This window comes from Paraburkholderia fynbosensis (genome assembly GCF_902859935.1).
Classification (GTDB): Bacteria; Pseudomonadota; Gammaproteobacteria; order Burkholderiales; family Burkholderiaceae; genus Paraburkholderia; species Paraburkholderia fynbosensis.
The window spans coordinates 575761-633431 of the sequence record NZ_CADIKI010000001.1 but is presented as its reverse complement, the minus strand read 5'-3'; the positions used below and the strand labels follow the sequence as shown (position 1 = coordinate 633431).

Here is a 57671-nt window from a genome sequence, read left to right as displayed (position 1 = left end):
ACCAGCGCGCTCTTCACGACACCGTAACTGGTCCCCCATACCACTGCGACCGCGAGCAGCATCAGATCGGACAGCAGGAGCAGACGTTCTTGTTTCGACATTGAAAGACCTCGACCACGTACTACGGAACGCGTATTGTCGAGCTTTGCGCCTGAGGCGATAATCAGGTCGTCACGCACATCTTATATGTCGCAAACGCATTAATCGATACTCCACCGAGAGAGCCTCCCCAATGACCCCCACCGAGCTTTTCGCGCTGCTGCCGGACATGGCGGTGTTTGCACGCGTCGTCGATGCCGGCAATTTCTCGGTGGCCGCGCGTCAGTTGGGCAGCACGCCCTCCACGGTCAGCCGGCAGATCAAGCGGCTCGAGGACGCGCTCGCCACCCGTCTGCTCGAACGGTCCACGCGCACGGTGCGGGTCACGGAATCGGGAGCGCAGGTGGTGCGGTTCTGCCGCGACATGGTGAGCGCCGCGTCGGGTGCGGTCGACGCCGCCGGGCAACTGGCCGGACGGCCGCAAGGCAAGGTGAGCGTGAGCGCGCCGACCCAGTTCGCGAAGGCGGTGATTCATCCGCTGATCGCCGGCTTCCTGCGCGCGTATGACGAAGTGGATCTGCAACTGCTCTTCACCGACCACGACGTCGATCCGCTCGCCGATGACGTCGACCTGGTGATCCGTCTGACCGAGCATCCGCCGCAGGGTCTGGCGGGCCGGCGCTTGGGCGCGGTGCGCTGGTTGCTGGTGGCGTCGCCCGGGTATTTGCGCGAGCGTGGCGCGCCTAGGCAGCCGCGCGATCTGCTGAAGCACGACTGCATCTATCTCGGCGAAACCGCCGACGACAACCGCTGGCGCTTTCGCCGCGGCACGGAAACGCAAAGCGTCGATGTGAAGGGGCGTTACATCGCCAACCATGCGCTCGCGCGGCTCGAAGCCGCGCAGCAGGACTTCGGCATCGCGAGCGTGCCGGAGTTTGCCGCCGTGCGCGCGCTGCAGAGCGGCGAACTGGTGCAGGTGCTGCCGGACTGGCGTCTCGAAGCGCGCGCGTACGAGGGCACGGTGTGGCTGCTGTATCCGCCGAACCGTTTTTTGCCGCCGAAGGTGAGGGCATTGATCGATTACCTGGTCGAGCATCTGCGCGAGCGGCTCGATGCAAACTGACGCACCTTCCGCACGAGCGTAATCGACCTCGCGCAACCTCTTACAACGTCAAGCGACCGCCGGCACCGCCCCCAGCGCATGCCGAATCGCATCGGCCAGTTCGGCCGCGGCGAACTTCGCCACGTACCCGTTCGCGCCGGCGTTCTTCACGTGCGCTTCGTTCGCCGCGCCCGTCAACGATGAATGGATGATCACCGGAATATCGCGGGTCCGTTCGTCGGCTTTGATCTGGCGCGTCAGCATGAAGCCGTCCATCTCCGGCATTTCGAGGTCGGTCAGCACGAGCGCGATATGGTCCTTGGCCCGCGAGCCGCTCGACTGCGCTGCGCACGCGACCTGCTGCAAGGTATTCCACGCTTCTTCGCCGGTCTTGGTCATCACGTAATCCGCACCGATCGCGCTCAAGGCCTGCTCGATCAGCTTGCGCGCGAAACCGGAATCGTCGGCGGCGAGAATCTTCGCGCCAGGGCGGATGCCCAGCGCCTCACCGACCGAGGTGGGATCGACGCTCGGGTGCTGTGACGGAAACACGTCGCGCAACACCTGCTCCACGTCGATCACCTGCGCGAGCCGCGAATCGCCCGTATTGCCGTCGATGCGCGCGATGCTGGTGACGAGATTGCCGCCCGCCGTGCCGTCGGCGGACAGCACCTGGTTCCACTCCAGCCGCACGATATCGTCCACTTCCTCGACCGCGAACGCCTGTGTCGAACGCGCGAATTCCGTGACCAGCAGGATGTTCAGACCGCGCGTCGGCTCGCAGCCCATCAGACGCGGCAAGTCGATCACCGGGATGATCTGCCCGCGAATATCCACCGCGCCCATCACGAACGGCGACGAACCGGCGATCGGCGTGACCGGCGGCATGGTCGAGATTTCCCGCACTTTGAAGACGTTGATTCCATACAGTTCGTGTGCGTCGCTGCCCGGCACGCTGCCGAGGCGATACAGCAACAACTCGAATTTGTTGGAACTGGTCAGGTTGCTGCGTTCGTGATTGGCTCGCTGTTCTTCCGCCATCGAATCTCTCCAGGATTGCGCCGTGTGTCGTGCGCCATGCAGTGTTGCGTCGGCCCCCGGCGCGCGGCTTACCTTCGGGTTATCGGCGCCGTCTGAGAAAAATTCAGGGGTTCTGCGCTGTTTTAATCGCATCGTCTGGTTAACACGCACGCATCGGGCGGAACGCGTGAAGTGCGTGCGATACCGGCATGTCAAGGCATTGTTATGAAGCTTACCTAAGGTTACAGAAGCGACAGCACCGTTTCACATGGTCTTTCGCGCGCCTCCTAGAATCGACAGCGATAAAAGCGTCGTGCCGTCGGCGGCCCCAGGTTGGGCTGCAGTTTTGCCCGCAGTGTGATGTTCGACGCGCACACGCATCGCTGTTGTTTCGCTTCCACCTCAAGGAGAACGTATGATCCGCTTGCCTCTCGCCACCATCGCCAGCGCCTGCATGACCGGCCTTCTGGCTGTCGCCACCGCGGCCAGCGCTCAGACCACGACAGCCGCACCGGCAGCGGCGGACACGGGCCGTCTGCATGCCGCCGACCAGACGTTCATCGCGGACGGCACCAAGGCCATCGCGACGCAGCGCGACGCCGCGCGCATCGCCACGTCGCGTTCCACCGACCGCGACGTGAAGGCGTTTGCCGAACGCGTCTCGACCGATAACGCGAAGATCTCGGACGCGCTGCGCGCAGCGAGCCCGCGCGGCGTCGATGTGCCGAAGAACGATCCCGACGCGGCGGTGCTCGCGAGCATCAACAATCTGCGCGGCGCGGAGTTCGACAAGACGTATATCGAACAGGTCGCGCTTGCCGGCGAACAGAAGACTTTGTCGGCGTTCCAGGCAGAAATCGCCTCGGGTCGCGACGAGCAGTTGAAGGACGCGGCGAAGAAGGCGTTGCCGACCATTCAGCAGCACTACGCGATGGCGCAGGATCTCGCGAAGCGCAAGCATCTGTCGGGCACGGCGCAGTAAGGGGTTTGACGCGTGTTGCGTCATGTCTCGTCGCCGGTGCGTGACGCGTAAAACGTAATGCGCGCGGCGCGGGCCGGACGGCGGGAATGTCCGGCCCGTTGCAAAACCGGCGTGCCACGCATGCACGTCGCACGCCGCGCTTCGCGTGGCAGGCCAGCAGTGGTTCGAAGCGGGGCTTTCGACGATAATCGCTCTTTTCTTGCGTGCTACGCGCAGCGTCTCGCCTGACGACTTGCGCATCGGCACCGCACCGGCGATTTCTCGCGCATCCCATCGAAGCTGACCGTATGAACAAGCCCGGCAATCTGCCGCAACAGTTGGAGTACATGCTTCGGCAAGCCGTCGCCCTGCAGCACAACGGCGCGATCGTCGAGGCCGAAGAACTCTATCGCGAGATTCTCGAACTCAAGCCGCGCCATTTCGATGCATTGGCATGGCTCGGCGAACTCGCGCTGCAAACGGGCCGTCCGCAAGAGGGCTGCGATCTGCTCAAAAAGGCGCTTGCCGTCAACGCGAAACAAGCGCCGGTTCATTCGAACCTGGCCTACGCGCTGAATGCATTGCAGCGCTACACCGAAGGCCTTGCCAGCGCCGATCGCGCGCTCGCATTGCAGGCGAACTTCCCCGACGCATTGAACAATCGCGGCAACGCGCTGGCCGGTCTGAACCGGCCGCTCGATGCGCTTGCCGCTTTCGATCGGGCCATCGCGTCGATGCCGCAGGCCGCGCCGTTCTGGAACAATCGCGCGTGCCTGTTGCGCGACATGGGCCGCGCCGGCGACGCGCTCGCAGACCTCGATCACGCCCTCGCGTTGCGCCCCGACTATGCCGCGGCGTGGAGCAATCGCGGCAACGTGCTCGCCGACATGAACCGGCCGCAGGAAGCGGAGCACAGCTACCGGCGCGCGTTGGAACTGGCGCCGGCATTCGTCGACGCATGGAACAATCTGGGCCTTGCACAGACCGATCTCGATCAGCACGCGCAGGCCCTATCGAGTTATGAGCGCGCGCTCGCGCTCGATCCTGAATCGGTGGAAACGCGCTGGAACCAGTCGCTGTGTCTGCTGCGAATGGGGCGGTTCGAAGCCGGCTGGCGGCAATACGAATCGCGCTGGGAGCGCACTCGTATCAAGGCGGCGAGGCGCGGTTTCGCGCAGCCGCTGTGGCTCGGTGATTTTCCGCTCGACGGCAAGACGATTCTGTTGGACGCGGAGCAGGGGCTTGGCGACACGCTGCAGTTTTGCCGCTATGCCGCGCTGGTGTCGAAGCTCGGCGCTAAGGTCGTGCTCGAAGTGCCGTCCTCGCTGATGCGCCTGATGACCACGCTCGGCGGTGTCGGCCAACTGGTCGAGGCGGGGCAGCCGTTGCCGACGTTCGATTGCCACTGTCCGCTGCTGAGTTTGCCGCTCGCGTTCAGGACCGACGAGGCGAGCATTCCGGCGTTCACGCCTTATCTGTTCGCTAATGCCGAGGCCGCGCGCGCATGGCGCGAGCGTATCGGCACGCAGGCCGGTCGCCGTCTGAAAGTGGGCCTAGTGTGGGCGGGCGAAAACCGCTCGCACGTCGCGGAGTTGCGCAGGATCGACGAGCGCCGCTCGATCGCGCTCGAACGCTTCGCCCCCATCTTCGAGGTGTCGGACGTGTGCTTTTTCAGCCTGCAGAAAGGCGCGGCGGCGTCTCAGTTGGGGGATAGCGCACTGAGCGGGCGCGTCGTCGATTACACGGAGGACTTGCACGATTTCGCGGATACCGCCGCACTCGTTGCCAACCTCGATCTGGTGATTTCGGTGGATACGTCGACCGCGCATCTGGCCGGCGCGCTGGGCAAGCCGGTCTGGATTCTGAACCGCTTCGACACTTGCTGGCGCTGGTTGCTGGAGCGCAGCGATACGCCGTGGTATCCGGGCGCGCGGCTGTTCAGGCAGCCTGCGTTGGGGGATTGGGACAGCGTGATGCGGGCCACGCGGGAAGCGTTGGGCGCGGCGGCCGGAAGGGGAGAGTAGGCAAGCCAGTTGCACCTGTTCGTCGACGGTGAGGTCGATTCGCTCGTCGTGCATCGCGTTGCCCGCCAATCGCCAGCCATCCCATCGACGCATTTATCCAGACACGCGTAGACTGAACGTCCGTTTTATCGACGGCTATGCCACGGGAGAGTCAACAATGGAATACAGACATCTGGGTGCATCCGGTTTCAAGGTGCCGGTGCTGAGTTTCGGCACGGGCACGTTTGGCGGCAAGGGCGAGTTTTTCGAGGCGTGGGGCGCCACCGACGTCGCCGAAGCGCGCCGCCTGATCGACATCTGCTTCGACGCGGGCGTCACGATGTTCGACACCGCGGACATCTATTCGAAGGGCGCATCCGAGTCGGTGCTCGGTGAAGCGCTCAAGGGCAAGCGCGACAAGGCGATCATCTCGACCAAGGCGACCTTCCGCTTCGACGACGAACCGAACAGCGTCGGCTCGTCGCGCTTCCATCTGATCCAGGCGGTCGACGCCGCGCTCAAACGCTTGCAAACCGATTACATCGACCTGTTCCAGTTGCACGGCTTCGACGCCAGAACGCCGGTCGCCGAAGTCCTGTCGACGCTCGACGATCTCGTGCGCGCCGGCAAGATCCGCTACACCGGCGTGTCGAATTTCTCCGGCTGGCATCTGATGAAGTCGCAGGATGTCGCGGACCGCTACGGCTATCCGCGCTATGTCGCGAATCAGACCTACTACTCGCTGGTCGGCCGTGACTACGAGTGGGAGCTGATGCCGCTCGGCATCGACCAGGGCGTGGGCGCGGTGGTGTGGAGCCCGCTCGGCTGGGGGCGTCTGACCGGCAAGATCAAGCGTGGCCAGCCGCTGCCCGATTCGAGCCGGCTGCACAAGACCGCCGACATGGGCCCGCCGGTACCGGACGATTATCTGTTCCGCGTGCTCGATGCCATCGACGAGGTCGCCGCCGAAACCGGCAAGACGGTGCCGCAGATCGCGTTGAACTGGCTGCTGCAACGGCCGACGGTGTCGACGGTCCTGATCGGCGCGCGCAACGAGGAGCAATTGCGCCAGAACCTCGGCGCGGTCGGCTGGAACCTGACGCCCGAACAGGTTGCGAAACTCGACGCGGCGAGCGCCGTGCGCCCCGCTTATCCGTATTGGCACCAGGAAGGGTTCGAGGAGCGTAATCCGAAGGCGGTGTGAGCGCGCCGATGCCCGTACCGGCGCCCGTGACCAGGACGACGTTGTTGCGCATTTTTTCCTCCGATTCGCTTCAGTTCAATTGAAAATGCGATGCCCGTGAACGCCGCGCGAGGCGCGCTCGCGACGCGCTTGCTCCATGCGTCGCGGGCGCCCGCAGCGAGTCGGTCGCCTCAAGCGAGGCCGCCGTTCGCGCGCAGGATCTGACCATTGACCCAGCCCGCATCCGCGCTGGCGAGGAACGCCACCACCGAGGCGATATCGTCCGGCTGACCGAGGCGTTGCAGCGGCGGCATCTTCGCGAAGTTCTGGATCTGTTCTTCGGTCTTGCCGTCGAGGAACAGCGACGTCGCGACCGGGCCCGGCGCCACGGCGTTGACGGTGATGTTGCGGCCGCGCAGTTCTTTCGCGAACACATGCGTGAAGGCTTCGACGGCCGCCTTGGTCGCGTTGTAGATCGCGTAGCCCGGCATGTTCAGCGCGAGCGTGGTGCTCGAGAAGTTGACGATGCGCCCGCCGTCGTTCATCCGCGCGGCCGCTTCGCGCAGCGTATTGAAGGTGCCGCGTACGTTGATGTCGAAGGTCTGGTCGTACAGCGCGTCGCTGGTGTCGGCGAGCGGCACCGGCTTGAGCACGCCGGCGTTGTTGATCAGCACGTCCACCTTGCCGAGCTGCTGTTCGGCGACTTCGAACATGCGGCGCACGTCGTCGGCGTTCGATACGTCCGCTTGCACTGCGATCGCCTTTGCGCCTGCGGCGGTGAGTTCGGTGACCAATGCATCGGCTTCGGCCGAGCTGGATGCGTAGTTGATGGCAACCGCGAAACCGTCCTTCGCGAGACGTTGCGCGACCGCCGCGCCGATACCACGGGATGCGCCGGTCACGATGGCGACTTGAGCGTTGTCGAGCGTGTTCATGATTCGTTTCCTTCGAGGTGGTGAGTTAGCGAGGTGAATCATGGCCGCTTTTGCGGCGTAGATAATCGGGTTAGACTTGCCATAATCATTCCATTTACTTTAATAATCGACGGCATCTGACCGCCGGGATGCCAACCATGGATCGTTTCGAGGAAATGCGGGTTTTCGTGCGGATCGCCGAGCGGCAGAGCTTCACGCGCGCGTCAGACGACCTGCAGATTCCGCGCGCGACCGTCACCAATCTGATGAAGCGCATGGAGCAGCGGCTCGGCGCGCGGCTGCTCGAGCGCACCACGCGCACGGTGCGGCTCACGCATGATGGCGAGGCGTATTACCGCCGCTGCGTACGGTTGATCGCCGACATGGAAGAGGCCGAGGGTTCGTTCTCGAATCTCGCGCCGAAGGGGCTGCTGCGGGTGAATCTGCAGGGCACGCTGGCGCGGCACTTCGTCGTGCCGGCGCTGCCGGCGTTTCTCGCGCGCTATCCCGAGATCGAACTGACGATCGGTGAGGACGACCGCCTCGTCGATCTGGTGCGCGAGGGGATCGACTGCGTGCTGCGCGCGGGCAATCTGCAGGATTCGTCGATGGTGGGGCGGCGCGTCGCGCAACTGCCGCAGGTGACGGTGGCGAGTCCGGCGTATCTCGCGGAATATGGCGAGCCGGCCGATCCGGCGGCGCTGTCCACGCACCGCGCCGTAAATTACGTGTCGAGCGCGACCGGCAAGCCGGTGCCGCTCGAATTCCGCATCGACGGGCGGGACAGCGCGATGGTGCTGCCGTCGGCGGTGTCGGTGACGGGCGTCGAGCTTTATGCCGGGTCGGCGCTCGCCGGACTGGGGATCGTGCAGGTGCCGCAATACCGGGTCGCGGGGGAACTGGCGGCGGGGCGGCTGAAGGTCATCCTCGCGGATTTTCCGCCGCCGCCGATGCCGGTTTCGGTGCTGTATCCGCAGAATCGCCAGTTGTCGTCGCGCGTGCGGGTGTTTGCGCAGTGGCTGCGGGATATTTTCGAGGCGGCCGGCGGGGCGGCGCGGGACGGCGTGTGAATGAGGCTGTGCGGACGGCTTTGTGGCGATAGGGAGAGCGTCGGCGCGAAGCCGTCTGTCGGTGGCTCGTGGGGATCACGCCTTCACCAACTGCCGTTGTGACGCGGTCGCTGTTCCAGCTTCCTGTACCGCCGTCGGGTTAGAGCGGGGCGGCGCGGTTCGTGCGATTTTTCCGAAGGCACATCACGTGATCTATTCGGCTCTTTTGCGGCCGCCATATCGCTGTAGTGGACGCCCAGCAGCGCTTAGCCGTACCATCATTTCGACAAACCCGTTCGAAGGAATGGAACATGTTGTCCGAAGACGAACTGGCCTTGCTCGACGCGATTCGCGAGACCGGCAGCCTGTCGCGCGCGGCGGCGCGCCTCGGCAAGGCGCCGTCCACGGTGTCGCATGCCGCGCGGCAACTCGAAACCCGCTTCGACGCGCTGCTGTTCGACCGGCGTCGCTACCGGCTGCAACTAACACCCGCCGGCCAGCTTCTCGCCGACGAAGCCGCGCGCCTGATGCTCGACATGGCGCGCATGACGCAGCGCGTGAAGCAGATCGCGAGCGGCTGGGAGGACCGGCTGTGGGTGGTCACCGATGAGATCCTCGAATTCGAGCTGCTGATGCCGGTGGTGCGCGCATTCGATGCGCTCAACTCGGGCGTCAAGTTGCGCTTCACGCACGAAGTGCTGAGCGGAACATGGGAAGCGTTGCGCGACGGCCGCGCGGATCTGGTCGTCGGCGCGACCAATGAGCCGCCGGCGATTCCCGGCCTGCGCTGGTTCGAACTCGGGGTGATGGACTGGGTGTTCGCGGTGTCGCCGCGTCATCCGCTGGCGGCAGTCGAAGGGCCGCTCGGCCGCGAGCGGATCGTCGAACATCGCGCGGTGGTGGTGGCCGATTCGTCGCGCACGACGGCGGGGCGGGCCTATGGTGTGATGGGCGGGCAGGCGTCGCTGGCGGTGCCGAGCATGCGGGCAAAGATCCTCGCGCAGCGCGACGGCTTGGGGGTGGGGTGGCTGCCCCGTCAGCGGGTGGCGTCGCTATTGAAGCAGGGCGAGCTGGTCGAGAAGGCGACCGCCGATCCGCGCGAGCCGAACGTGTTGTACGTCGCGTGGCGTGGCGATCATGAGGGGCGCGCGTTGCAATGGTGGCTCGAACAGTTGCGGCAAGCGCGGCTGGCGAAGCGGCTCGTGCGCGGGGTGGATATGACGCTTGGGTCCGGAGGCGTTCAGCGTTGAAGTGAGTGTGGGGTGTTGCCCTTGCGGGGGCTTCTTTGCCGCGTTGGTCGTTTAACGTGAGCCGGTATTCTGTTTGAGTTGCGAGCTATCTGCGATCTGGTTCGCTTGATGTTGCGTCGAGCGTTCCTGCCGGGGCCGTATTCCCTTGCGCGACTGGGGGCAGGATGTTCTCGAACAGGTCAACGTCCAGCGTGTCTCGACAAGTCGGCGCATGATGGTTGGCGATTGATGCGCGACGGCGCATGATGAACCGCTGACCGAAAGCGCCAAATCGTTGACAGGCCAGCAACAGGTCCATGGCGAGCGCGTCAGCGAGGCGCCATCCTGCGGCAATCTGCCGACACCTGTTTTTCTGCGTGGGCCGAGCGGCTTCTCATGGGATCATACGCACCGCGTCAGGCGACAGGCCTTTCACACGATCCACCCGAAGGAATGGCCCTTGAGATGCGCCCGACAGCAGTACCCTCGGATCACGCCCAAAGAAAAACTCCCTCGAAACACGCAATAACTGGAGCGACACAATGATAGAAGGACTGGTGGGCGGACGTTTATACGGTGAGGCTCAGATCCGCACGGGGCAGAACGGCAGGCGCTTCGTTACCTGCAAGGTGCGCGCGGCCACCAACGACGGCGACACGATCTTCGTCAACGTGATTGCATTCGACGACGACGTGCAAACCGCGCTGCTCGCCTTGGGCGACGCCGACAGCGTCGCCCTGAGCGGCACGTTGACGCCCAAGGTCTGGACCGACAAGAATGGCCTCGTCAAACCGGCCGTCGACATGATCGCCCACAAGCTGTTGAGCGCTTACGCCGGGCGCCTCGACGGCGGCGAATGAGGCGCTTTCGCGGACTTGCCGGCGGCGGCGTCGAGGTATTCGACGAAGCGGTCGGCGACCGGCTCCGCATCGCCGCTCCTGCGCAACAGCAGTACTTGCGATAGCAGCGTCTCGCCGCGCAGCGGCAAAAAGCACACGCGCGGGTCCTGCACCTGCCGCAAGGTGTACGGCACCAGCGCGACCCCCATGCCGAAGCCGACCATCGTGACGACGGTCTGCCACAGCCGCGCCTCATGGCGAATCAACGGACTGAACCCCGCGCTCACGCACTGCGCGATGATCAGATCGTGATAATGCGGCGACACGGTGCGCGGAAACAGAATGAACGGCTCCTGCGCGAGCGCGCGCAGATCGACCCGGCGCTTGCGCGCGAGCGGGTGATCGGCCGGCAGGCAGCATAGGAACGGCTCGGAAAACACCGGCGTGGACGTGACGTCGGACGGAAAGTTGCCCCAATGCGCGCAACCCATATCGATCTGCATCCGCTGGATCGCATGCACTTGCTCGCTGGTGTTCATCTCCTTTAATACGATTTCGACGCCCGGATAGTCGGCCTCGAAACGGCTCACCGCGTGCGGCATGCCGCGGTACAGCATCGAATTCACGAAGCCGATCCGCAGGCGGCCAGCGAGGCCGTGCGCTGAGCGCACCGTGATGCGTTCGGCTTCGCCTGCCTGCAATAGCAGGCGGCGCGCTTCGCCGAGCAGCACCTGACCGGCGTTGGTCAGCGCGACCGACTTGTTGGTGCGCGCGAGCAGTTGCACGCCGAGCTGTTCTTCGAACTTGCGGATGTCGAAGCTCAAGGCCGGTTGCGAGATGAACAGCCGCTTGGCCGCGCGGCCGAAATGCAGTTCCTCGGCGACCGCCACGAAATAGCGCAATTGTTTCAGGTCCACGGCGGTCTCCGGTCGTTATCGATAAGCTGTGTCTATCGTACCGGATATAAGTTGTATTAGACGATTATCGAAGCCGCTTCTATGCTCCTCCCACAAGACAGGAGACAAGCATGAGCGACATCATCGCGCAGCCGGCACACGGCTCGTCCAACATTCCCGATAGCCGCGGCATCAACTTCTTCACGAGCGACCCGGATTTCGCGCGCCTCATCAGGCTGCATCTCGGCGACGAGCTGTACCGCGAACTCGAAAGCCAGTTCATTGAGCTAGGCCGGCGCGCATCCGGCGAACTCGACATATGGGCGCTATCCGCCGACCGGAACCCGCCGCAATTGCGTCATCGCACGCGCCGTGGCGAAGCGCTGCAGAGCATCGACAAGCACCCCGATTACATCGCGCTGGAACGCGTCGCGTATTCCGAGCTGGGGCTCGCGTCGCTGAGCCACGACACCCGCGACGGCAGGACGCCGCCACCGCCGCTCGTCAAATACGCGCTGACCTTCCTGTTCGTGCAGGCGGAATTCGGCCTGTGCTGCCCCGTCAGCATGACCGATTCGCTCACGCGCACGCTGCGCAAATTCGGCGCGCCCGAACTGGTTGCGCGCTTTCTGCCGAAGCTGGCCTCGCGCGATTTCGACACGCTGTTTCAAGGCGCGATGTTCATGACCGAACAGGCGGCCGGCTCCGACGTCGCGCGCATCGCCACGCGTGCGGCGCTCGAAACCGATGCGAACGGCGACGCGGCGTGGCGCCTGTACGGCGACAAATGGTTCTGTTCGAATGCCGACGCCGATCTGGCGATGGTGCTCGCGCGTCCCGACGATGCGCCGCCCGGCATCAACGGCCTCGGCCTGTTCCTGCTGCCGAAGACGCTGCCCGACGGCTCTCGCAACCGCTACCGGATCGTGCGTCTGAAGGACAAGCTCGGCAGCCGTTCGATGGCGAGCGGCGAGATCGTGCTCGAAGGCGCGCTCGCGTATCTGATCGGCGAAGTGGGGCGCGGCTTTCATCAGATGGCCGACATGATCAACATGTCGCGCCTGTCGAATGGCGTGCGTGCCGCGGGGCTGATGCGTCGTGCGCTGACCGAGGCGCTGCACATCGCGCGCCATCGCGAAGCATTCGGCCGCAAGCTGATCGACATGCCGTTGATGCAGCGGCAACTCATGAAGATGATGCTGCCCGCCGAGCAGGCGCGTTCGATGTTCATGCGCATCGCGCTGCTGCTGCCGCGGGCCGACGCGGGCGATCGCGAGGCGGCGAAGTGCGTGCGCATCCTCACGCCGCTGATCAAGTTCCGCGCCTGCCGCGACGCGCGCCGTGTCACCGGCGATGCGATGGAGGTGCGCGGCGGCACCGGCTATATCGAGGAATGGAGCGACGCGCGGCTCGTGCGCGATGCGCATCTCGGCTCGATCTGGGAAGGCACCAGCAACATCGTCGCGCTCGACATCGCGCGGGCTGCGAAGCGCGACGGTGCGCTTGAGCCGTTGCGTGCCTACTTGCAAGACCTGCTCGGTGCGGCCGGCTTGCCGGCGACCAGCCTTGCGCTGCTGCGCTCGACCCTGACGCGCGCTTGCGACGCGCTGGCGAGCGTCGCCGAGTCGGGTCGCGACGAAGGGGTTCGCCAGGCCGGCTCGGCGCTGTATCACGCGAGCACGGCAGTGCTGATGGCCTGCGAAGGCGCGCGCCTCGCGCCCGATTACCGGCGTCTCGCGCTCGCGCATCTGGTGGTGCGGCACAAGCTGTTGCCGTCCGATCCGCTCGACGCTGGCAGTGCGACGGACGACAGCGCAGTGATCGACGCGCTGGTCGACGGCCGCGGCGTGACGCTCGACGAGGCGCTGCAACTGCTGCCGGCCGGAGGCACGCAATGACCGGATTCGTGAACCATGCAACGCAAGACAAGCAAGCCGCCCAAACCACCCAAGGCGCGCTGCAAGGCGTCAAGGTCATCGACCTGAGCCGCGTGCTCGGCGGCCCTTACTGCACACAGGCGCTCGCCGATCACGGCGCCCACGTGATCAAGCTCGAACCGCCCGACGGCGACGAAACGCGCGGCTGGGGGCCGCCGTTCTACGGCGACACCGCGTGGTACTTCGCGGGCGTGAACCGCAACAAGCAGGGCATCGCGGTCGATCTGTCGCGCGACGAAGGACGCGCGATCCTGTGGCGGCTGCTCGAAGACGCCGACGTGCTGGTCGAAAACTTCAAGCCCGGCACGCTCGCGCGCTGGGGCATGGACTACGAGCGCGACTTGTGCGAACGCTTTCCGAAACTGATTCACTGTGCCGTATCGGGCTTCGGTCCGGACGGTCCGCTCGGCGGCTTGCCCGGCTACGACGCCGCGATCCAGGCGATGACCGGCCTGATGAGCGTGAACGGCGAGCGTGACGGGCCGGCCACGCGTGTCGGCCTGCCGGTCGTCGACATGGTGACGGGTCTGAACGCGCTCGCCGGCATTCTGCTCGCGCTCGCCGAGCGTGCAAAAAGCGGGCGCGGCCAGTCGATCGACATCGCGCTGTACGACTGCGGCGTGTCGCTGCTGCATCCCCATCTGCCGAATTATTTCGGCTCGGGCCGCACGCCGCAGAGAAGCGGCAACGCGCATCCGAACATCACGCCTTACGACAGCTACCGCACCGCGAGCGCGCCGATTTTTCTCGCAGTCGGCAACGACCGGCAGTTCGCGAAGCTGTGCGCGCATCTCGGCGCGCCCGAACTCGCCGACGATCCGCGCTACGCCGACAACCGCAGCCGCTGCGCGCATCGCGAGCCATTGAAGGCCGCGCTCGAAAGCCTGCTCGCCACGCACGACTGTGAACCGCTCGCGCAGGCGCTGATCAACTCGGGCGTCCCGTGCGGCCCGGTGCAAAGCGTCGATGTCGTCGCCAGGCATCCGCATACGGTGCATCGCGGCATGGTGATCGAGATGGGCGAGTACCGCGGCACCGCGTCACCGATCAAGCTCTCGCGCACACCGGCGACCTATCGCAATGCGCCGCCGTCGCTCGGCGCCGATACGCGCGACGTGCTCGACGCGTTGGGTATCGACGCGGCGACCCAGCAGCGGCTGTTCGAAGCGGGCGTACTCAAGGGCGACATGGTCGACAGCTGACGCGCGCGTTTTTCCGGCGACGGCACGCAGAAGCCGCGCTTCTCACACAAGAACCATCTCGGAGACACAGACATGCATCGCGAGCCAGACGATCACGCAGCAACCCGGCAACCCAGGCGCGCGGCGGCCGCCGCGTTCGTCGGCACCACCATCGAGTGGTACGACTTTTACATCTACGCCACCGCGTCCGCGCTGATATTCGGCAAGCTGTTCTTTCCCGGCAGCGATCCGTTCTTCGCAACGCTCGCGTCGTTCGGCACCTTCGCGGTGGGTTTCTTCGCGCGGCCGTTCGGCGGGCTGGTGTTCGGCCATCTGGGCGACCGCATCGGACGCAAGAAGGCACTGGTCGCGACGCTCGCGATCATGGGCGTGGGCACCGTCGGCATCGGCTTCCTGCCGACTTACGCGAGCGCGGGCAGCTGGGCGCCCGTGCTGCTGGTGCTGCTGCGCGTCGCGCAGGGCATCGCGATCGGCGGCGAGTGGGGCGGCGCGGTGCTGATGGCGAGCGAGCATGCCCCCAAAGGCAAGCGCACGTTCTTCGCGTCGTTCGCGCAACTTGGCAGCCCGGCGGGCCTGATCCTGTCGCTGCTGGCGTTTCGCGCGGTGGCGTCGATGGACAAGGACGCGTTTCTCGCCTGGGGCTGGCGCCTGCCGTTTCTCGCCAGCGCGGCGCTGCTCGTGGTCGGGCTGCTGATCCGCTCGGGTGTCGGCGAATCGCCGGAATTCGACGCGCTCAAGGCGCAGCGGCGCGTCGCCGCGCTGCCCGTCGCCGAAGTACTGCGCGACGCGTGGCGCACCGTGCTGCTGTGTCTCGGTGCCAACGTGATCGGCGTGGCGGGCGCGTGGTTCGTCAACACGTTCATGCTCAACTACACGACGCAGACGCTCGGGCTCGATCGTTCGCTGATTCTCGATGCCCTCTTCGTGGTCGCGTTCATCCAGCTGTTCACGCAGCTGGGTTCGGGCTGGTTCGCGCAACGCATCGGCACCGGACGCTTCCTGAAGGGCGCGGCGGCGTTGGCGATGCTGTCGCCGTATCCGATGTTCGCGCTGGTCTCGACCGGGCGGCCGGTGGCGATCGTGATCGGCATCGCGCTGGCGGTGATGTGCATGTCGAGCTCGTATGCGGTGATGGCAGGCTTCATGTCGACCGCGTTCCCGGTGCGCGTGCGCTATTCGGCCATTTCGCTCTCGTACCAGATGTGCGCCGCGCTGGCCGGCGGCCTGACGCCCTTGATCGGCACCGTACTCGCGCATCGCTATCCGGGCGCGTGGTGGCCGCTGGCGGCGTTTTATAGCTGTCTCGCGGCTGTGTCGCTGGTCTGCATCGGCACGCTCGAACGCCGCAAGCGGGGCGCGGCGCACGGCGTCGCCGAAGCGGCCTAGGCGGTTTGCCGGCACGCGGCCCGGCAGGCGGGCCGCGAACCAAGGCAAAGAAATCGGATTTTCGTGGTTAACCCCACGTCATGCGCGGCCGACATAATGTCATCCTCAAGCGCAAAAGCCGCCTGCCATCAAGGCGGATAGACCATGACGGGGGAAGTCATCATGCATCGCTTTCGATCGCTGGGCGTGGCGGCGGGCGCGGCCCAGTTCGCCGGCGCCGACATCCTGAGCAGAATCAGCACCGCCGCACGCCGGCCCGGCGCGGCGGGGGCCGTCGATCTCGTGTTCGAGCCGCGCTGCTGGCAGGGCGCGAGCGCGCCGGACACAGCGAACGTCCAGTTCAAGATCCACATGTTCGACACGATGCGCGAGCTGGAAAAGCGCGGCGTCGATGCGATCGTGCTGCCGTGCTTCCTCAGTCATACCTTCATCGACGAACTCTCGGCGAATCTCGCCGTGCCGGTCGCCAACATCATGACGGCGCTTACCGCGCACGTGCGGCGGACCTTTCCGTCGGCGCGACGGATCGGCGTGCTGACCAGCGGGGTCATCCGCGAAAACGGCCTTTTTGAACGCCATTTCGATGCCGCGCGGTTCGACGTGCTGCATCCGCGTCACGGCAGGGGTGTCGACTGCGTGACGAACGCCGTGTATGGCGACGAGGGCATCCGCACCGGCCGTCTGCATGGCCGGCCGGTGGAATTGCTGCGCGCGGCTTGCGCCGATCTGCTCGCGCAGGGCGCCGAGATCATCCTGCCGGGGCTGGCCGAAATCGGCCTCGTCCTACGCGCGCTCGGGCCGCTCGACGTGCCGCTCGTCGACACCAATCAGGTCTACGCGCGCCATGTCGCGGCGGCCCGCTATGCGCGAGCGGCGCGGCGCTTCAAGCTGGGCGTGGTGGGCGGTGTCGGTCCCGCGGCGACCGTGGACTTCATGGCCAAGCTGGTGCGCAACACGCCGGCCGCGCGCGACCAGGATCACATCAAGGTGATGGTCGAACAGAATCCGCAGATTCCGGACCGCACCGAGGCGCTGCTCGGCGGCGGCGACGATCCGACGCTCGCGTTGTATGCCGCATGCAAGACGCTCGAAGAAGGCGGCGCGGATCTGATCGCGATTCCGTGCAATACCGCGCATGCGTTCGTCGAACAGATCCAGCCGGCGCTGGGTGTGCCGATCGTGAATATGCTGACCTGTACCGCCGATTATCTGCGCGAGACCTTTCCGGGCCTGCGCGACGTCGGCGTGCTGGCGACGTCGGGCACGCTGGCGAGCCGTGTCTACGAACAGGCGCTCGAGACGCGCGGCTTCACGCAGATTGCGCCGGCCGCGCCCGCGCAGGCGCGGCTGATGAACGCCATCTACGGACCGCGCGGCGCCAAGGCGGGCTACACGTCGGGCGAATGCGGCGACGACCTCGCGGCTGCGCTCGACGACCTCGTCGCGCAAGACGTGCAGGTAATCGTGCTGGCCTGCACCGAGTTGCCGCTGCTGCTGCGCGACGCGGTGCTCGCGTGTCCCGGCGGACGGGTCGTGCGGCTCGTCGATCCGACCGAGGTACTGGCCAGACGGTGCGTGGAGTATGCGCTTGGCGAGGGTGGTGCGCGAACGCAAGCCGCGGCACCGGCGGCGGGGCCGGTTCGCGTAGAAAGCGCGTGCGGGTAGGGAGGCGAGGCACGCCCCAACCCTGGTTGCCGCTCCTCGCACGCTCGAATCCTCATTCCCACATCGGCACAACGCTTGCTGACCGGTCCAGCAGCGCGTGCTTCGCCACCCCTCACGTCAGGACGCGGCTCGACCGCGCATCTTGGCGCGTCATGGAAAACTGTATAGATATACAGTATAGTATCCCGCTGCAACCTGAGGGCTTCAAGGCGCGCGCGGCGTTCGTCGCGCGTGCGTGCCGCCGTTCCCGGCGGCACCGAACTTGCGCGGTCGCGAGGCGTCCGTGAGAGGTGGCCCACTCATTCAGACATTCAGACGGTCGGAAAAATTGTCATCTAACGGCACTATCAAGATTCGCGGCGCGCGCCAGCACAATCTCAAGAACGTCGACCTCGACGTGCGAACCGGCGAAATGACGGTCGTCACCGGGCCGTCAGGCTCCGGCAAATCGAGTCTCGTGTTCGACACGCTGTACGCGGAAGGCCAGCGGCGCTATGTCGAAACCTTCAGCGCATATGCCCGGCAGTTTCTGGATCGCATGGACCGGCCGCAAGTCGACCGGGTGGACGGTGTGCCGCCCGCCATCGCGATCGACCAGACCAACCCGGTGCGCAGTTCGCGCTCCACCGTCGGCACCATGACGGAACTCAACGACCATCTGAAGCTGCTCTACGCGCGCGCGGCCGAACTGTTCGACCGCCAGACCGCGCAGCAGGTGCGTCACGATACGCCCGAAACGATCTACGCCGAGCTGCTCGAGCGCACCGCGCAGAACGAGCCGCGGCTGGTCGTCACGTTCCCGGTCGAACTGCCGGAATCGGCCTCCCAGCAGGAAGTCGAGCAGTGGCTGTCGGCGAGCGGCTACACGCGCGTGCAGGCGCAGCGCGAGGTCGATTCGCCCACCGGCAAGCGCAAGCTGCTCGACGTGGTGGCCGACCGTTTCCGGCTGCGCTCGGTCGACAAGCAGCGGGTCGTCGAGGCGATCGAGGCGTCGCTCAAACGCGGCGGCGGGCGCGTCAATATCTACGTGCTGCCCGCCGCGTCGGAGGGGCCGCAGAGTCAGGACGCCGAACCGTCAATCTGGCGTTTCTCCACCGGTTTGCACAGCCCGGAAAGCGATCTGCGCTACGCCGACCCGCAACCCGCGCTGTTCTCGTTCAACTCGGCCTACGGCGCGTGCGAAGTCTGCCGCGGTTTCGGCCGCGTGATCGGCGTCGATCTGGGCCTCGTGATTCCCGACGCGCGCAAGACGCTGCGCGAGGGCGCGATCAAGCCGATGCAGACGCCCGCGTGGAAGGAGTGCCAGGACGACCTGATGCGTTACGCGGCGAAGGCCGACATCCGCCGCGGCACGCCGTGGGGCGAACTGACGGAGGCCGAGCGCGACTGGGTCATCAACGGTTCGCCGGACTGGAACGGCAAGTGGCAAAGCCATTGGTACGGCGTCAAACGCTTTTTCGAGTACCTCGAGTCCAAAGCGTACAAGATGCATATTCGCGTGCTGCTGTCGAAGTACCGCAGCTATACGCCGTGCGAAACGTGCGGCGGCGCGCGTCTGAAAACGGAATCGCTGCTATGGCGTCTGGGCAGCAAGGCGAATGCGGACGACGTGCTGCCGGCCGCTCGGCGCTTCATGCCGCGCGGCGTGCAGTGGACCCGCGCGCAGCTCGAAAGGCTGCCGGGTCTGACCGTTCACGACCTGATGCTGATGCCGATCGAGCGCATCCGCCGTTTCTTCGACGAGATCAGCCTGCCGAGCGCATTGCTCGACGACGCGCTGAAACTGCTGCTCGCCGAAGTGCGCACGCGCCTTAAATATTTGTGCGACGTCGGCCTCGGTTATCTGACGCTCGACCGGCAAAGCCGCACGCTGTCGGGCGGCGAAGTGCAGCGGATCAACCTGACCACCGCGCTCGGCACGTCGCTCACCAAGACGCTGTTCGTGCTCGACGAGCCGAGCATCGGCTTGCATCCGCGCGACCTGAACCGGATCGTCGAGGCGATGCATCGGCTGCGCGACGCGGGCAATACGCTGGTGGTGGTCGAACACGACCCGTCGGTGATGCTCGCGGCGGATCGTCTGATCGACATGGGGCCGGGGCCGGGCGAGCGCGGCGGCTCGATCATTTTCGACGGCGCGCCCGAGGCGATCCGCTCGTCCGGCACGCTGACCGGCGAGTATCTCGGCGGCCGCCGCCATGTCGCCAACGCGGCGCACTGGTCGCAGCGCGCCGTCGATGCAAGCACGCCGCGCATCGTGCTCGAAGGCGCGACGCAACACAATCTGCGTGACGTGACGGTCGAGATTCCGCTGCAGCGGCTCGTCTGCGTGACGGGCGTGTCGGGCTCCGGCAAATCCACGCTGCTGCAAGACGTGCTGTATCCGGCGATGGCGCGGCACTTCGGGCTCGCCACGGAATCGCCGGGCGCGTTCAGAGGCCTCACCGGCGCCGATCAGGTCACCGACGTCGTATTCGTCGACCAGTCGCCGATCGGCAAGACCGCGCGTTCGAATCCGGCCAGCTATGTCGGCGCGTTCGACGAAATCCGCAAGCTGTTCGCCAAGGCGCCGCTCGCGCAGCAACGCGGCTACGGCCCCGGCATGTTCAGCTTCAACTCGGGGGACGGCCGCTGCCCGACTTGCGGCGGCTCGGGGTTCGAGCACATCGAGATGCAGTTCCTGAGCGACGTGTATCTGCGTTGTCCGGATTGCGACGGGCGCCGGTATCGCGCGGAACTGCTCGAAGTGAAGATCGAGCGCGGTGAGCCGGCACGTGCGTTGAGCATTGCGGACGTGCTGGAGCTGACTGTCAGCGAAGCCACCGCCTATTTCGCAAAGGATGCCGAAGTATTGCGCGTGTTGCAGCCGATCGTCGACGTCGGTCTGGAATACGTGAAGCTCGGCCAGCCGGTGCCCACGCTGTCCGGCGGCGAAGCGCAGCGCCTCAAGCTCGCGGGCTTCCTCGCGGAATCGGCGCAGGCGCGCGGTGCCCGCAGCGCGAAGCAGCCGGTCGCAAAGCGCCTCTTCATGTTCGACGAGCCGACCACCGGCCTGCATTTCGACGACATCGCCAAGCTGATGCAGGCGTTCGGCAAACTGCTCGCGAGCGGGCACTCGCTGATCGTGATCGAACACAATCTCGACGTGATTCGCGCGGCCGACTGGCTGATCGACCTCGGTCCCGAAGGTGGCGACGGCGGCGGCCGGGTGCTGTGCGCGGGCACGCCGGAAGACGTCAAGCAATGCGCGGAGTCGCACACCGGCGAGGCGCTGCTGCAGTACGACCGCGCAATGAACGCGGCGGCCGAGCCGGAGTCGCAAGGCGTGCCGCTGCAGAAGGCGCTGAGCGCGGCGCGCGCGCGCCGGGCGATCGAAGGCGAGGACGTGGTACGCATCGTCAATGCGCGCGAGCACAACCTGAAAGCGCTCGACGTGGACATTCCGCACGGCAAGTTCAACGTGATTACCGGCGTGTCCGGTTCGGGCAAGTCCACGCTCGCGTTCGACATTCTGTTCCACGAAGGGCAGCGCCGTTATCTCGAATCGTTGAACGCGTACGCGCGCTCCATCGTGCAGCCCGCCGGGCGGCCCGAGGTCGACGCGGTGTACGGCATTCCGCCGACCGTCGCGATCGAGCAGCGCCTCTCGCGCGGCGGCCGCAAGAGCACCGTGGCGACCACCTCCGAGGTGTGGCACTTCCTGCGGCTGCTATATGTGAAGCTCGGTTTGCAGCACTGCATTCACGACGGCACGCCGGTCACGTCGCAAAGCGTCGAATCGATCGCGGCGCAGTTGCTGCGCGATCACAAGGGGCAGCATGTCGGCTTCCTTGCGCCGCTCGTCGTGAACCGCAAGGGCGTCTACACGGACCTCGCGAAATGGGCGAAGGCGCGCGGCAATACGCATCTGCGCGTCGACGGCGAGTTCGTGCCGGTGGACCCGTGGCCGAAGCTCGATCGCTTCCGCGAACATACGATCGAATTGCCGGTCGCCGACCTCGTCGTGTCGGCGGACCATGAAGCCGAATTGCGCGAGGCGCTCGACCGCACGCTCGAAGTCGGCAAGGGCGTGATGCATCTGCTCGCGCCGCTCGACGGTCTGCACGACGCGCTTAACGGCGGCCATCCCACGGCGCCGCTCGGCACCGTGAAGGTGTTGTCCACGAAGCGCGCGTGTCCGGTGTGCGGCACCAGCTATCCCGAACTCGATCCGCGCATGTTCTCGTACAACAGCAAGCATGGCTGGTGCACGACCTGCGTCGGCACGGGCCTGTCGCTCACGCGCGAACAACGCGCCGCGTACGACGACACGATCGTCGTCGACGACAATCGCGGCCGCGAGCAGAGCTTGCCGTCGGAGGAACAGGAACCCGAAGGCCTCGTCGACGAACCCTGTCCGGATTGTTCGGGCACGCGTCTGAACCCGACCGCGCGCGCGGTCACGTTCGACGCGCAGGCGATCGTCGACGTCGCGCAGTGGACCGTGTCCGACACGCGCGCGTGGATCGAAAGCGTCGAGATGAGCGGCCGCGACGCGGAAATCGCGCGCGACGTGATCAGCGAAATCGGCAGCCGCCTGCAGTTTCTGGAAGAGGTCGGGCTCGGCTATCTGAGCCTCGATCGGGCGGCGCCGAGCCTGTCGGGCGGCGAAGCGCAGCGCATCCGGCTCGCCGCGCAACTCGGTAGCAATCTGCAAGGCGTGTGCTACGTGCTCGACGAGCCCACCATCGGCCTGCATCCGCGCGACAACCAGATTTTGCTGAACGCGTTGCGCAAGCTCGGCGAGAAGGGCAATACGCTGGTGGTCGTCGAGCATGACGAGGACACGATCCGGCGCGCGGATCACATCATCGACATCGGGCCGGGTGCGGGCAAGCGCGGCGGTACGTTGATCGCGCAGGGCAGTGTGGCCGATCTGTCGGCGCAGCCCGATTCGCTCACCGGGCAGTTTCTCGCGAATCCGATCGTGCATCCGTTGCAGCCGCGCCGTGCGGTGGTCGCACCGGGCAAGCGCGCGGCCATGGTGCCGGAAAACTGGCTGACCGTGCATGGCGGCAAGCTGCACAACCTGCGCGACGTCACGGTGGGCATTCCGCTGTCGCGGCTGGTCGCGGTGACCGGCGTCAGCGGTTCCGGCAAGTCCACGCTCGCGCGCGACGTGCTCATGACCAATCTGCTGGATGCGGTCGGGCGCTCGGTGCTGTCGTCGCCGGCCACGCGGCGTGCGCGCGCCGCGGCCGAGGAGAAGCCGGCCGCGAACCGGCGTTCCAGCGTGCTGGCGCGCTCGGCGCCGCGCGCGCCGCTCAACGTCACGCATGCGTGGCAAGGGTGCGAGTCGATCACCGGCTGGGAGAGCATCGACCGCGTGCTCGAAGTCGATCAGACGCCGATCGGCAAGACGCCGCGTTCATGCCCCGCCACTTACATCGGCGTGTGGGATGCGATCCGCAAGCTGTTCGCGGGTACGCTCGAAGCGCGTGCGCGTGGCTATACGGCCTCGCGGTTTTCGTTCAACACCGGAGACGGCCGCTGCCCGGCGTGCGAGGGGCAGGGCGTGCGCACCATCGGCATGAGCTTCCTGCCGGACGTGAAAGTGCCTTGCGATGTGTGCCACGGGCAGCGCTTCAATCCCGAGACGCTGGCGGTCACATGGCGCGGCAAGAATATCGGCGACGTGCTGACCATGGAAATCGACGAGGCTGTCGAGTTTTTCGCGTCCATCACGAACATCGGGCATCCGTTGCAATTGATGAAGGACGTCGGGCTCGGCTATCTCACGCTCGGCCAGCCGTCACCTACGTTGTCGGGCGGCGAAGCGCAGCGGATCAAGCTCGTCACCGAATTGAGCAAGGTGCGCGACGACATCACGCGGCGCGGTCAGAAGCCGCCTCACACGCTGTACGTGCTGGACGAGCCGACTGTCGGGCTGCATATGGCGGACGTCGCGAAGCTGATTCGCGTGCTGCATCGTCTTGCGGATGGCGGCCATAGCGTCGTCGTCATCGAGCACGATCTCGACGTGATTGCCGAGGCGGACTGGATCATCGATCTCGGTCCGGAAGGCGGCGTGGGCGGCGGGGCGATTGTCGCGGCGACCGACCCCGAAGGCCTGGCGCGTGTCGCAGCCAGCCACACGGGGGCGGCGTTGCGGCCTGTGCTCGCGCGAGCGCAGCAGGGTACGGCGGCCGTGGTGGCGGGCGAGGGAACGAACGGGTGACGAGCGGAAGTGGCGCAAACCGTGTTTGCGCCACACTTCGCAGTGTTGTTCACGCGATGCTTGCTGATCAGCGTGCCTCGTTGTGCGGTCGAAGCGCGATCGTGCGCGACTCATGGCCCGCCATGATCACGCCGCACTCATCGAGATACTTGCGGCCCAGGTCGGCCTGCGAAAAATTGCGTACCGTGCGATTTAGCACGCGCTCGACCTGAATCGCAGAATCGCAATGCATGCGCGACCTGCAACGGTCATCGCCCGGCGGCTTTTCAGTTAAGCATGCCGTGTACTTCAAGCGAAGCTTCCAGATGCTGCGTGAGCGCGTGATGCAGTTTGGCGAGACTTTCCGTGGGCAGCGCGAAGCCCGCCCAGCCTAGACCGGAATGTCTCAGGAACATGACCGCACCGTCGTTCAGCGCAGGTTTTTCCGTGTGCCAGCAAGGATCGACCTCGATCACATACCGATGCGAGCGCAACGGCGCCGTAGGCACCGCCGGGCGCATCGTGGCGCGCAACACGGCGAGGTGCTTGATCAGCGCGTCCAGCTCGGCTGCTTCGAGCAGCACCGCGCTGCCGTCGATGTCGAGACGGACCGCGTTGCGTCCATACTCGTTGACTCTCTCGATGCTCATCCGGCGCGACATGGTTCAGCTCCTTACAACAATCACATTGCGCAAATTATCGGGCGGCGCGGGCGGGCCTTTCCTTAAAGATCTCGATCCGCGGATAAAACGTTGTTTAAAAACACGTGCCCGATTGCTGCAACGCGTTAAATCATCTGACGTATAAATGGTCCATACATTGAAGGGACATATCGTCCCCATGCGCAACGAACCGGATGTTTCAATATAGAAACATTTCTGGACACCTGCAAAAACATGCTTTGGAATATCAATTGCGTTGAATTAGGGATATCGGAGAGCACGCTGCAGTTCCCGTCGATAAATTCCGTATTTGCGAATAAATCAGGTATTGAGTGGCGATTATCCGGGCGACTTCGATTTCATGTTTGAAACACTTTGAACTCGCGCGATGACGGCCAGGTTCGCAAACCGCTTCTTCGCAGAATCAGAAAGCGTGGCCAGAGTGGCCGCAAAATGAGGCCGGATATGGTCCAGCGGCCCGCGGATGCCGGTGGGCGACATGCGCACGTTGTCAGGCCGCGGCTCGCCGGTTGTCATATGAAACGGCGGATAATCGTTTTCTTCATACATTCTCTTTTCTGATGTAGATTCGTTTTTCAAATTTACTCTGGCGGTTCATTCCGCTAACATCACGCTTAATCCGTTAAGCGGCGTTCCGGCAATTCCAGTCCTAATAAATCATTCGCTCGTGCCGGCCGTCTGACGGGGCATCGGGGTTCACAACGTATGACCGTTTGGGGAAAGTTCATGCCGCAAATGCATCTTGATACCGCGAGAATTACGTGGCTTCACACGCCGACTTTGAACGTCCGTACCGCAGCGCGGCGAATCGGCATATTGCTGTTCGACGGCTTCTGGCTGCTAGGGCCTGGTACGGTGGTTGAGATGTTCCAGAGCGCCAACGAACTATCCGGTTCGCGAGCCGGCGAAGAGCCGCCTTACGAAGTGCAGTTTCTGTCGATGGAGGGCGGCAGCGTGGCCAGCTCCTCGTCGGCACGCATCTGGACCGATCGCATCGACACGCGCTTCGGCAGCGGCTTCGACGTGCTGTTCATCGCGGGCGGCTACGGCGCGCTGGCCGCCGCACGCGACGAGCGGCTGCTCATCTGGCTGCGCGCGGTGCAGGCGCGTACGCGGGCGATCGAAACGATCGGCGAGGGCCGGCTCGTGCTCGAGGCTGCCGGTCCCACCGACCATGACGGCCTGCAGATGAACCGCTATCCCGGCGGTGCGTCGAGCGAAGCCGCGCTCAGCGCCTCCAACGACCGTCACGACTGCGCGCGCGCCGCGCTGATGTTCATCAAGCGCGACCTGGGCGCCGAACTCGCGCGCAGCGTGGCCGACCGCGTGATGCCGGGGATGGCGGCGACGTGGGTGCCGCTGCCGGCCGAAGGGGGCACGCTGAGCGTCGCTGAAAAAATCCGCGCCGCGGCGCGCTGGATGGAGGCGAACTGCGATCGTCCGGTGTCCGTGGCCGATGCGGCGCAGGTCGCCGCAATGAGCGAGCGCAATTTCCTGCGCCGCTTCAAGCACGAAATGCAGGTCACACCATCGGACTATCTGCTGCAGGTGCGGCTGCGCATTGCGTGCAACTTCCTCACCGAAACCGAATTGCCGGTCGACAAGATTGCGCGGCGCAGCGGCACCGGCAATGGCGATCGTCTCGCGAAGATCTTCCGCAAGCGCATGGCGCTTTCGCCCACGGAATATCGCGCGCGAAGCAGGGTGGCGAACGAGGCGTAGCATGTCAGGAAGGCGCCCGTGCCGACGGGTGCGCCTCATCACTGTTGAACACGGCCACAGCGGCGGCCGTATTCTCGCCGGCCAGCCTTCTTACGAGCATAGTGGCAATGGGCAACAAGGTAACGGCGACGGCATTGCCGGATGTGAAGCTCATCGAGCCCGAGGTGTTTTGGGACGACCTCGGCTTCTGCTTCGAGAGCTTTAGCGCGGACGAGTTTGCCAATGACGTTTCGCAAGGTTTCAATTTCGTGCAGGACCGGCATTTGCGCGCGGTGCACGGCGTGCTGCGCGGGCTGCACTATCAGGTCCAACGTCCGCAGGGCCGGCTGATACGTGTCGTGCAGGGCGAGGTGTTCGACGTCGTCGTGGACGTGCGGCTCAATTCGCCGCACTTCGGCAAATGGAGCGGTGTATACCTGAGCGCGGCCAATCAACGGCAAATCTGGGTGCCACCGGGTTTCGCGCATGGCTTCGTGGTGCTGTCCGACGTCGCCGAGTGCGTTTGGAAGACCACCGAGTACTGGTTTCCGGAACTCGAGCGCTGCCTCCTGTGGTGCGATCCCGATATCGGCATCGAGTGGCCGATCGACTTCGAGCCGATCCTCGGCGCGAAGGATGCGGCGGGCCGGCGACTTTATGAAGCGGAAAACATCGCCTGACTCCCCTGTGAGTTTTTACGACATTGTTCTTCAGACGCGCCGAGGCGAACGCCACACTTCGAGCATCGTGAATGTTCGAGGTGCTCGACGTGAAGCGACGTGTAACCCGGCAAGCCGTTCGTATCGACTACGTGTGTCATGGCTTCGGCCACGTCGAATTGTGCCGCCTTTGATGCGTCGCGCGATTCGTTCGTCGCGTTGACGGCCATGCTGCATCGGTCCATCGCGCCGCGCGCCGCAACGGGGGTGCACTGCACGTGTGTTGGATCGAAGCGTCGAGATGACGCGCTAGCGTACGACGTGCGGCGATTGCTACGTGGCGGTCTGCGAAGGACGCATGGCCGGCACGATGACGCTCTACGCTCGGACCCTGCGACCGGTTGGCGAGCTTGTGCGTCGCCACCGGCGGCCTGCTCAGCATCGCTGCGCGCGAGGACGGCACATGCCGAACGGATGAAGCCCCGACGCGGGCGGCAACTATTGCAATACCGTGTGGCAAGTATTGCATCGACGCCTGGCTGCTCGCATCGGGGCAGGGTCTGTTTCCAGCGGTCTGCCGAAACGGCTGTCAGCGTCGTATCACGCCCATCAGCAAGGTGACGAGGAAGATCACCAGGAAGATGAAGAACAGGACTTTGGCGATTTCCGTCGCGCCGGCGGCGATGCCGCCAAAGCCGAACACAGCGGCGATGATGGCGATGATGAAGAAAATTACAGCGTATCGAAGCATGGGGCCTCCCATCGATGGATTGCTGGATTGAAGTAACGAACGGCGACCCGTCGCGGGCATGACATGCTTCGACGGGCTTATTTGCCGGTGAGCGGAATTGAGCAATAGGTGTGCCCACGGACGCGCCCGCGCGTGAAGTGCGCAGCGAATCATCGAAGCGGAGCGGTTTCGCGCGAGGAAAGGGCGGTGGGGCGGTGGAGTGAGTGGCCGCCTTGTCGAGTTGGTCACGGCGCGGCGGGCCATCCACATTACAATCTTCTGCCCAAAGCCGCCCGCCCGCGAAGGCGATTCATCGTCATGTTGAAGATTCTGGTCAGCGCGTGTCTGGCCGGCCACCCGGTCCGCTATGACGGCGCCGCCAAAACCGCACACCATGCCTGGTTCGCGCGCTGGCGCGACGAAGGCCGTCTCGTGATCGTGTGCCCGGAAGTGGCCGCGGGACTGCCGACTCCGCGGCCGCCCGCGGAAATCCAATTGCACCGCAGCGGCGCTGACGTGCTGAAGCACGCAGCGTCGATCCTCGACGACACCGGCGCAAACGTTACTGCGCTATTCATTGCCGGCGCCGAGCATGCGTTGCGGCGCGCGCAAGCGGAAAACTGCCGCTATGCGTTGCTGGCCGACGGCAGTCCCTCCTGCGGCAGCACGTTCATCTACGACGGCGAATTCAGCGGTGCCACGCACGCTGCCGCAGGCGTCACCGCGACGCTGTTGCGACAGCACGGCATTCGCGTTTTCGCGCAATCGCAGATTGCCGAACTGGCCGCGGTGATTGCGCACGACCCGACCGACTGATCCACCGCAGCCGAATCACACCAGGCAAAGCGGCGCGGTTGATTCACCCGCTAACGTTTGCGAGCAGGCGAATCGCTCACGCAAAGCACGATGTAGAACGGCTAGCGTGAAAACCGCGCTGCGTTATCCGCGCATCCAGTGATAAACAATCGGCCCGCACAATACACCCCACGTCACCGCGCAGATCAGCAGCGCCATCGTCACGGCCGCACTGCCGCAATCTTTCGCGCGTTTCGATAACTCGTGGCGTTCGAGCGAAATCCGGTCGATCGCAGCCTCGATGCTCGAATTGAGCAACTCCACGAGCAGCACCAGCAACACCGACACGATCAGCAGCACGCGCTCGATCGCGCCCACCGGCATCAGCAACGCCCCCGGCACCAGAATCGCCGCGAGCGCGGCCTCCTGACGGAACGCGCTCTCCTCACGCAAGGCCGCGACGATGCCATCGCACGAGTGCCGCAGCGCGAATAGCGCACGCAGAGGACCGCTACGTTTTACGGGCGCACAGGGCGCGGGTGATTCGGTCGGATTACTCATGATCGGCACTGCGTTGGAAAGGCGGCAGCATGCCTTAAATGCCACCAATTGTCACAACTTTGTGCTATCTTTGCGCCGCCCTTCGGCGCGGGGACGCCGCAGCCGACAGACGACGGAATACAAAACCGAGCTTCCTGCATGCCGTGCCGGACCGCTCGCATCTGTGACCAGGCTAGTCGCCTCGCTTGGCATTCAAGGTTTCGCCAGATTTTCCGTAATACAAGGGCAAAGGACCGCATCGCGGTCGATTCGCAATCCGTTTCCACTCCCGCGCTCGTGCGGCAGACCGAATTCGCACAGTGCCCAATGCAGTCAAGGGCGGACGGCCGAGGTCCAACAAAGCTGATCTGTCATGAAACCTGTCGTATCGTTTTGCCTTTCGCTGAGCGCCGCGTTCGGCGCTCTCTATGCCGCGGTATCGGCCGCTGCGCCGTCCGTGCCAGCTGGATCGATTGCATCGGCCGCACGTCCGGCGTCATCGGTTGCGCTCGGGCCGACGTCGGCGTCGGCGTCGAACGCCGCGATAGCCGGCCTCGCCGCTGCCAACGCGGCGAACGGAACGCATGCGGCTAACGCCGCGACTGCATCCGCCAACGCCAGTGCCGCTGACACGGCCAACGCCACCGCGAGCGCAGCCAGCTCCACCACCCACCTGTCATTTGCCGCACTAGGCGCCTATCAACCGCTGAACCTGCGCGGACTCGACGACGCACGCACCGTCAATGTCGGCGTGCGGCTCGATCGGCTGGTCACCGCGGCACGGCTGCGCCTGCGCTATACGTATTCGCCGGCGCTGGTCTTTCCGCTCTCGCATCTGAAGGTGTCGATCAACAACGAAGTGGTCGCGACCGTGCCGTTCGATCGCGAGCACGCCGGACAGATCGTCACGCAGGAAATCCCGCTCGATCCGCGCTTTCTTACCGACTACAACCAGCTCGACCTGCGCCTGATCGCGCATTACACGCTCGACCATTGCGAGGACCCGGAGAACTCGGCGCTGTGGGCCGACGTCAGTCCGACTAGCGAGCTGATTCTCGACAGCGCGCCGATCCGCCTGCCCAACGATCTCGCGCTCTTGCCCGCGCCGTTTTTCGACCGGCGCGACGTGAGCCGGCTGACGCTGCCGTTCGTGCTGCCGGCCTCCGCCGACAACGCGACGCTGCGCAGCGCTGGCGTACTCGCCTCGTGGTTCGGCGCGCAGGCCGATTACCGGCAGGCGCGCTTTCCGTCCTTGTCCGCGTTGCCGTCCGATGCGCACGCGGTGGTGGTCGCGCGCAGCGCGCAGTTGCCCGCCGGTCTGAAGCTGCCGACGGTCAACGGCCCGATGCTGCTCGTCGCCGACAATCCCGTCGCGCCGGGCAAGAAGCTGCTGATCGTGACGGGCCGCACCGCGCAGGAAGTCGACGAGGCCAGCGCCGCGCTCGTGCTCGGCAAGACGGCGATGGCGGGGCCCGCCGTGCGCATCGGCCAGATCGACATCGGCGCGCCGCGCAAACCGTACGATGCGCCGCGCTGGGTGCCGGTGGATCGCCCGGTCGCGTTCAAGGAACTGATCGACACGCCGAACCAGTTGCAGGTGCAGGGCAGCGCGCCGGACGCAATCCGGCTGAATCTGCGCGTGCCCGCCGATCTGTTCTCGTGGAACGGCGCGGGCGTGCCGTTGAACCTGAAATACCGCTACACCGCGCCGACGATGCAGAACAACTCGGCGCTCGCGGTGCAAATCAACGACCAGCTCGTCAAATCGTACCGGCTCGCGCCGGCCAGCGCCGACGACGCGCAAGGCCGTCTGCAACTGCCGGTGCTCTCGAACGGCGGCAACCGGTCGAGCAGCGCGCTCGACATTCCCGCCTTCCGCGTCGGCAGCTCGAACCAGTTGCAGTTGCGCTTCAATCTGGATTCGCAGAAGACCGGGCTGTGTCAGTCGGTGGCCTCGAATCCGGTGCAGGCCGCGGTCGACCCCGATTCGACGATCGACTTCTCGGGCTTCGTCCACTATGCGCAGATGCCGAACCTCGCGTATTTCGCGAACAGCGGCTTTCCGTTCACCCGCTATGCCGATCTCTCGCAGACAGCCGTGGTGATTCCCGAGCACCCGGCGCCGCAGGAAATCGAAAGCATGCTGACGATGCTCGGCCACATGGGGCAGTGGACCGGCTATCCGGCGCTACGCGTGCAGATCGCGCGGCCTCCCGAGCTGGCGCTCCTGACCGGCAAGGATCTGCTCGTGATCGGCGGCAGCGGCTCGGCGCCGCTGCTGGCGCGTTGGCGCGACGCGCTGCCGCTGAGCATCGGCGCGGCATCTAACGAGGGCGCTTCCGACGGTCCGATTACGCGCGCGTCGTTTTCGGTAAAGGAGCAGTGGCGCAACGGCGCGCATCTGCCCGACGGCAGCGCGCGTATCGATCGCGACGGCGCGCTTGCCGCGCTGATGGGTTTCGAACTGCCGGGCAGCAAGGGACGCAGCGTAGTCGTGCTGACGGCCACCGATCAGCAGCAGTTGTCGCACTTGCTCGACATGCTCGAGAAGCCCGACCGCGTCGCGCAGGTGCAGGGCGACGTTGCGTTGCTGCGCGGCGGCGAAGTGGACAGCATGCGCGTCGGCGACGCGTATCTGGTCGGCTATGTGCCGTGGTATGCGCAGCTGTGGAGCCGTGCGATCCAGCACCCGGTCCTGCTCGGCGTGCTCGGCGCGCTGGCCGGGCTGCTGCTCGCGATCGGCGCGTTCACCGCGTTGCAGGAACTGGCCGCGCGCCGCCGGGGAGTCTGATCGATGACGCCGGTGAGTGGCAAGGCGCCGTCGTGGGGGCGGGGTGACGCGCGGGGCGCTGCGGGTTGGCGGTTGGGCCCGAAGGTGGCCGGGGTTGTCGTGCGGGCGGTTGGCGTGGCGATGGCCTTGGCGGGTGCGTCGATGGCGATGGGAATGGGCGCGCAACAGGCGGTTGCGCAAGAGGTGACGCAACAAGGCGGCGGGGCGAATGCGGTTATTGCATCGAGTGCTAGCGCCGCTCACGCCGTTCTTGCGACTAGCGCAACCGACGCAACCGGTACAGCCAACCCGTCGAACGCGACTATCGCGGCGCCCGCAAACTGCGCACTCTCCCCCTGGCCGCGCTGGCAACAATTCAAGCGCGATTTCATGTCCGCCGACGGTCGCGTGATCGACGTCGGCTCAACCGATTCGCGCACCGTCTCCGAAGGCCAGTCGTACGCGCTTTTCTTTGCGCTGGTCGCGAACGATCGCGCGGCTTTCGACACGATCCTGCGATGGACCGAACAGCATCTCGCGCAAGGCGATCTGACCGCGCATCTGCCGGCCTGGCTGTGGGGCCGCGCGGACGATGGGCAGTGGAAGGTGCTCGACGCGAACGCATCGTCGGATGCGGATCTGTGGATCGCGTATGCGCTGCTCGAAGCCGGTCACGCGTGGCACGAACGCAGCTATACGGCGCGCGGCGCGGTGCTCGCGAAGCGCGTGCTCGACGAGGAGACCGCCAGCATGGCGGGGCTCGGCCTGACGCTGCTGCCCGGGCCGGTCGGTTTTCATCCGGCGGCTGACGTGTGGCGCGTCAATCCGAGCTATTCGCCGCCACAAGTGCTTCGCGGCATCGCCACGCGGCTGCCGGACGACGCGCGCTGGATGCGTCTTCTCGCGAGCAGCCGCCGTGTGTTGACCGATACCGCGCCGCGCGGCTTCGCACCGGACTGGGCGCTGTATCGCGCGAAGCAGGGTTTCGCGCCGGACCCGCAGAGCCAGGCCGAGAGCGCGTATAACGCGATCCGCGTGTACCTGTGGGCCGGCATGCTCGACCCGCGCGATCCGCTTGCTTCGACGCTGCTTGCGCACTTCGCGCCGTTCGCGGACTTCATCGCCGCGCATGGCGCGCCGCCGGAAAGAGTCGATACGACGACCGGCGCGGTCGGCGAGAACATGGGCAATGCCGGCTTCTCGGCGGCCGCCGCGCCATTTCTCGACGCGCGCGGCGAGCACGCGCTCGCCGATGCGCAGATCGCGCGCGCGGCGCAACTCGACCGTGAGACGCCCGCCGGTTATTACAGCAGCGTACTGAGCCTGTTCGCGCTGGGCTGGCGCGACGGCCGCTACCGGTTCGCCGCCGACGGCACTCTCGATCTACGATGGAGTTCGCCATGTCGCGCCTCGGCTCAGTGAAGCGCGCGGCGCGGCTGGCGGTGCTCGCGTCGATGGGCGTCGCGGGCAGCGCGTTGGCGCAAGCCGCGCAAGCGGCGATGGCGCGTGCCGTGGCAGCGCATGCGGCTTCCAACGCGGCTTCCGCCTCCGTGATCAATGCGAGGCCCGGCGCGTCGGCCCCGCAGTACGCCGCCACCCAACGCCTCTTCGCCACGGCCCGCATGTGGTCGACCAAACATCGCGACGACCTCGCGTCGCAGGCGATCCAGAAAGCGCTGCTGATCGCCCCTGACGATCCGTCGTTGCTCGCCGAGCAGGTGCGCATCCAGTTGCGTCTCGGCCAGGCGCAAGCCGCGCAGGCCACGCTCGCGCGGCTGCGGTCCGTCGCGCCGGGTACAGCCGCGACGCAGCAGATCGAAGACGAATTCCGCGTCGCCACCAACGGCCGCCAGGAACTCGCGACCGTGCGTCTGCTCGCGCGCAGCGGCCAGTCCGCCGAAGCGACGCGCCGCCTGCTCGCGCTGTTTCCGCACGGCGCGCCGTCGGGCTCGCTCGGCGCCGAGTACTACCAGATCATCGCCGGCACGCCCGAGGGCCGCGCGCAGGCCATCGGCGCGTTGCGTCAGCGGCTTGCCGCCGACCCGTCTGACGTCGATTCGGCGCTGGTGCTCGCGAATCTGCTGAACGCGCGTGGTGAGACGCGTGCCGAGGCCAACCGCATCGCGTGGAATCTGGCGACGCGGCCCGACTCGGATCGCTCGGCCTCGCTCGACGCGTGGCGTCACGTGCTGCAATCGGCAGGCGCGGACCCGGCGTATGTCGATGCGCTGCGCGCCTATCTGCAGCTCGTTCCGGACGACACCGAATTCAGGGAGCGGGTCGCCGCGATCGAAGCGCGACTCGACGCGCAGCGGCAACTCGAACGCAACCCCGATTACATCGCGCAGCAACGCGGTTTGCAGGCGCTCGCGCGCAACGATCTGACGAGCGCGCAAGCGCTGCTCGCGCGCGCCGCGCAGGCGCGCCCGGAGGATGCCGAGGCGGTCGGCGGCCTGGGTCTCGCACGCATGCGGGCCGGGCGGCGCGACGAAGCGCACGCGCTGTTTCTGCGTGCGGCCGCACTCGCGCCGGACAATCGCGCGAAGTGGGAGAGCCTCGCGCGCGCCGCGCAGTTCTGGGGCACGCTCGCACAGAGCCGCGACGCAGCGGCGGCAGGCCAGCCGCGCGACGCGGAGCGGTTCGCGCGCGCCGCGCTCGCAATGGAGCCCGGCAACCCGGACGCGAAGCTGATGCTGGCCGATGCGCTGCTCGCGCAGCACGACTGGAGCGCGGCCGAACCCCTGCTGCGCGAACTGCTGGCCGCGCGCGAGCCGAGCATCGCGGCGCTGCGCAGCACGCAGACGCTATTCGAGAATACCGGCCGCGCGGCCCGGGTCGAGCCTTTGCTCGACGCCTTGCAAAGCCGCTTCACCGCCGCCGACGATCGCCAGAGCCTCGCGCAACTGCGCGCCGATCTGCTCGCGAACCAGGCCGACAGCCTGCTGGCCGCGGGTCAGCGGGGGCCTGCGGCGCAGCGCTACGAAGCGTCCTTGCGGGCCGCGCCCGACGCGCCATGGACGCGCTTTGCGCTGGCGCGTCTGTATCGCGATCTGGGCTTGCCGCAACTCGGCCGCGTCGTGATGGACGACGGCCTCGCGATCTCCGCCTCGCCCGAAATGCGCTACGCGAGCGCGCTGTACCGCAACTCGCTCGACGACATCGGCGGCGCGCAAGCCGTGCTCGCGCCGATCGCCGAGCGGGAGCGCACCGACGGCATGCGCGCGCTCGCGCGCAGCCTCCAGGCGCAGCAGTGGCTCGTCAAGGCGCGCGCCGCATTTGCGCTCGACGATCGCGCAGGCGCAAGCCAGGCGCTCGACGAAGCCCGCACGCTGGCCGCCGACGACCCGAATCTGCTCGCGGCGGTCGGCGCGGTGTGGATCGAGCAGGGCGAAGCGCAGCGCGGTCTCGCGCTGCTGCGAAACTGGATGGACACCCACCCGCAGCAGACCGATGCCGACGTGCGCCTGCGCTATGGCGATCTGCTTGGCAGCGCCAGCGCGCAGATCGGCAACGCTGAACTCGACGCGTGGCTGACCCGCTTGCGCGACGATCCGCAAGTCAAGCTCAGCGCCGCGCAAAGCGCGCGTCTCGAAGACCAGGCGCTGCGTCTCGTGCTGCGCGAAACCGACGAGGCGCTCGATCGTCAGGATGACCAACGTGCGCGGCAGTTGCTCGCCCACGTGAGTCCGGCGGGCCGGCGCGACAAACGCTACGCACTCGAAGTCGCGGATCTCGAACGCCTGCAAGGGCACTACGCGGCCGCGCGCGCCGCCCTTAGGCCGGTACTGGCCGCCACGCCCAACGACCCGGATGCGCAACTGGCGCTCGCCCGCGTGCTGGAGCAGAGCGGCGAGCGGCGCAGCGCGCTCGACCTGGTGCGCAGCGTGCTCGACGACGCCGCGCCCGACGATGTCGACACGCGGCTCTCGGCGGCGCGCCGGCTCGCCGCGCTGCGTCAGCCGCAGGAAGCGCAGCGGGTCACCTCGGCGTTGCGCGTCGCGTATCCGGCTCGCCCGGACGTGACGGTGCAAAGCGGGCGCGTCGCGCAGGATCTCGGGCAATACGAGGAGGCCGCTTCGCTGTACCGTCTGTCGTTCGCGCAGGAGCGCGCGGCGGGCGTGAGCGCCGGTCCCGACGGCACCCCCGCGCAAGCGGCGCTCGCCGATCTCGAGCAGCGCCGCAATCCGGAGATCGAGACCGGCTGGCTGCCCGCGTATAAATCGGGCGATGCCGGCATCTCGCAGCTGCGCGCGTGGCAGGCGCCGGTGTACCTGCAGATTCCGTATCGCTACGACGGCCACTTTTTCGCTCACATCGACACCGTGCATCTCGATGCCGGCACGCTCGACCCGAGCGAAGGCAACGCGTTCACGCGCGATACGTTCGGCACCATCGGTGCGGCCGACAACCTCGCGGCCGCGCTCGGCATTCCGGCGCAGACCCGCGCCGCGCTGCTCGCGAGCTCGCCGTATCTGCATCAATCGGTGACCGGCGTGGCGCTCGGCGCGGGCTATACGTCCGACGCGTGGCGCTTCGACATCGGCACGACGCCGCTCGGGTTCCCGGTGCATTACCTCGTCGGCGGCGCGCGCTATGAATTCGACGCCGGACCGGCGAGCTTCTCCGTCAGCGGCTCGCGGCGGCCCGAAACAGGCAGCCAGCTTTCGTACGCCGGCATGCACGATCCGGTGACCGGCACCGTGTGGGGCGGCGTGCGCCGCGACGGCATCGATCTGCATTCGGCGGTCGATGTCGGCATGACGAGTCTCTTCGCCGATCTCGGCGTGGGCGTGCTGACCGGCCGCAACGTCGCGAGCAATCAGGAGGTGACGTTGCGCACGGGCTTCACGGTGCCGGTCTATCGGCGCGTCGACACGCTCGTGAGCACCGGTCTGATCGGCAACGTGTGGCACTACACGAACAACCTGCGCTTCTATTCGTTCGGCCAGGGCGGCTACTACAGTCCGCAGCGCTATGTGTCGCTCGGCGTGCCGATCGAATGGGCCGGGCGGCATGACGCGCTGAACTGGGATCTGACCGCGACGCTCGGTGTGTCCAACTCGTATGAGAAGAATTCGCCGTACTACCCGAACGGTTTGCCTGCCGGGCTCGGTGCGGCGCCCGGGCTCGGCACGCTGGTGAACACAGCGAGCTCGACGCGCGGCGTCGCGTTTTCATACGGGCTCGCAGGCATCGTGCAATACCGCTTCAACCCGCATCTGTTGGCGGGCGCGCAACTGAGCATCGATCGTTCGCACGACTACGCACCGAGTTCCGCGCTGGTCTATCTGCGCTATACGTTCGACGCGCGCAAGCAGGACAACAGTCTGTCGCCGCGCCCCGTGCGTCTTTACTCCAGCTATTGACCGGCGATGCAATCAGATCAGGGAATCCACGCGTGAGCACCGTTTCGAATCCACTCAAGCCCGCGCCCGGCGCCTTCTTGCGCCGCTGGCTGCGAGCCTTCGGCCACGCGGGCTCGCGAGCGGGCGCACGCAAGCTCGGACGGCTCGCACTCGACGCGTTGCCCGATGAATGGGCCTCGCTCGAAGGCGGGAAGCTCTACGTGCTCTATGCCGCGCCGCGCACCGCCGGCGCCGATGCGCTGATCTGGCAGAGCGCACGCGCGGCGCAAACGCGCGATGTCACGGTCGTGCTCGCGCGCGAGCGCGTCGACGTGGCGCAGCGTCTGCGCGAACTCGGCTTCAGCGCGAACGCACCGGCCTCGGGCTGGCCACGCAATCTGAGCGTGCTGGCGATGCCGCAGACCGTCGCCGAGGCGGCCGATGCAGCCGATGTGATCGATGCCACGCAAGCCACCGTGCCGCGCGCCGCACCCGTCGAACTCGCGAGGTTGTTCGGCGGTCTGCGCGCGCTCAAGCGCTTCGGATTGCGCTCGCGTTCGCTGTATTTCATCGAAGGCGCCGAGCGCTGGTTCAGCTGGGACGACGCGCGCGCGCTCGCACGCGAGGGCCGCATGCTGGCGAACTGGTGCGCGGCGCGCAACATCACGCTGGTGCTGCTGCTCGGTGCGCCGTCCGGCGAGGCAGAACTCGACGACAGCGCTTGGCTCGTTACGCGCACGTCCGCGGACAATCCGGCCGCGCATCATGACCGCAACGAATTTCATGCCGCGTGCGCCGGCGTCGCGCGCATGGAGCACACGCACGGCGAGTTGTTGTGGCACGTCGACTTCTGGCGCTCCGAGCGCACGCTCGTGACCGGCGAGGTCCGTGCGCTGCGGTTCGCCGAGAGTGGCCGCCTGGGCGTCGCGACCGATGTGCCAGGCGGCGTGATCGCACGCGGCGACGGGTTGCTGGCGCGCGACGAACAGCGGGTCGTGGTGAGCCGCGCGGTCGTGCGCGGCCATGAGGCGTGGGTGCCGCCGCACTGGGAGGTGCTGGCCGATCAGGCGGCGGTGCTGGCCGCCTGCGCCGAAGCCCAGGCGGCGACCGTGGTGCTCGACTACGCGGGCAGCGCGCAGCTCGACGCGCTGTGCGCGGCGGTCCATGCGCTGCGCCGGCAGGCGGGACGCGCGCTGAAGATCGTGATTGTCGAACGCGGCGAGGTGCTGCGTCACCAATACGAGCTGCTGGTGCTGACGCTCGGCGCCAACCTCGTGCTGGGCCGCGATCTGCCGTTTTCGCGCATGCAGTCGCTGCTGCAATCGTTGCAAGGGCAGCTTCATGCGCGGCCCGTCGCCGCCGACTATCGCGCCGCGCTCAGCGCTGCGTTGAGCGACGCCGTGCTCGGCTATTTGCCCGCCGGCGCGTTCTGCGAGCGCGTGCGCACCGTGCTCGAACGCAGTGCCGTGCTGCAGTTGCCGCATGTGCTCGTCAAGTTGACGCTGCTGCCGCAGTGCGCGCATGCCGACGCGTTGAGGCATTGCGTGCCGCGTCGCGAGGGCGACGTGTTTACCGCCGACGCGTCGCATCTGTACGTGTTCCTGTTCGCGTGCCGGCTGGCCGATGCGGATGCCGCGCTGGCGCGCATCTTCGATGTGCCGGTCGAGCGGCTTGCGGATGCGCTCGTGCATCTGGCGGAGCAGAGCATCGGCGATGAACTGGCTGCGCTGGAAGCGGCGAACCGGCGCGCGCGGATTGCCGACTACAGCGATCTGTTTGCGGCGCCGGTGCGTGCCAGTGGTGCGGAGGGACTGAGGCAGAGCTTGCGGGTCGAACGCAGGCCGCTGGGAGTGGGTGCGCTGGCAGCAGTGAAGCAACTCGCGACGGTGGAAGAGGCGCTGGAGCGGGCACGCAGTGAGGCGCAGGACGGTGCCGCTGCGTTTGCTGAGAACGGCGCCGCGGATTCCGCGAACACCGCGAACACCGCGAACACCGAGGTCGCGCAGACCACCGCAGCGACGAAACGCCACGCAGCGCACCCAGGCGCGTCGCCACAGAAAAGCCAGGCCTCGCCCCGCGCGACGCCGCCGCGCCGCCACGCCGAACCTTACGCGATGCCGCTGCGAAACAAGGAGCACGAGTGATGGAATTTCTACTGACCTGTTTCGCCGCGGGTGTGGTCATCGCGGTACCGGTATGGATCGTCTGGCAGCGCGGCGGCGCGCGTCGCGGGCTCGCGGCGATGCGCGGCTTCGATCCGCGCGACGCGGTGCGCTGCGACATCGAACCGGTCGCGCTGCGTGCCCGGCTGCTGCCCGACGCGCAGCGCGTCGACGAGGCCGCACGATGAAAACGATCGCCGTCGTTTCCACCGCCGGCGGCACGGGCCGCACGACGCTGAGCGCCGCGCTCGCGGTATTGCTCGCGCGGCGCGGCCGTCAGGTGGTCGCGCTCGACTTCGATCCGCAGAACATGCTCGGCGCGCATCTCGGGATCGACGGCTTCGCGCCCGCCGGGCTCGCGCAAGCGCTGCTCGACGAGACCTGCGCCTGGCATGCGCATACGTGGCGCAATGCCGAGGGCGTGCTGTTCGTGCCGTACGGCGAGGTCTCGCTCGCGCATGGCGCGCGCTGCGATGCACGGCTTGCCGCCGAGCCGCGGTGGCTCGCGAGCGCGCTCGCGCAACTCCATCTGCCGCGCGATGGCGTCGTGCTGATCGACACCGCCCGCCATCCCTCGCAGCAGGCCGCGCAGGCCCTGCGTTGCGCCGACCTGGTGCTCTGCGTGACGCCGCCCGAACCGGCCGCCTGCGCGACGCTCGTCGCGCGGCTCGATGACTTGCGGCGCGACGGCGCGAATCTGAGGATCATCGTGAACCGCCTGAATCCGGCGCGCGACATGCAGCGCGACGTGCTCGCGATGCTCGCGGCGGCGCTCGGCGATGGCCTGCCGCTCGCGCAGCGCGTGCATCTGGATATGGCGATGCCGGAGTCGTTCGCGCGCGGTACGTGGTTGTTCGACGATGCGCCGCATTCGCAGGCATCGCACGATCTGCATGGGCTTGCCAACTGGCTCGACGCGTGGGTCGGTGGGACATCGGCGACCGGCGCGCGCCGCGAAGGTGACGCGGCATGAACAGGCCGATCAACGGGGGCGCGGGTGAGCGTGGCGAGGAGCCCGGCAAGGCGCGCCAAGCCGCCCCCGCCGTCACTGACGCCCCTGGCGCCACCCCCGGCACTCCACGCCAGCGCACGCTCGACCGGCTTGCCCGCAACCTGGGCGTCCCTGTCGATCGCACGCCGCTCGACTGGTTCGTACGCCTGTTCTTCCAGCCGCCTTCACCGGGCAAGCCCGACTACCCGCATCGCTGGATCAGAGCCGCCGTGCTGCATCTCGCGCTGCAATGGGGCGTGCTCGAACCGCATCGCCTGCGCGCCTGGCTGTGGCGCGCCTTCATCCGCGCGCCGCGCCTGTCCGGGCGAAGCGCCGCCGCGCAGGCGCGCGCCGTGCTCGCGTGGATCGACCGCTGGCTGGTGCCGGTGCTATTGCGCTGGCGCCGCCTGCACCGCCGTATCGAAGGGATGCTGCCGCGCCTGCCGTGGCAGCGCTGGGGCGCGCAGCTCGAAAGCGGCACGCAGCGCATCGGCCACATTCGCTGGTTGCTGCCGCTCATCGTGCTGGCGGGCGCAGTCCTGTGGACGATGATCGGTACCTCGCCGTTGTCGTCGGATGGTCAGTTCGAATTCTTCGCAGTGCTGGTGGTCGTCGCGTTGATCTTGCGCCGCTTCCCTGGGCGCATGCCGGTGCTGATCCTCACGACGCTCGCGTTGCTTGCGATGGCGCGCTATGTCTGGTGGCGCGTCACGCAGACGCTGTCGTTCCAGACGCCGGCCGAGGCGATTCTCGGCTATCTGCTGTTCGGCGCCGAAGCGTATACATGGGTCATTCTGCTGCTCGGCTTCGTGCAGACCGCATGGCCGCTGAACCGCGCGGTCGCCGAACTGCCCGCCGACACTGCGAACTGGCCGAGCGTCGACATTTATATTCCGACCTATAACGAGCCGCTGTCGGTGGTGCGGCCTACCGTGTTCGCCGCCCAGGGCATCGACTGGCCGGCGCACAGGCTGCGCGTCTATCTGCTCGACGACGGCCATCGTGAAGAATTCAGACAGTTCGCGCACGACAGCGGCATCGGCTACCTGACTCGCGACGACAACCGGCACGCGAAAGCCGGCAACATCAACCGCGCCCTGGAAAAGACCCACGGCGAGTACATCGCAATCTTCGATTGCGATCACGTGCCGACGCGCTCGTTTCTGCAAACCACGATGGGCACGTTTCTGCGCGACGCCCGCTGCGCGATGGTGCAGACGCCCCATCACTTCTTCTCGCCCGATCCGTTCGAGCGCAACCTCGGCACGTTCCGCCGCGTGCCGAACGAAGGCAACCTGTTTTACGGGCTCGTGCAATCCGGCAACGATCTGTGGAACGCGTCATTCTTCTGCGGTTCGTGCGCGGTGATCAAGCGCACGGCGCTCGAAGAAGTGGGCGGCGTCGCGGTGGAGACGGTCACGGAAGATGCGCATACCGCGCTCAAACTGCATCGGCGCGGCTATACGACCGCTTATCTGCCGACCGTACAGGCCGCCGGTCTCGCCACCGAAAGCCTCGCGAGCCACATCAAGCAACGCACGCGCTGGGCACGCGGCATGGCGCAGATTTTCCGTATCGACAATCCGTTTCTCGGCCGCGGCCTGAGCTTTTTCCAGCGGCTCTGTTACGGCAACGCGATGCTGCATTTTTTCTACGGCATCCCGCGGCTGATTTTCCTGACCATGCCAATGGCGTACCTGTTCTTCCAGATGTATTTCATCAACGCGTCGGCGACCACCATCGCCGGGTTCGTGCTGCCGTACATCGTGCTCGCCAACATCGCGAACTCGCGGATGCAGGGCAAATTCCGCCACTCGTTCTGGGCCGAAGTGTACGAATCGGTGCTCGCCTGGTATATCGCGCTGCCGACCACCATCGCCTTCTTCAGTCCGAAGCACGGCCAGTTCAACGTGACCGACAAGGGCGGACGCATCGACGAAGGTTATTTCGACTGGGCCGTGTCGAAGCCGTATCTGGTGTTGCTCGGACTGAACGCGTGCGCGCTGCTGGCGGGCGCGTACCGGTTGATGTTCGGCCAGAGCGGCGAGACCGCGACGATTCTCATGAATGTGTTCTGGACGCTCTACAACCTCGTGATGCTCGGCGCGGCGGCAAGCGTCGCGCGTGAGGCGAAGCAGGTGCGCGTGACCCACCGTATCGCGATGCGCGCCGCGGCCACGCTGCTGCTCGCGGACGGCACGACGCTCGCGTGCACCACCAGCGATTATTCGACCGGCGGACTCGGTCTCGAAGTCGATCCGGCGTTGAAGCTCGCGCCCGGCGACAGCCTCGGCGTATGCCTGAGCCGAGGCGACCGGCAGTTTCATTTTCCCGTTTATGTGAGCCGCTTCGTCGGCAGGCATCTGGGCGTGCGCTTCGACGGCCTGACGCTCGAGCAGGAACGGCAGATGGTGCAATGCACGTTCGGCCGCGCCGACGCATGGCTCGACTGGGGCGAGCAAACCGTTGAGGACACCCCGCTGCGCGGCCTGAAGGACGTGCTGACGATGGGCATCGAAGGTTATTCGAGGCTGCTGACCGGTGTGCTGCGCGTATGCCAGTCGCTGCTCGCGCTGGACCGCACACGCTATTAATGCCGCGGCGTGCGCGCCCGGCCCATGTGAGAACTCTGTTCATGACTTTGTGGAACCTGTACTTCATCGTCAAGCTGTACCTGTTCGCGGGTGGCCATCTTCAACCGCTGTGGCTCGTCAACCTCGGCTTCGCGTTGCTGCTCGCCGCGAGCGCGACGCTCAGGCATCGCGGCCTTCGTGTGTTGCGCAACCTGCTCGGACTCGCGGTCGGCATACCGCTGATGTACCACGAAGCGAACGTGCCGCCGTTCGCGCGTATCACCGAAGAATTCGGCAACCTCACCACCTTCAGCTTCGGCTACTGGCTGGAACTCGCACAGCGTTTTCTGCCGCCGATGCTGCTGCTCGGCGCGCTCGGTGGTCTGATGGCGTACCTGATCGTGAACCGCTGGCTGCGCGTCTCGAGCTTCGTGCTGATCGCGCTGGTCGCGATTCCGGTGTGGCAGAAGGGCAGCACGGTACTCGCGCAATTGCACAGCGCACCCGTGGTGGCGGCATCGGGCAATGCGCTCGCCGCGCAGCCGCTCGACCACAACGCCGCGCTCGCCGCATTCCGCACGCAGGAGTCGCAGCGGCAGGTCACGTTCGGCCATCTCGGCGCCGATCCGAATACGCAGTTCGACGTGATCGTGCTGCACATCTGCTCGCTGTCGTGGGACGACCTCGATGCGGTGAAGGCGCGCAATCATCCGATGCTGAGCCATTTCGACTATCTGTTCACGAACTTCAGCACGGCGGCGAGCTATAGCGGACCGGCCGCGATTCGCGTGCTGCGCGCGAGCTGCGGGCAGGAGGCGCACGCGGACCTTTACAAGGACGCGCCGCAACAGTGCCATCTGCTCGCCGATCTCGCCCAGGCGGGTTACACCCCGCAGACGATGCTGAACCACGACGGTCACTTCGACAACTTCCTGCAACTGGTGCACGACAACACCGGCGCGCCGAACGTGCCGATGATTTCGAATGCCAGTGTGCCGGTCGCAATGCACGCGTTCGACGGTTCGGCGATTCGCGGCGATTACGCGACGCTCGCCAACTGGTACGCGCAGCGCGCCAGCACGCCGGGCCCGGTCGCGCTGTACTACAACACGATCAGTCTGCACGACGGTAATCGTCTGCCGAACAGCAGTCTGTCGAGCATCGATTCGTACCCGCAGCGGGTGAACACGCTGATGAGCGACTTCGACCGGTTCGCGGATCTGATCGCGGCATCGGGCCGGCGCGCGGTGATCGTGTTCGTGCCCGAACACGGCGCGGCCTTGCGCGGCGACGCGAACCAGGTGGCCGGCCTGCGCGAAATTCCGACGCCGCGCATCATCCATGGTCCGGCGGGTGTGCGGCTGGTCGGCTTCCAGGGCAACCATGGGCCGACTACGGTGATCGACAATCCGTCGAGCTTTCTCGCGCTCGCGCAACTGCTGTCGAACCTCGTGTCGAACAGCCCGTTCAAGCCGGGCGTGACCTTGTCGCAGTACGCGATGAATCTGCCGCAAACGCAGATGGTCGGCGAAAACGAAGGGACCGTGACGATGAAGACGGCATCGGGCTATGTCGTGAAGACGCCGGACGGCGTATGGGTGGATGGCAAATGACGGCGGCGACTACGAAGGATGGCGGCGTGGCTGCTTCGAAGGCGGCATTGAAGACGGCAGGGAAGGCCGACGGGAATGTCGCCGCAGATGCCGGCGGCTGGCCGGTGGATGACATCACCGGACTCGCGCGCCGTTTGCCCGAAGTCGATCCGGCGCGTTACTTCGACGGGCAGGCGAAGGAGGCGTTTCAGCAGTCTTTGCTCAGGTGGCCGCTGCTCGCGCGGCTCATGAATCTCATGCCGGCCGGGCAAGCCGATACGCTCGCCGGGCACGACTCGGCGCAGAAAGCGGAAGTGGAGTAACGGCGGTTCCTGGAAGTTGTTGAATACAGCGCACGGCGGCGCTTTGAACCGCGCTTTTCCTGCCGCGGGTCGTGATTACCGCAACTGGGTCACTGCAAGCAGCAACACCATGCCGCCGATCGCGCCATCCAGCACGCGCCATGCGGTCGCCCGGCGAAACAGCGGCGCCAGCGCCCGCGCTCCGTAGCCGAGACCGATGAACCAGATCCCGCTCACCGCCATCGCGCCGAGCGCGAACGCGAGCCGTGCGTCTTGCGGCTCGCGCGCGCCGGCCGTGCCGATCAGCAGGAACGTGTCGAGATACACGTGCGGGTTGAGCCAGGTGAGCGCGAGCGTCATCAGGATGATCGGCATGGCGCGTTGCGTGGGCGGTGCGCCGTTCGTCTGGGCGTCGAGTACCGCATGCCCGGGGCGCACCGCGCGGCGCAGCGCGTTGATGCCGAACCAGGCGAGATAGGCGAGCCCGATGTAGAGCATCGTGTGCACGAACACCGGGTAGCGTTCCACCAGCACCGAGGCGCCGCCGACGCCCGCGCCGATCAGAATGAAATCCGACAGCGCGCACAGCACGACGATCTTGCCGACATGCGAGCGCATGATGCCCTGACGCAGCACGAACGCGTTTTGCGCGCCGATCGTCACGATCAGCGATGCGCACAGGGCGGCGCCGTGAGAAAAGGAGAGCCAGTTCATAAAACGAATCCAGTAGACGCAAGAAGCGAACGGGGCTAGTCTGCGGATTTGCTGCTCATAAGAGAAGCTAATTTACTTAATGCCGATTAAGGAACGCTAATGCTCGACTATGCGTTGCTCGACGCGCTGGCCGCCGTGGTGCGCCACGGTTCGTTCGACCGCGCGGCCGGCGAACTGAATGTCACGCCGTCGGCGGTGTCGCAGCGGGTCAAGCTGCTGGAGGAGCGGGTCGGCAGCGTACTGGTCAAGCGCGGCCAGCCGTGCGTCGCGACCACCTCGGGCGCGCTGTTGTGCCGGCACACCGAGCGCGTGCAATTGCTCGAAGCCGAGTTGAATGGCCGCCTGCCGGCGCTGCCCGGCGCGCTGGTGGAACCGTGGCCGGCATTGCGGGTGGCGGTCAACGACGACAGCGTCGGCACCTGGTTCATCGACGCCGTGGCGCCGTTCTGCTCGGAGCGCGAGATGCTGCTCGATCTCGTGATCGACGATCAGGACCACACGGCCGAGCGGATTCGCGATGGCAGCGTGCAAGGCGCGGTCACGACCCAGGCCGAACCGGTGCAAGGCTGCCGCTCCACGCGGCTCGGGCGGATGCGCTATATGGCGGTCTGTTCGCCCGCGTTTTTCGCCCGCTATTTCGCCGACGGCGTCACGCGTGACAGTTTGCGGGGCACGCCCTGCGTCGATTTCAATCCGAAGGACCAGTTGCAAAAGCGCTTCATGCGCCGCATCACGCGCGCGGAACTCGATCCGCCGCTGCACTGGATTCCCCACGTCGCCGGTTTTTTGCGGGCCTGCGTGACGGGTCTCGGCTGGGGCATGTGTCCGGAGCGGATGATCGCCGCGCATCTGGCGAGCGGCGAACTCGTGGAGATGGCGCCGGGCAAGCACATCGACGTCGATCTGTACTGGCAGAGCTGGCGCCTGTCGATCGGCTGGCTCGACGACTTCGGCGTGGTGTTGCGCAAGCGGGCCGCGGAGTTTCTCGATTGAATCATCGCGTACGGGGCGCGTCGCGCCGAACCGCGCACGCCCCACTCAAAGCAGCAACTCAATCGAATGAAACAGCCGGCGCTGCTCCGGGTCCTGCGAGCTCGCCCCTTCGTCGATCACTTCGCGCAGGCAGTCGAGAAAGCACTGAGCCGCCGGACTGGTCGGCGCGCCGCGCCGAGACGTGATGCTGACGATGGTTTCATCGACCGTCTCGCGCAAGGGCAGCGCCCACAGGTTCTCTTTCGCGAGCGTCACTTCGACGAGCGGCCACGGAAAGATGCTGAGCATGTCCGTGTGCGCGAGCAGCCCCAGCACGATCGACAGCGAATGCGCGAGGTGAATGGTGTGCGGCACGCGCATGCCGCGCTGACGAAACAGGTTGTCCGAGATCGACTCCCGGCTCGCCGGGTCCCAGTTCAGCACCCACTCCGCGTCTTCGAGTTCGAGCAGCGTGCGGCAACCGGCCAGCGGATGATCACGCCGCGCGACCACCGCCGAATGCGTCGAAAAGAGCGGCACGTGGTGAAACTCCGATTGCGGCGACGCGGGCGGCGGCCGGCCGATCGAAAAATCGAGGCTGCCGTCGCGCAGGCGCGGCTGCACCACCGCAAGCAGGCCTTCGAAAAACTCCAGCTGAACTTCCGGCATGCGTTGCCGGAAGCGCTGCACGGCGGGCGGCAGAAAGGTCAGAGCGACCCATGGCGTGATGCCGATCGACAGCTTGCCGGCCGCCGCGCCGCGCAACGCTTCGATCTCCGCTTGGGCGCGCTGCAACTGCCCGAGCACGAGGCGCGCATGCACGACCAGCGCGCGGCCGAACTCGGTGAAGGCGACACCGCTCGCGCTGCGCACCAGCAGCGGCGCGTGCAGATCGGCTTCCAGTTCGCGCATCGCCTTGGTCACCGCGGCCGGCGAAAGCCCCAGCGTGCGTGCTGCAGCCCGGATACTTCCGGTATCCGCAATGGCGGCCAAGGTACTGAGCTGATGCAGTTTCATCTGGAGAAGGTGCGCTGAGGGTGGCAACCAGGAGTTGCTGGCGCAACGATTCTACGCCTGCCGCCGGAAAATCGGCGTCGCTATGCTGGGTTCACGCTTTCATCAACGGAGACGACACGTGAACACCATGGCCATCCCGGCGGGCATCGCCGAACTCGAAGACGAAATGATCGCGCTGCGCCGCCGGATTCACGCGCAGCCGGAGCTGGCCTACGAGGAATTCGCCACCGGCGACCTCGTGGCCGAACGCCTGCGGGAGTGGGGCTACACGGTGCATCGCGGGTTGGGTCAGACGGGCGTGGTCGGGCAGCTGAAGGTCGGCAACGGCACGCGCAGGCTGGGTCTGCGCGCCGACATGGACGCGCTGCCGATTCACGAGACCACCGGCTTGCCGTACGCGAGCACGGTGCCCGGCAAGATGCACGCATGCGGCCACGACGGACACACCGCGATGCTGCTGGCCGCCGCCAAACATCTCGCGCAGGAAAAGGGCTTCGACGGCACCTTGAACCTGATTTTCCAGCCGGCCGAAGAAGGCCTCGCCGGCGCCAAAAAGATGCTCGAAGACGGCCTGTTCGAGCAGTTTCCCTGCGACGCGGTGTTCGCGATGCACAACATGCCGGGCTTTCCCACCGGCAAATTCGGCTTCCTGGCGGGCTCGTTCATGGCCTCGTCGGACACGGTGATCATCACGGTGACGGGGCGCGGCGGCCACGGCGCGGTGCCGCACAAAGCCGTCGATCCGGTCGTGGTGTGCGCGCAAATCGTACTGGCCCTGCAGTCGATCGTCTCGCGCAACATCGCGCCGCTCGACATGGCGATCATCACCGTCGGCGCGATTCACGCGGGCGAAGCGCCCAACGTGATTCCGGAGACCGCCGAGATGCGCCTGTCGGTGCGCGCGCTCAAACCCGAGGTGCGCGACTACCTGCAGGAGCGCATCACGGCGGTGGCCACCGCGCAGGCCGTCGTGTTCGGCGCGCGTGCCGCGGTGGACTATCAGCGCCGCTATCCGGTGCTCGTCAACGACGTGCAGATGACTGGCCTCGCGCGCCAGGTCGCGCTCGACTGGCTCGGCGAAGATGGATTGATCACTGAGATGCAGCCGCTCACCGGCAGCGAAGATTTCGCATTCCTGCTCGAGCGTTGTGCGGGCAGCTACCTGATCATCGGCAATGGCGATGGTGAAGGCGGCTGCATGGTCCACAACCCGGGCTATGACTTCAACGACGATTGCCTCGCCACCGGCGCAGCCTACTGGGTGCGACTCGCGCAGACGTTCTTGGTTTGACGCGGGCCACGGCATGTCATAGCAGGCCATGCGGGCGCTGGCGCGATGCGCGGCGTCAGCAGGAAGCACATCACGGAGAGACAGATGGACTATTCCGCCACACCGCAACCCGCGCGCCCCGACGCGCTCGGCAGACAGAACGCGTCGGCCGCAGCACAGGGCGCAGCGCCGGCCGAGCGCATGCATCACGCGAAAGCGATTGCCGCGATCACGCTCGGCAACGGGCTCGAGTTTTTCGACTTCACGATCTACAGCTTCTTCGCGACGGTCATCGGCAAGCTGTATTTCCCGGTGGAAGGGCAGCTCGCGCAATTGATGCTGGCGGTCGGCACGTTCGGCGTCGGTTTCATCATGCGGCCGGTAGGCGGCGTCGTGCTCGGTGCCTACGCCGATCGCGCGGGCCGCAAGGCGGCAATGAGTCTGACGCTGTGGCTCATGACGCTCGGCTCCGCGCTGATCGCGTTCGCGCCGACCTATGCGGCGATCGGCCTGGCCGCGCCGCTGCTGGTGATCCTCGCGCGGCTGGTTCAGGGTTTTGCGCTGGGCGGCGAGATCGGCGCGTCGACCTCGCTGCTGCTCGAATACGGCAGCGACAAAACGCGCGGGTTCTACGGCAGCTGGCAGTTCGTGAGCCAGGGCTTGAACACGGTGTGCGGCTCGCTGCTCGGCGTCGCGCTGGCGGCGTGGCTGTCCACCGACGCGCTCGAAAGCTGGGGCTGGCGCGTGCCGTTCGTGATCGGTATGGCGATGGGGCCGATCGGCATTTATATCCGGCGTCATCTGGACGAAACGCTGCCCGGCATCGAGGACGGCACACTTGAAACGCCCACAGCCGAGGTGCCAGCTCCGCAGCCGGTGCGCAAGCTGTTTCGCGACTATTCGCGCGTCATCACGATGGGTGTGCTGACGACGATCGGCGGCACCGCGGCGAATTACATTGTGCTGTTCTATCTGTCCACTTACGCGATCCGGATCCTGCATCTGCCGATGTCGTCGGCGCTATGGGCGGCGTGGGCCGCGGCGGTGGTGACGGTAATCTGTTCGCCGTTCGCCGGTGCGCTGTCCGATCGCGTCGGACGCAAGCGCGTGCTGTGCGTGTCGCGGGTATTGCTGATCGCCGCCGTGTATCCGGCTTTCATGATCATCAATGCCGCGCCGACGGTGCCGGTGTTGCTGTCGGTGGTGGCGGGGCTCGCGGTGCTGGTCGCGTTCACGGCGGTGCCCAATATCGTGATGCTGCCGGAGATGTTCCCGCGTGCGATTCGCGCGACCGGCATGTCGATCGTTTATTGCCTTGGGGTGTCGATCTTCGGCGGCTTCGCGCAATTCTTCGCGACGTGGCTGATCCAGATTTCCGGCAACCATCTCGCACCGGCGTGGTATCTGATCGGCTGCGGGCTGGTGTCGTTGCTGCCGTTGCCGTGGATGCGTGAGACGGCTGGGCGGGCGATCGATTGAGGTGTCGGGCGGCACGCGCGGCGCAATGCTGGCGGTGCGGGTCGTGTGGTGCTTGAAGAGGGCGCGGCCGGATTGAAAAAGAGGCGCGATGAAAACTCATCGCGCCTCTTTTTTCCTAGAAAGCGAGTGGCGGTCGTTGCGGGCTTCGATACACCTCAACGCTTCTCAGCGCCATACCCAACGAGTAACCCAAGCGGCCCGGCCTCGCATTCGCGTGCGCCGGCCACCCGCCAGCCATCACCTCGCCGCTGATTTTTCTCCGTCAGCCAGCGGCGCATCACCGGCCGCCGCCGCATCGCGCGTTTCGGGCATGGCCGCCCACACGAGCAGTACGGCAAGCGCACCCGCCGCGGCGAGACCGAAGAAGCTGACCGCATTGCCGAAATGATCCGCGACGAAGCCCGCAGCCGTCGTGCTCAACGTCGCCCCGATCCCCGCCGCCAGCCCGAAGAGTCCGATACACAGGTTGTAGCGGCCCTTGTCGCCGGCGACGTCGGCGGCAATCAGCGGCAGCATCACGCCGAACACCGCGGCGCTCAGACCGTCCAGCATCTGCACCGGCACCAGTAGATACGGGCTGCTGATTCCGGCGAACAGCAACGCGCGGATCGGCAGCGCCGAAAAGCCGAGCAGCAGGATCGGCCTGCGCCCCCAGCGTTCGGCGGAACGCCCGACCCACGGCGACATCATCGCCACGATCGCCTGCGGCACGATGATGCAGGCCGCGATCACGAGCTGCACGTTGTCGCCCATGCCGGCCGTCACTTCGCCCGCGGCCAGATTCAGCATCGCCGCGTTCGACAGATGGAACAGCACGATGCACGCTGCGAACAGCAGCATGCGCTTATCGCGCAGCAACTCGCGCAGGCTCTCGCGCCGTTCGAGCTGCTGCGGCGTGGGCGCGGCCTTCGGCAGCTCGATGGTATCGGTGCGCTGGATCATCGACAGCGCGATCAGCGCGGGCACCGCGAGCCCGGCGGTCAGCCAGAACACCGCGCGCGGCGAATAGTATTCGCCGAACACGCCCATCAAGCCGGCCGCCACCGCACTGCCGATCGACGCCCAGCGTGCATTGCGCCCGAGCCGGTCGCCGAGATTCGCGCGGCCCACCAGCGCGAACGAAATCGCGGCGAGCGCCGGCGTGAGCATGCAGCTGGCGAAGCCGTGGAAGACCTCGGCAGCGATGACCGGCAGCACCGTCGGACTGGCGGCCAGCAGCACCGCGCTCAGGATGATCGCGATGATCGCCCACGCGGCCGCGCCTTTCTTGTTGCGCAGCGCGTCGACCGCGGCGCCGCCCGGCACCTGGCTCACCATCGCGCTGATGGTGCCGACCGAGAGCGCCATGCCGATCTCGCCCTGGGTCCACTTATGCGACGCGAGATACGACGCGATGAACGGCCCGAAGCCCGTCTGCACGTTGGCGACGAAAAAATTAAGCCAATCGAGCGCGCGCAGACTGCGCGCCGTGACCATCGTGCGGCCGATCATCGGGCCGCCCGTGCGTTGGAGACCGCGACGGCCGTCGACGCGGCAGGCGCCGACGCGGCGGCTGGCGCAGGCGTCGGTGCGGGCGCGGGCGGCGGCGGAGACACCGCCCGAATCGGCTTGTCGTTGGCGTAGGGCGGCGTCGCGTTGATCTGCGCGTCGCTCAGATCGAGGAGCGGACGCAGTTCTTTATCGCGCGTGACGAAGTGCAGCGCCGACCAGTTCGCGGCAATCGTGCGCCGCTCGGTGCTGACCATGCCGTTGACGTCGAGCACGACGGCCTGCGGCTGCGCATTGCCGTCGATCAGCACGTCGATCACGCGGCCGACCTTGGCGCCGTTCGCACGCTCGACGGTGGCATCGATCAGCGGCAATTGCACGACATTGGATTTGGCCGCACCGGTGGGCACCGCCGCGGCGTTGAGCGTGATCGGCGCGGACTTGGCGGTGGGCGTGAAGCGGAACGCGCCCCACGGGAAGTTCACCTTGCGGTCGCCCACGCCGAGGAAGCCTTGCAGATTGACGACCATCTCGCGCGGTTTGCCGAGCGCATCGGCGGTCATGTCGACGGCGCGGCCGACCACTTTGCCGTCGGGCTTCTGCACTTCGCTGTCGAGCAGCGCGTGCGCTTCCTTGCGCTCGATCGTGCGCAGCACGATCAGCGGCGGGGGAGGAGGCGGCGGCGGCGCGGGCGTCGCGACCGGCGGCGCAGGCTCGACCTTGTGCGGCTTGACGACCGGCTTCTTCGGCTTTTTCGGCTGCTCGGGTTCGTTCGCCTCGGTTTCGACGGGCTCGGGCGCGGAGGCCGCCACCGGCGCGCTGGCGGGTTCGACGGGCATGATCGTCGCATCGACGATCGGCGCCTGCTGCGGGCCCCACAACAGGCTGCAGCCGGACAGCGCGAAAAGCGCGACAGCGAGAATCAGCACGCGCCAGGCAGGACGCGAAAAACCGCCAGTCATCGGGACAAACTCCATGGGCCGGTGCGGACGGGCGCGAAAGGCCGCCGCGGTTATCACAGGTACGGGCCAGAGTGTAACCCGCGAGCCCGGGCGGCCCCGATTTTGCAGGCATCGCCGAGCGTGGTCACAAGCATGCTTCGTGCCGTGCGCCGTCCGTTCGGTAAGGACTGACAGGGCGCGAAAGCGCCGCAAAACCGCCAGAAGCTTTCACTTCCTCATGACAAGCCGTAGGTGTAAACGCGCGGCGCGCCGGCGGCCATGGCGTCTGCTGAACAATATAAGCGTCGCGACATGTCCGGCATGCCATCCATGCGATTGGAGCCATATTTGTGCTGGCCTACATTTCGATGCAACAAGGCAGCAGAAGCGAAGCAGGCAGAGCGAAGCACCCACACATAATCAATTCAACGAGACGAACCCTGACGACGGCCGTATCGACGGCCGTTTCAGCATGCTGATAAAGGAGGCACTCATCATGATGGAACCCCACGCCCAGGCGATTTCCGAAGTCGCGACCGAGTCGTTCGACGGAAAGGGCTTACTCGACCGCTATTTCGAAATCTCGTCGCGCGGCAGCTCGCAGCGTCAGGAGATCGTCGCGGGCATCACGACCTTTCTCGCGATGGTCTATTCCGTGTTCGTCGTGCCGGGCATGTTCGGCAAGGCGGGCTTCGATACCAGCGCGGTGTTCGTCGCCGTGTGCCTGACCACTGCGTTCGGCTCGCTGCTGATGGGCGTGTGGGCGCGTCTGCCGATCGCGATCGGCTGCGCGATTTCGCTGACTGCGTTCACCGCGTTCGGGCTCGTGCTCGGCAAGGGGCTGCAGCCGAACGTCGCGCTCGGCGCGGTGTTCCTGATGGGCGTGGTGTTCACCGCGATCTCGGTGACCGGCGTGCGCTCGTGGATTCTGCGCAATCTGCCGACCGGCATCGCGCACGGCACGGGCATCGGCATTGGCCTCTTCCTGTTGCTGATCGCCGCCAATGACGTCGGGCTGGTCGTGAAGAATCCGGGCGCCGGCCTGCCGGTCGCGCTCGGACAGATCACGGCGTTGCCGGCGCTGATGTCGGTGGCGGGGCTCGCGGCCATTTTCGGGCTCGTGCGCCGCCGCGTGCCGGGCTCGATCCTGATCGTGATCGTCGCGATTTCCGCGATCGGGCTCGCGATCGATCCGGCCGTCGCATTTCACGGCGTATTCGCGGTGCCGTCGTTGAGCGCGCCGGGCCATGCGTCGCTGATCGGTGCGATGGACATCAAGGGCGCGCTGTCGATGGCCGTGCTGCCGAGCGTGCTCGCGCTCGTGATGACCGCCGTGTTCGATGCGACCGGCACGATCCGCGCGGTGGCGGGACAGGCGGGCCAGCTCGATGCGAACGGCCGCATCATCAACGGCGGGCGCGCGTTGACCGCCGATTCGCTGAGCTCGGTTTTCTCGGGTCTGCTGGGCGGCGCGCCGGCGGCGGCGTATATCGAATCGACGGTCGGCGTCGCGGCCGGCGCGAAGACCGGGATGGCGGCGGCGGTGGTCGGCCTGCTGTTTCTCGGCGTGATGTTCTTCTCGCCGCTCGCCGGTCTGGTGCCTTCGTATGCGACGGCGCCGGCGCTGATGTACGTGGGGCTGCTGATGCTGTCGAACGTCAGCAAGCTGCATATGGACGACATGGTCGACGCGATGTCGGGGCTGATGTGCGCGGTGTTCATCGTGCTGACTGCGAACATCGTGACCGGCATCATGCTCGGCTTCGCGACACTCGTGATCGGCCGCGTGGTGAGCGGCGAGTATCGCAAGCTGAACGTGGGGACGGTGGTGATCGCGCTCGTGCTGGTCGGATTTTATCTTGGCGGCTGGGCGATCTGAGCGCAAAGACAGGCAGGGTCGTGCACGACGTTCGCCAGATCTTTTCGTGGCAGGGAACGCAGGAGAAAGACGGGCGCGAGGCGGGGCCGCTTCACACTGAACAGGTAGTCGGTTGTTCTCCACCTTGACGCGGTGCGTCGCAGTGACCGATCTGCGGCGCACCGCGCATTTTTTTGGCCGCATGCCTGAGCGGTGCGGCTGCGTCGCCGCTTGCGCGCATGGCGAATGCGCGTACTCTGTCATTGATATCCTGGTGTCCGTTTTCGATGCGGCGCGCAGGATAATCCGAACTGCCAGGGACGCGTTATGGAATCGTTCGAGCGTAACTGACCCACCTGCATGCAGCAGGGAAGGAGACGCAAATGGAACCGCAACACCACATTGGCACGAGAGAGGAGTGGTTCGCCGCGAGCCGCGCGCTACTGGCAGAAGAAAAAGCGCATATGCGCGCCGGCGACGAACTCGCCCGCAAGCGTCGCGCGTTGCCATGGGTCGAAGTCGACAAGACCTACTGGTTCGATACGCCGCAGGGCCGCAAGACGCTGGCCGAACTGTTCGGCGGCCGCAGTCAGTTGATCGTCTATCACTTCATGATGGGCCCGGATTGGGAGGAGGGCTGTGTCGGCTGCTCGTTCCTGTCGGACCACATGACGGGAATCGTTACGCACCTGGAGCATCACGACGTGTCGTACGTGACGGTATCGCACGCACCGCTCGCGAAGATCGAGGCGTTCAGAAAGCGAATGGGATGGACGTTTCCGTGGGTGTCGTCGAGCGGCAGCGATTTCAATTTCGACTATCACGTGTCGTTCACCCCCGAGCAGCTAGCCAGCAGGAAGGCCTGCTACAACTTCACCGAGCAGGACGTCGGCATCGACGAGCAGCACGGCCATAGCGTGTTCTACAAGGACGGCGACGGCGTCGTGTATCACACGTATTCGTGCTACGGACGCGGCGACGAACGCTTCATCAACACGTACGCGCATCTGGACGTCACGCCGAAAGGACGCAACGAAGCCAACAGTCTGACCGACTGGGTCAAACATCACGATCGTTACGAAGACGAAACGCGCGGCGGTGGCGACGCGTGCGGTTGCTGAACGGTGCAATACCCGTTTGGAGTGAAGGGCGCAGGCGAAGCGGCTTGCATGTCTTGCCGCGTTGTTCGCCCATCAAAGCGCCATGTCGAAGGCGGGCTTGAGGAAAAACTCGATCGCCATCACGACGAGACCCATCGCGGCCGCGCTCAGCGTCAAGACGCCGTATTCGTCGTAGCGTGCGTCGTACAGGCACGCTACGACAAAAAGAATCGCCAGCAGGTTGGTCAGCCAGTCGAAGTTCAACGCGAGGTTCATCGATAAAATCCGGGCTCGTGTGCGACCCTGATGGTCGAATCGCACGGTCAGGTGAGCGCGATTTTATCGGGACGAGCTTACGGATTCGCAACGGCCGTGCTTACACTGCTTACGATGACTTGTCGGCGGCCAGCATGTCGTGCTCGATCCACTCGATCACCGACGTGCGCTTCGGTTGCCAGCCGAGCAGCGTGCGCGCTCGCTCGCCGCGCACGCGGCTGTTCGAGCCGAGGCCGTACGAAGCCATCTCATAGCCCCATTCCTTTTGCGCTTCATCGAGCGGCCAGTCTTGCGGTTCGCCGAGCTTCATCGCGCGTGCGATCGCGGCGCTCATGTCGCGGAACGACGCTTCGCCGCTTTCGACGAAATAGAACGTGCCCGCCGGCGTCTTCTCCAACGCGAGGCGATAGAGTTCAGCGACGTCGTCGATATGCACGTTCGACCAGACGTTGCCGCCGCTGCCGACGTGACGCACCACGCCGCTCTTTTGCGCCTGGCGCTGGAGGCGCGGCAACTGCACGCTCGCGCTGCCGGCCACTGCCCCGTGACCGTAGATCAGCGTGTTGCACAGCACGGCCGAGCGGATGTTCTGCTGCGCGGCGGCGAGCACCCGTTGATCGATTGCGACGCGCGCCGCTTTATCGGCGGTCGGTGTGGGCAGCGCGTCTTCGTGATAGATGAGCGCCTCGCCGGCTTCGCCGCCCGACGCATCGCCGACGATGCTCGAACCGCTCGTATGCAGAAGCGCCTTGCCGGAACCGGCGAGCCCTTCGATCAGCGCCTTCACGGCGCCTTCATGGTCGCTGCTCGCGGCGTTGATGACGGCGTCGGCGGCTTGCGCTTCGGCGATCAGCAGCGCGCGGTCGTCGAGCGTGCCGATGACCGGTTCGATGCCGAGACGTTGCAATTCGGCACTGTGTTCGGGTTGGCGGATCAGACCGCGTACCTGATGGCCGGCTCGTACGAGATGCGCCGCAATCGAACCGCCGATAAACCCGCTTGCGCCCGTGATGAAAATTTTCAAGACGTTCTCCCTGGAGGAAACACGATGACAGGCATGCAGTATCCGCCGTCCTGATTTTCGCAAAAAGCCGGTTGGTCTCAAATGAATCTTGATCTGAAATCAACAATGAGACACAGCGCGCGAGTGGCAGGGGTTCGTAGGCCGGCTCTCCTATAACTCTCTTATCGGTCCAGCCGGGCTGCGTGGGGCAGGGCCGTCGCCCAGCGCCTTTTTGTCCCGGATGGCGCCGCGCATTATGGATGTGTATATACAAGTTGATTCGCCGGGAAGCGGCGAGCCCGTTGAACGAATCGGCACTGGAAAATCGCTTCCAACGTGAAGCCGCCCCGCGCACTCGGCCCTTAATGGAAATCCCTAGGGCGGAGCCATGAAAAAGAAGTTGTATATACAAGGCGGCGCCGCTAAACTTCTCTGAAATTGTATAGACAGGACAACGACACCATGATTCTGACACCCGGCCACCTGACTCTCCCGCAACTGCGCCAGATCGCGCGTGAGCACGTCGCGCTGCAACTCGATCCTGCCAGCCACGCCGCCATCGACGCCTGTGCGCAAGCCGTCGCCGACATCGCCGCGAAGGGCGAGCCGGCCTACGGCATCAACACGGGCTTCGGGCGCCTCGCGAGCACGCATATCCCGCGCGACCAGCTCGAACTGCTGCAACGCAATCTGGTGCTGTCGCACGCGGTCGGCGTGGGTGAGCCGATGTCGCGTCCGGTCGTGCGTCTGTTGATCGCGCTGAAGCTGTCGAGCCTCGGCCGCGGCCACTCGGGCATCCGCCGCGAAGTGATGGACGCGCTGATCACGCTGTATAACGCCGACGTGCTGCCGGTGATCCCGGTCAAGGGTTCGGTCGGCGCATCGGGCGACCTCGCGCCGCTCGCGCATATGTCGGCGACGCTGCTGGGCGTCGGCGAAGTGTTCGCGAAGGGCGAGCGCATGCCGGCCACCGAAGGCCTCGCGCTCGTCGGCCTGAAGCCGCTCACGCTGCAGGCGAAGGAAGGTCTGGCGCTGCTCAACGGCACGCAGGCATCGAGCGCGCTCGCGCTCTACAACATGTTCGCGATC

General features: G+C 66.1%; 46 protein-coding genes (2 of these 46 only partly in view). 30 read left to right on the top strand and 16 right to left on the bottom strand.

Annotation, left to right across the window (positions count from 1 at the left end; translation table 11 throughout):
* On the bottom strand, positions 1 to 101 hold the 5' portion of the coding sequence (locus tag HV770_RS02745; protein WP_175157961.1) for a DMT family transporter. Its footprint begins 814 nt before the window's first position; the window shows 101 of its 915 coding nt (coding positions 1-101); the start codon lies at positions 99 to 101; its stop codon lies beyond the left edge, outside the window.
* A 131-nt stretch (positions 102 to 232) separates the two neighbouring features.
* On the opposite strand from HV770_RS02745, the gene HV770_RS02740 reads away from it, so the two are divergent.
* Entirely contained in the window at positions 233 to 1162 is a 930-nt protein-coding gene (locus HV770_RS02740; RefSeq protein WP_175157960.1) for a LysR family transcriptional regulator, read from the top strand.
* 48 nt (positions 1163 to 1210) lie between these two features.
* Here the strand turns inward: HV770_RS02740 and HV770_RS02735 are convergent, their stop codons facing one another.
* Positions 1211 to 2182 (bottom strand): chemotaxis protein CheV, encoded by a 972-nt coding sequence (locus HV770_RS02735; protein WP_175157959.1) that lies wholly within the window; start codon positions 2180 to 2182, stop codon positions 1211 to 1213.
* A gap of 394 nt (positions 2183 to 2576) precedes the next feature.
* On the opposite strand from HV770_RS02735, the gene HV770_RS02730 reads away from it, so the two are divergent.
* From HV770_RS02730 to HV770_RS02720, 3 genes are all read left to right on the top strand, one after another.
* The gene (locus HV770_RS02730) at positions 2577 to 3143 is read left to right on the top strand and encodes a DUF4142 domain-containing protein (protein WP_175157958.1); all 567 of its coding nucleotides are present in this window, start codon (positions 2577 to 2579) and stop codon (positions 3141 to 3143) included.
* 287 nt (positions 3144 to 3430) lie between these two features.
* On the top strand, positions 3431 to 5146 hold the full coding sequence (locus HV770_RS02725; protein WP_175157957.1) for a tetratricopeptide repeat protein: 1716 nt from the start codon (positions 3431 to 3433) through the stop codon (positions 5144 to 5146).
* Positions 5147 to 5303: 157 nt separating this feature from the next.
* Complete coding sequence (locus HV770_RS02720; RefSeq protein ID WP_175157956.1) at positions 5304 to 6329, top strand: aldo/keto reductase; 1026 nt, start codon at positions 5304 to 5306, stop codon at positions 6327 to 6329.
* 170 nt (positions 6330 to 6499) lie between these two features.
* Here the strand turns inward: HV770_RS02720 and HV770_RS02715 are convergent, their stop codons facing one another.
* On the bottom strand, positions 6500 to 7243 hold the full coding sequence (locus HV770_RS02715) for an SDR family oxidoreductase (RefSeq protein ID WP_175157955.1): 744 nt from the start codon (positions 7241 to 7243) through the stop codon (positions 6500 to 6502).
* 137 nt (positions 7244 to 7380) lie between these two features.
* Here HV770_RS02715 and HV770_RS02710 point away from each other — a divergent pair, with 137 nt between their 5' ends.
* Both HV770_RS02710 and HV770_RS02705 read left to right on the top strand, forming a co-directional pair.
* Positions 7381 to 8292 carry a LysR family transcriptional regulator gene (locus HV770_RS02710; protein WP_175157954.1) on the top strand — a complete coding sequence of 304 codons (912 nt, stop codon included), beginning with the start codon at positions 7381 to 7383 and terminating at the stop codon, positions 8290 to 8292.
* Between the two features lie 290 nt (positions 8293 to 8582).
* On the top strand, positions 8583 to 9521 hold the full coding sequence (locus HV770_RS02705; protein ID WP_175157953.1) for a LysR family transcriptional regulator: 939 nt from the start codon (positions 8583 to 8585) through the stop codon (positions 9519 to 9521).
* 85 nt (positions 9522 to 9606) lie between these two features.
* On the opposite strand, the gene HV770_RS02700 is transcribed toward HV770_RS02705, so the two are convergent.
* Positions 9607 to 9819: a hypothetical protein gene (locus HV770_RS02700; RefSeq protein ID WP_175157952.1), complete on the bottom strand. Its 213-nt coding sequence runs from the start codon at positions 9817 to 9819 to the stop codon at positions 9607 to 9609.
* Between the two features lie 223 nt (positions 9820 to 10042).
* Between HV770_RS02700 and HV770_RS02695 the strand changes: the two genes are divergently transcribed.
* Complete coding sequence (locus HV770_RS02695) at positions 10043 to 10360, top strand: single-stranded DNA-binding protein (RefSeq protein ID WP_175157951.1); 318 nt, start codon at positions 10043 to 10045, stop codon at positions 10358 to 10360.
* Here HV770_RS02695 and HV770_RS02690 read toward each other — a convergent pair.
* Positions 10330 to 11256, bottom strand: coding sequence for a LysR family transcriptional regulator (locus HV770_RS02690; protein WP_175157950.1), 927 nt, complete (start codon positions 11254 to 11256; stop codon positions 10330 to 10332). The genes HV770_RS02695 and HV770_RS02690 overlap by 31 nt on opposite strands.
* 110 nt (positions 11257 to 11366) lie before the next feature.
* Between HV770_RS02690 and HV770_RS02685 the strand changes: the two genes are divergently transcribed.
* The 5 genes from HV770_RS02685 to uvrA all read left to right on the top strand — a co-directional run bounded on the left by HV770_RS02685 (position 11367) and on the right by uvrA (position 23642).
* A complete protein-coding gene (locus HV770_RS02685; RefSeq protein WP_175157949.1) occupies positions 11367 to 13133 on the top strand; it encodes an acyl-CoA dehydrogenase family protein in 1767 nt (588 codons plus the stop codon).
* A complete protein-coding gene (locus HV770_RS02680; protein ID WP_175157948.1) occupies positions 13130 to 14374 on the top strand; it encodes a CaiB/BaiF CoA transferase family protein in 1245 nt (414 codons plus the stop codon). The genes HV770_RS02685 and HV770_RS02680 overlap by 4 nt, the downstream gene beginning before the upstream one ends.
* Before the next feature lie 72 nt (positions 14375 to 14446).
* On the top strand, positions 14447 to 15760 hold the full coding sequence (locus HV770_RS02675) for an MFS transporter (RefSeq protein ID WP_175157947.1): 1314 nt from the start codon (positions 14447 to 14449) through the stop codon (positions 15758 to 15760).
* Between the two features lie 162 nt (positions 15761 to 15922).
* Positions 15923 to 17425, top strand: a complete 1503-nt coding sequence (gene cuyB / locus HV770_RS02670; RefSeq protein WP_175157946.1) for a cysteate racemase — start codon at positions 15923 to 15925, stop codon at positions 17423 to 17425.
* Between the two features lie 328 nt (positions 17426 to 17753).
* Positions 17754 to 23642, top strand: coding sequence for an excinuclease ABC subunit UvrA (gene uvrA / locus HV770_RS02665; protein ID WP_175157945.1), 5889 nt, complete (start codon positions 17754 to 17756; stop codon positions 23640 to 23642).
* Between the two features lie 67 nt (positions 23643 to 23709).
* On the opposite strand, the gene HV770_RS02660 is transcribed toward uvrA, so the two are convergent.
* From HV770_RS02660 to HV770_RS02650, 3 genes are all read right to left on the bottom strand, one after another.
* Positions 23710 to 23874, bottom strand: a complete 165-nt coding sequence (locus HV770_RS02660) for a hypothetical protein (RefSeq protein WP_175157944.1) — start codon at positions 23872 to 23874, stop codon at positions 23710 to 23712.
* Between the two features lie 34 nt (positions 23875 to 23908).
* A complete protein-coding gene (locus tag HV770_RS02655; protein ID WP_175157943.1) occupies positions 23909 to 24283 on the bottom strand; it encodes a hypothetical protein in 375 nt (124 codons plus the stop codon).
* 339 nt (positions 24284 to 24622) lie between these two features.
* Complete coding sequence (locus tag HV770_RS02650) at positions 24623 to 24853, bottom strand: hypothetical protein (RefSeq protein ID WP_175157942.1); 231 nt, start codon at positions 24851 to 24853, stop codon at positions 24623 to 24625.
* 177 nt (positions 24854 to 25030) lie between these two features.
* Here HV770_RS02650 and HV770_RS02645 point away from each other — a divergent pair, with 177 nt between their 5' ends.
* Positions 25031 to 26026, top strand: coding sequence for a GlxA family transcriptional regulator (locus HV770_RS02645; RefSeq protein WP_121318920.1), 996 nt, complete (start codon positions 25031 to 25033; stop codon positions 26024 to 26026).
* Positions 26027 to 26133: 107 nt separating this feature from the next.
* Positions 26134 to 26685, top strand: a complete 552-nt coding sequence (rfbC, locus tag HV770_RS02640; protein WP_175157941.1) for a dTDP-4-dehydrorhamnose 3,5-epimerase — start codon at positions 26134 to 26136, stop codon at positions 26683 to 26685.
* 568 nt (positions 26686 to 27253) lie between these two features.
* On the opposite strand, the gene HV770_RS02635 is transcribed toward rfbC, so the two are convergent.
* On the bottom strand, positions 27254 to 27415 hold the full coding sequence (locus tag HV770_RS02635; protein ID WP_013089029.1) for a DUF1328 domain-containing protein: 162 nt from the start codon (positions 27413 to 27415) through the stop codon (positions 27254 to 27256).
* A 297-nt stretch (positions 27416 to 27712) separates the two neighbouring features.
* On the opposite strand from HV770_RS02635, the gene HV770_RS02630 reads away from it, so the two are divergent.
* Positions 27713 to 28210: a 2-thiouracil desulfurase family protein gene (locus HV770_RS02630; RefSeq protein ID WP_175157940.1), complete on the top strand. Its 498-nt coding sequence runs from the start codon at positions 27713 to 27715 to the stop codon at positions 28208 to 28210.
* Positions 28211 to 28333: 123 nt separating this feature from the next.
* On the opposite strand, the gene HV770_RS02625 is transcribed toward HV770_RS02630, so the two are convergent.
* Entirely contained in the window at positions 28334 to 28750 is a 417-nt protein-coding gene (locus HV770_RS02625; RefSeq protein WP_175157939.1) for a diacylglycerol kinase, read from the bottom strand.
* Between the two features lie 352 nt (positions 28751 to 29102).
* On the opposite strand from HV770_RS02625, the gene bcsB reads away from it, so the two are divergent.
* Genes bcsB through HV770_RS02580 form a run of 9 tightly spaced genes read left to right on the top strand, consistent with a single transcriptional unit; the run spans position 29103 to position 44485 of the window.
* Positions 29103 to 31520, top strand: coding sequence for a cellulose biosynthesis cyclic di-GMP-binding regulatory protein BcsB (gene bcsB / locus HV770_RS02620; RefSeq protein ID WP_175157938.1), 2418 nt, complete (start codon positions 29103 to 29105; stop codon positions 31518 to 31520).
* 3 nt (positions 31521 to 31523) lie between these two features.
* Positions 31524 to 32921: a cellulose synthase complex periplasmic endoglucanase BcsZ gene (bcsZ, locus tag HV770_RS02615; RefSeq protein ID WP_175157937.1), complete on the top strand. Its 1398-nt coding sequence runs from the start codon at positions 31524 to 31526 to the stop codon at positions 32919 to 32921.
* 32 nt (positions 32922 to 32953) lie between these two features.
* Complete coding sequence (locus tag HV770_RS02610) at positions 32954 to 36865, top strand: cellulose synthase subunit BcsC-related outer membrane protein (RefSeq protein ID WP_175158036.1); 3912 nt, start codon at positions 32954 to 32956, stop codon at positions 36863 to 36865.
* Positions 36866 to 36897: 32 nt separating this feature from the next.
* The gene (gene bcsE / locus HV770_RS02605) at positions 36898 to 38988 is read left to right on the top strand and encodes a cellulose biosynthesis protein BcsE (protein WP_246290686.1); all 2091 of its coding nucleotides are present in this window, start codon (positions 36898 to 36900) and stop codon (positions 38986 to 38988) included.
* Positions 38988 to 39194, top strand: a complete 207-nt coding sequence (locus tag HV770_RS02600; protein ID WP_425497359.1) for a hypothetical protein — start codon at positions 38988 to 38990, stop codon at positions 39192 to 39194. The genes bcsE and HV770_RS02600 overlap by 1 nt, the downstream gene beginning before the upstream one ends.
* Positions 39191 to 39979, top strand: coding sequence for a cellulose biosynthesis protein BcsQ (gene bcsQ, locus HV770_RS02595; protein WP_175157935.1), 789 nt, complete (start codon positions 39191 to 39193; stop codon positions 39977 to 39979). Before HV770_RS02600 ends, bcsQ begins: the two co-directional genes overlap by 4 nt.
* Positions 39976 to 42591 (top strand): UDP-forming cellulose synthase catalytic subunit, encoded by a 2616-nt coding sequence (bcsA, locus tag HV770_RS02590; RefSeq protein WP_175157934.1) that lies wholly within the window; start codon positions 39976 to 39978, stop codon positions 42589 to 42591. The genes bcsQ and bcsA overlap by 4 nt, the downstream gene beginning before the upstream one ends.
* Before the next feature lie 41 nt (positions 42592 to 42632).
* Positions 42633 to 44183: a cellulose biosynthesis protein BcsG gene (gene bcsG / locus HV770_RS02585; RefSeq protein ID WP_175157933.1), complete on the top strand. Its 1551-nt coding sequence runs from the start codon at positions 42633 to 42635 to the stop codon at positions 44181 to 44183.
* 26 nt (positions 44184 to 44209) lie between these two features.
* Positions 44210 to 44485, top strand: coding sequence for a hypothetical protein (locus HV770_RS02580; protein WP_246290684.1), 276 nt, complete (start codon positions 44210 to 44212; stop codon positions 44483 to 44485).
* A gap of 75 nt (positions 44486 to 44560) precedes the next feature.
* Here HV770_RS02580 and HV770_RS02575 read toward each other — a convergent pair whose 3' ends face one another.
* The gene (locus HV770_RS02575; protein WP_175157932.1) at positions 44561 to 45178 is read right to left on the bottom strand and encodes a LysE/ArgO family amino acid transporter; all 618 of its coding nucleotides are present in this window, start codon (positions 45176 to 45178) and stop codon (positions 44561 to 44563) included.
* A 99-nt stretch (positions 45179 to 45277) separates the two neighbouring features.
* Between HV770_RS02575 and HV770_RS02570 the strand changes: the two genes are divergently transcribed.
* Positions 45278 to 46171 carry a LysR family transcriptional regulator ArgP gene (locus HV770_RS02570; protein ID WP_175157931.1) on the top strand — a complete coding sequence of 298 codons (894 nt, stop codon included), beginning with the start codon at positions 45278 to 45280 and terminating at the stop codon, positions 46169 to 46171.
* Positions 46172 to 46216: 45 nt separating this feature from the next.
* Here the strand turns inward: HV770_RS02570 and HV770_RS02565 are convergent, their stop codons facing one another.
* Entirely contained in the window at positions 46217 to 47167 is a 951-nt protein-coding gene (locus tag HV770_RS02565) for a LysR family transcriptional regulator (RefSeq protein WP_175157930.1), read from the bottom strand.
* 118 nt (positions 47168 to 47285) lie between these two features.
* On the opposite strand from HV770_RS02565, the gene HV770_RS02560 reads away from it, so the two are divergent.
* On the top strand, positions 47286 to 48458 hold the full coding sequence (locus tag HV770_RS02560) for a M20 aminoacylase family protein (protein WP_175157929.1): 1173 nt from the start codon (positions 47286 to 47288) through the stop codon (positions 48456 to 48458).
* 84 nt (positions 48459 to 48542) lie between these two features.
* Entirely contained in the window at positions 48543 to 49916 is a 1374-nt protein-coding gene (locus HV770_RS02555) for an MFS transporter (protein WP_175157928.1), read from the top strand.
* A 237-nt stretch (positions 49917 to 50153) separates the two neighbouring features.
* Here HV770_RS02555 and HV770_RS02550 read toward each other — a convergent pair whose 3' ends face one another.
* Both HV770_RS02550 and HV770_RS02545 read right to left on the bottom strand, forming a co-directional pair.
* Positions 50154 to 51407 carry an MFS transporter gene (locus tag HV770_RS02550; RefSeq protein ID WP_175157927.1) on the bottom strand — a complete coding sequence of 418 codons (1254 nt, stop codon included), beginning with the start codon at positions 51405 to 51407 and terminating at the stop codon, positions 50154 to 50156.
* Complete coding sequence (locus HV770_RS02545; protein WP_175157926.1) at positions 51404 to 52366, bottom strand: PRC-barrel domain containing protein; 963 nt, start codon at positions 52364 to 52366, stop codon at positions 51404 to 51406. Before HV770_RS02545 ends, HV770_RS02550 begins: the two co-directional genes overlap by 4 nt.
* Positions 52367 to 52841: 475 nt before the next feature.
* Here HV770_RS02545 and HV770_RS02540 point away from each other — a divergent pair, with 475 nt between their 5' ends.
* Both HV770_RS02540 and HV770_RS02535 read left to right on the top strand, forming a co-directional pair.
* On the top strand, positions 52842 to 54224 hold the full coding sequence (locus HV770_RS02540) for an NCS2 family permease (RefSeq protein ID WP_175157925.1): 1383 nt from the start codon (positions 52842 to 52844) through the stop codon (positions 54222 to 54224).
* 362 nt (positions 54225 to 54586) lie between these two features.
* Positions 54587 to 55324 carry a DUF899 domain-containing protein gene (locus HV770_RS02535; RefSeq protein ID WP_175157924.1) on the top strand — a complete coding sequence of 246 codons (738 nt, stop codon included), beginning with the start codon at positions 54587 to 54589 and terminating at the stop codon, positions 55322 to 55324.
* A 72-nt stretch (positions 55325 to 55396) separates the two neighbouring features.
* Here the strand turns inward: HV770_RS02535 and HV770_RS02530 are convergent, their stop codons facing one another.
* Together HV770_RS02530 and HV770_RS02525 are read right to left on the bottom strand one after the other, a co-directional pair.
* Positions 55397 to 55579 carry a hypothetical protein gene (locus HV770_RS02530; protein WP_121318886.1) on the bottom strand — a complete coding sequence of 61 codons (183 nt, stop codon included), beginning with the start codon at positions 55577 to 55579 and terminating at the stop codon, positions 55397 to 55399.
* Positions 55580 to 55688: 109 nt separating this feature from the next.
* Entirely contained in the window at positions 55689 to 56603 is a 915-nt protein-coding gene (locus tag HV770_RS02525; protein ID WP_175157923.1) for an NAD-dependent epimerase/dehydratase family protein, read from the bottom strand.
* A gap of 441 nt (positions 56604 to 57044) precedes the next feature.
* Between HV770_RS02525 and hutH the strand changes: the two genes are divergently transcribed.
* Positions 57045 to 57671, top strand: the 5' portion of a protein-coding gene (gene hutH / locus HV770_RS02520) for a histidine ammonia-lyase (protein WP_175157922.1). 894 nt of this gene lie beyond the right edge of the window; the window shows 627 of its 1521 coding nt (coding positions 1-627); the start codon lies at positions 57045 to 57047; the stop codon falls past the right edge of the window.

Excerpts from the sequence above, each read along its gene's own strand:
- HV770_RS02535 (WP_175157924.1), top strand. The coding sequence starts at position 54,587 with ATGGAACCGCAACACCACATTGGCACGAGAGAGGAGTGGTTCGCCGCG.
- HV770_RS02545 (WP_175157926.1), bottom strand. The coding sequence starts at position 52,366 with ATGACTGGCGGTTTTTCGCGTCCTGCCTGGCGCGTGCTGATTCTCGCT.
- HV770_RS02625 (WP_175157939.1), bottom strand. The coding sequence starts at position 28,750 with ATGAGTAATCCGACCGAATCACCCGCGCCCTGTGCGCCCGTAAAACGT.
- HV770_RS02575 (WP_175157932.1), bottom strand. The coding sequence starts at position 45,178 with ATGAACTGGCTCTCCTTTTCTCACGGCGCCGCCCTGTGCGCATCGCTG.
- HV770_RS02685 (WP_175157949.1), top strand. The coding sequence starts at position 11,367 with ATGAGCGACATCATCGCGCAGCCGGCACACGGCTCGTCCAACATTCCC.
- HV770_RS02650 (WP_175157942.1), bottom strand. The coding sequence starts at position 24,853 with ATGTATGAAGAAAACGATTATCCGCCGTTTCATATGACAACCGGCGAG.
- HV770_RS02725 (WP_175157957.1), top strand. The coding sequence starts at position 3,431 with ATGAACAAGCCCGGCAATCTGCCGCAACAGTTGGAGTACATGCTTCGG.
- bcsG (WP_175157933.1), top strand. The coding sequence starts at position 42,633 with ATGACTTTGTGGAACCTGTACTTCATCGTCAAGCTGTACCTGTTCGCG.
- HV770_RS02675 (WP_175157947.1), top strand. The coding sequence starts at position 14,447 with ATGCATCGCGAGCCAGACGATCACGCAGCAACCCGGCAACCCAGGCGC.
- HV770_RS02570 (WP_175157931.1), top strand. The coding sequence starts at position 45,278 with ATGCTCGACTATGCGTTGCTCGACGCGCTGGCCGCCGTGGTGCGCCAC.
- HV770_RS02550 (WP_175157927.1), bottom strand. The coding sequence starts at position 51,407 with ATGATCGGCCGCACGATGGTCACGGCGCGCAGTCTGCGCGCGCTCGAT.
- HV770_RS02600 (WP_425497359.1), top strand. The coding sequence starts at position 38,988 with ATGGAATTTCTACTGACCTGTTTCGCCGCGGGTGTGGTCATCGCGGTA.
- HV770_RS02720 (WP_175157956.1), top strand. The coding sequence starts at position 5,304 with ATGGAATACAGACATCTGGGTGCATCCGGTTTCAAGGTGCCGGTGCTG.
- HV770_RS02645 (WP_121318920.1), top strand. The coding sequence starts at position 25,031 with ATGCCGCAAATGCATCTTGATACCGCGAGAATTACGTGGCTTCACACG.
- HV770_RS02715 (WP_175157955.1), bottom strand. The coding sequence starts at position 7,243 with ATGAACACGCTCGACAACGCTCAAGTCGCCATCGTGACCGGCGCATCC.
- bcsB (WP_175157938.1), top strand. The coding sequence starts at position 29,103 with ATGAAACCTGTCGTATCGTTTTGCCTTTCGCTGAGCGCCGCGTTCGGC.
- bcsA (WP_175157934.1), top strand. The coding sequence starts at position 39,976 with ATGAACAGGCCGATCAACGGGGGCGCGGGTGAGCGTGGCGAGGAGCCC.
- HV770_RS02630 (WP_175157940.1), top strand. The coding sequence starts at position 27,713 with ATGTTGAAGATTCTGGTCAGCGCGTGTCTGGCCGGCCACCCGGTCCGC.
- HV770_RS02700 (WP_175157952.1), bottom strand. The coding sequence starts at position 9,819 with ATGGACCTGTTGCTGGCCTGTCAACGATTTGGCGCTTTCGGTCAGCGG.
- HV770_RS02565 (WP_175157930.1), bottom strand. The coding sequence starts at position 47,167 with ATGAAACTGCATCAGCTCAGTACCTTGGCCGCCATTGCGGATACCGGA.
- HV770_RS02730 (WP_175157958.1), top strand. The coding sequence starts at position 2,577 with ATGATCCGCTTGCCTCTCGCCACCATCGCCAGCGCCTGCATGACCGGC.
- bcsQ (WP_175157935.1), top strand. The coding sequence starts at position 39,191 with ATGAAAACGATCGCCGTCGTTTCCACCGCCGGCGGCACGGGCCGCACG.
- HV770_RS02735 (WP_175157959.1), bottom strand. The coding sequence starts at position 2,182 with ATGGCGGAAGAACAGCGAGCCAATCACGAACGCAGCAACCTGACCAGT.
- HV770_RS02695 (WP_175157951.1), top strand. The coding sequence starts at position 10,043 with ATGATAGAAGGACTGGTGGGCGGACGTTTATACGGTGAGGCTCAGATC.
- HV770_RS02710 (WP_175157954.1), top strand. The coding sequence starts at position 7,381 with ATGGATCGTTTCGAGGAAATGCGGGTTTTCGTGCGGATCGCCGAGCGG.
- rfbC (WP_175157941.1), top strand. The coding sequence starts at position 26,134 with ATGGGCAACAAGGTAACGGCGACGGCATTGCCGGATGTGAAGCTCATC.
- HV770_RS02530 (WP_121318886.1), bottom strand. The coding sequence starts at position 55,579 with ATGAACCTCGCGTTGAACTTCGACTGGCTGACCAACCTGCTGGCGATT.
- HV770_RS02680 (WP_175157948.1), top strand. The coding sequence starts at position 13,130 with ATGACCGGATTCGTGAACCATGCAACGCAAGACAAGCAAGCCGCCCAA.
- HV770_RS02705 (WP_175157953.1), top strand. The coding sequence starts at position 8,583 with ATGTTGTCCGAAGACGAACTGGCCTTGCTCGACGCGATTCGCGAGACC.
- HV770_RS02660 (WP_175157944.1), bottom strand. The coding sequence starts at position 23,874 with ATGCATTGCGATTCTGCGATTCAGGTCGAGCGCGTGCTAAATCGCACG.
- HV770_RS02555 (WP_175157928.1), top strand. The coding sequence starts at position 48,543 with ATGGACTATTCCGCCACACCGCAACCCGCGCGCCCCGACGCGCTCGGC.
- HV770_RS02655 (WP_175157943.1), bottom strand. The coding sequence starts at position 24,283 with ATGTCGCGCCGGATGAGCATCGAGAGAGTCAACGAGTATGGACGCAAC.
- HV770_RS02610 (WP_175158036.1), top strand. The coding sequence starts at position 32,954 with ATGGGCGTCGCGGGCAGCGCGTTGGCGCAAGCCGCGCAAGCGGCGATG.
- HV770_RS02740 (WP_175157960.1), top strand. The coding sequence starts at position 233 with ATGACCCCCACCGAGCTTTTCGCGCTGCTGCCGGACATGGCGGTGTTT.
- HV770_RS02635 (WP_013089029.1), bottom strand. The coding sequence starts at position 27,415 with ATGCTTCGATACGCTGTAATTTTCTTCATCATCGCCATCATCGCCGCT.
- cuyB (WP_175157946.1), top strand. The coding sequence starts at position 15,923 with ATGCATCGCTTTCGATCGCTGGGCGTGGCGGCGGGCGCGGCCCAGTTC.
- HV770_RS02540 (WP_175157925.1), top strand. The coding sequence starts at position 52,842 with ATGATGGAACCCCACGCCCAGGCGATTTCCGAAGTCGCGACCGAGTCG.
- bcsZ (WP_175157937.1), top strand. The coding sequence starts at position 31,524 with ATGACGCCGGTGAGTGGCAAGGCGCCGTCGTGGGGGCGGGGTGACGCG.